Annotated in this window: 55 protein-coding genes, 1 riboswitch and 1 other annotated feature; of the genes, 44 read left to right on the top strand and 11 right to left on the bottom strand. The window is 35.5% G+C overall.

The annotated features are described in order from the left end of the window. The first annotated feature begins 228 nt into the window (after positions 1-228). The 10 genes from G5W_RS0110135 (at position 229) to G5W_RS0110095 (ending at position 6,485) form a co-directional block, all read left to right on the top strand. Positions 229-924 carry a response regulator transcription factor gene (locus tag G5W_RS0110135; RefSeq protein WP_029191087.1) on the top strand — a complete coding sequence of 232 codons (696 nt, stop codon included), beginning with the start codon at positions 229-231 and terminating at the stop codon, positions 922-924. 3 nt (positions 925-927) lie between these two features. After that, positions 928-1,329, top strand: a complete 402-nt coding sequence (locus G5W_RS24250) for a histidine kinase dimerization/phospho-acceptor domain-containing protein (RefSeq protein WP_010096364.1) — start codon at positions 928-930, stop codon at positions 1,327-1,329. Continuing rightward, on the top strand, positions 1,323-1,862 hold the full coding sequence (locus G5W_RS24665; protein WP_337445660.1) for an ATP-binding protein: 540 nt from the start codon (positions 1,323-1,325) through the stop codon (positions 1,860-1,862). The genes G5W_RS24250 and G5W_RS24665 overlap by 7 nt, the downstream gene beginning before the upstream one ends. Before the next feature lie 139 nt (positions 1,863-2,001). After that, positions 2,002-2,925 carry an ATP-binding cassette domain-containing protein gene (locus G5W_RS0110125; RefSeq protein ID WP_010096362.1) on the top strand — a complete coding sequence of 308 codons (924 nt, stop codon included), beginning with the start codon at positions 2,002-2,004 and terminating at the stop codon, positions 2,923-2,925. Beyond that, entirely contained in the window at positions 2,918-3,427 is a 510-nt protein-coding gene (locus G5W_RS22135) for an ABC transporter permease (protein ID WP_010096361.1), read from the top strand. Before G5W_RS0110125 ends, G5W_RS22135 begins: the two co-directional genes overlap by 8 nt. Positions 3,428-3,782: 355 nt before the next feature. Further along, the gene (locus tag G5W_RS0110115) at positions 3,783-4,631 is read left to right on the top strand and encodes a patatin-like phospholipase family protein (RefSeq protein WP_010096360.1); all 849 of its coding nucleotides are present in this window, start codon (positions 3,783-3,785) and stop codon (positions 4,629-4,631) included. A gap of 32 nt (positions 4,632-4,663) precedes the next feature. Further along, positions 4,664-4,837 (top strand): hypothetical protein, encoded by a 174-nt coding sequence (locus G5W_RS23955; protein WP_010096357.1) that lies wholly within the window; start codon positions 4,664-4,666, stop codon positions 4,835-4,837. A gap of 265 nt (positions 4,838-5,102) precedes the next feature. Beyond that, positions 5,103-5,432: a PadR family transcriptional regulator gene (locus G5W_RS0110105; protein ID WP_010096356.1), complete on the top strand. Its 330-nt coding sequence runs from the start codon at positions 5,103-5,105 to the stop codon at positions 5,430-5,432. Then, complete coding sequence (locus tag G5W_RS0110100) at positions 5,429-5,854, top strand: permease prefix domain 1-containing protein (protein ID WP_010096355.1); 426 nt, start codon at positions 5,429-5,431, stop codon at positions 5,852-5,854. Before G5W_RS0110105 ends, G5W_RS0110100 begins: the two co-directional genes overlap by 4 nt. Before the next feature lies 1 nt (position 5,855). After that, a complete protein-coding gene (locus G5W_RS0110095; protein ID WP_010096354.1) occupies positions 5,856-6,485 on the top strand; it encodes a hypothetical protein in 630 nt (209 codons plus the stop codon). A 298-nt stretch (positions 6,486-6,783) separates the two neighbouring features. Here G5W_RS0110095 and G5W_RS0110090 read toward each other — a convergent pair whose 3' ends face one another. The 4 genes from G5W_RS0110090 to G5W_RS0110075 all read right to left on the bottom strand — a co-directional run bounded on the left by G5W_RS0110090 (position 6,784) and on the right by G5W_RS0110075 (position 10,231). Beyond that, positions 6,784-7,368 (bottom strand): tetratricopeptide repeat protein, encoded by a 585-nt coding sequence (locus tag G5W_RS0110090; protein WP_138919016.1) that lies wholly within the window; start codon positions 7,366-7,368, stop codon positions 6,784-6,786. Positions 7,369-7,642: 274 nt separating this feature from the next. After that, complete coding sequence (locus G5W_RS0110085; protein ID WP_010096352.1) at positions 7,643-8,023, bottom strand: helix-turn-helix domain-containing protein; 381 nt, start codon at positions 8,021-8,023, stop codon at positions 7,643-7,645. A 499-nt stretch (positions 8,024-8,522) separates the two neighbouring features. Next, positions 8,523-9,137 (bottom strand): hypothetical protein, encoded by a 615-nt coding sequence (locus tag G5W_RS0110080; protein ID WP_010096351.1) that lies wholly within the window; start codon positions 9,135-9,137, stop codon positions 8,523-8,525. A gap of 23 nt (positions 9,138-9,160) precedes the next feature. Continuing rightward, positions 9,161-10,231, bottom strand: a complete 1,071-nt coding sequence (locus tag G5W_RS0110075; protein ID WP_010096350.1) for a hypothetical protein — start codon at positions 10,229-10,231, stop codon at positions 9,161-9,163. A gap of 1,060 nt (positions 10,232-11,291) precedes the next feature. Here G5W_RS0110075 and G5W_RS22805 point away from each other — a divergent pair. The 10 genes from G5W_RS22805 (at position 11,292) to G5W_RS0110020 (ending at position 20,574) form a co-directional block, all read left to right on the top strand. Further along, a complete protein-coding gene (locus G5W_RS22805; RefSeq protein ID WP_010096346.1) occupies positions 11,292-11,876 on the top strand; it encodes a lysozyme inhibitor LprI family protein in 585 nt (194 codons plus the stop codon). A gap of 300 nt (positions 11,877-12,176) precedes the next feature. Next, positions 12,177-12,530 carry a lmo0954 family membrane protein gene (locus G5W_RS0110060; protein WP_010096345.1) on the top strand — a complete coding sequence of 118 codons (354 nt, stop codon included), beginning with the start codon at positions 12,177-12,179 and terminating at the stop codon, positions 12,528-12,530. Between the two features lie 153 nt (positions 12,531-12,683). After that, positions 12,684-13,328 (top strand): PspA/IM30 family protein, encoded by a 645-nt coding sequence (locus tag G5W_RS0110055; RefSeq protein WP_010096344.1) that lies wholly within the window; start codon positions 12,684-12,686, stop codon positions 13,326-13,328. Between the two features lie 91 nt (positions 13,329-13,419). Next, positions 13,420-14,145: a cell wall-active antibiotics response protein LiaF gene (gene liaF / locus G5W_RS0110050; RefSeq protein ID WP_010096343.1), complete on the top strand. Its 726-nt coding sequence runs from the start codon at positions 13,420-13,422 to the stop codon at positions 14,143-14,145. Continuing rightward, positions 14,142-15,182 (top strand): sensor histidine kinase, encoded by a 1,041-nt coding sequence (locus G5W_RS0110045; protein ID WP_010096342.1) that lies wholly within the window; start codon positions 14,142-14,144, stop codon positions 15,180-15,182. The genes liaF and G5W_RS0110045 overlap by 4 nt, the downstream gene beginning before the upstream one ends. Continuing rightward, a complete protein-coding gene (locus tag G5W_RS0110040; protein WP_010096341.1) occupies positions 15,179-15,811 on the top strand; it encodes a response regulator in 633 nt (210 codons plus the stop codon). The genes G5W_RS0110045 and G5W_RS0110040 overlap by 4 nt, the downstream gene beginning before the upstream one ends. 276 nt (positions 15,812-16,087) lie before the next feature. Further along, entirely contained in the window at positions 16,088-16,651 is a 564-nt protein-coding gene (locus G5W_RS0110035) for a PepSY domain-containing protein (RefSeq protein ID WP_010096339.1), read from the top strand. A 307-nt stretch (positions 16,652-16,958) separates the two neighbouring features. Continuing rightward, complete coding sequence (locus tag G5W_RS0110030) at positions 16,959-18,716, top strand: ABC transporter ATP-binding protein (protein WP_272941571.1); 1,758 nt, start codon at positions 16,959-16,961, stop codon at positions 18,714-18,716. A gap of 280 nt (positions 18,717-18,996) precedes the next feature. Further along, complete coding sequence (locus tag G5W_RS0110025; RefSeq protein ID WP_010096336.1) at positions 18,997-20,019, top strand: STAS domain-containing protein; 1,023 nt, start codon at positions 18,997-18,999, stop codon at positions 20,017-20,019. Positions 20,020-20,052: 33 nt separating this feature from the next. Further along, complete coding sequence (locus G5W_RS0110020) at positions 20,053-20,574, top strand: DinB family protein (protein ID WP_010096334.1); 522 nt, start codon at positions 20,053-20,055, stop codon at positions 20,572-20,574. Between the two features lie 91 nt (positions 20,575-20,665). Here G5W_RS0110020 and hpaB read toward each other — a convergent pair whose 3' ends face one another. Beyond that, positions 20,666-22,105 (bottom strand): 4-hydroxyphenylacetate 3-monooxygenase, oxygenase component, encoded by a 1,440-nt coding sequence (gene hpaB / locus G5W_RS0110015; RefSeq protein WP_010096332.1) that lies wholly within the window; start codon positions 22,103-22,105, stop codon positions 20,666-20,668. 253 nt (positions 22,106-22,358) lie between these two features. On the opposite strand from hpaB, the gene G5W_RS23765 reads away from it, so the two are divergent. The 5 genes from G5W_RS23765 to G5W_RS0109985 all read left to right on the top strand — a co-directional run bounded on the left by G5W_RS23765 (position 22,359) and on the right by G5W_RS0109985 (position 26,311). Continuing rightward, complete coding sequence (locus G5W_RS23765) at positions 22,359-22,532, top strand: hypothetical protein (RefSeq protein WP_010096331.1); 174 nt, start codon at positions 22,359-22,361, stop codon at positions 22,530-22,532. 2 nt (positions 22,533-22,534) lie between these two features. Continuing rightward, positions 22,535-23,170: a DsbA family oxidoreductase gene (locus G5W_RS0110005; RefSeq protein WP_010096329.1), complete on the top strand. Its 636-nt coding sequence runs from the start codon at positions 22,535-22,537 to the stop codon at positions 23,168-23,170. 177 nt (positions 23,171-23,347) lie between these two features. After that, positions 23,348-23,499: riboswitch (cyclic di-AMP (ydaO/yuaA leader) on the top strand. A 165-nt stretch (positions 23,500-23,664) separates the two neighbouring features. Beyond that, positions 23,665-24,909, top strand: coding sequence for a cation:dicarboxylate symporter family transporter (locus G5W_RS0110000; RefSeq protein ID WP_010096325.1), 1,245 nt, complete (start codon positions 23,665-23,667; stop codon positions 24,907-24,909). Between the two features lie 112 nt (positions 24,910-25,021). Then, positions 25,022-25,230 (top strand) — a binding site (T-box leader). Between the two features lie 45 nt (positions 25,231-25,275). Continuing rightward, a complete protein-coding gene (locus tag G5W_RS0109995; RefSeq protein ID WP_010096324.1) occupies positions 25,276-25,752 on the top strand; it encodes a GNAT family N-acetyltransferase in 477 nt (158 codons plus the stop codon). A gap of 244 nt (positions 25,753-25,996) precedes the next feature. Beyond that, positions 25,997-26,311: a hypothetical protein gene (locus G5W_RS0109985; RefSeq protein WP_010096323.1), complete on the top strand. Its 315-nt coding sequence runs from the start codon at positions 25,997-25,999 to the stop codon at positions 26,309-26,311. Between the two features lie 67 nt (positions 26,312-26,378). Here the strand turns inward: G5W_RS0109985 and G5W_RS0109980 are convergent, their stop codons facing one another. Further along, positions 26,379-27,779: a purine-cytosine permease family protein gene (locus tag G5W_RS0109980; protein WP_010096322.1), complete on the bottom strand. Its 1,401-nt coding sequence runs from the start codon at positions 27,777-27,779 to the stop codon at positions 26,379-26,381. 400 nt (positions 27,780-28,179) lie between these two features. Here G5W_RS0109980 and G5W_RS0109975 point away from each other — a divergent pair, with 400 nt between their 5' ends. The 9 genes from G5W_RS0109975 (at position 28,180) to G5W_RS0109935 (ending at position 41,189) form a co-directional block, all read left to right on the top strand. Then, positions 28,180-31,377 carry a DEAD/DEAH box helicase gene (locus G5W_RS0109975; RefSeq protein ID WP_010096321.1) on the top strand — a complete coding sequence of 1,066 codons (3,198 nt, stop codon included), beginning with the start codon at positions 28,180-28,182 and terminating at the stop codon, positions 31,375-31,377. A 77-nt stretch (positions 31,378-31,454) separates the two neighbouring features. Next, positions 31,455-32,252: an EcsC family protein gene (locus tag G5W_RS0109970; protein WP_010096320.1), complete on the top strand. Its 798-nt coding sequence runs from the start codon at positions 31,455-31,457 to the stop codon at positions 32,250-32,252. 78 nt (positions 32,253-32,330) lie between these two features. After that, positions 32,331-33,113, top strand: a complete 783-nt coding sequence (locus G5W_RS0109965; protein WP_010096318.1) for a serine/threonine protein kinase — start codon at positions 32,331-32,333, stop codon at positions 33,111-33,113. 463 nt (positions 33,114-33,576) lie between these two features. Beyond that, positions 33,577-34,215, top strand: a complete 639-nt coding sequence (locus tag G5W_RS0109960; protein ID WP_010096316.1) for a TetR/AcrR family transcriptional regulator — start codon at positions 33,577-33,579, stop codon at positions 34,213-34,215. Positions 34,216-34,243: 28 nt separating this feature from the next. Continuing rightward, entirely contained in the window at positions 34,244-36,562 is a 2,319-nt protein-coding gene (locus G5W_RS0109955; RefSeq protein WP_010096315.1) for an ABC transporter permease, read from the top strand. Positions 36,563-36,566: 4 nt separating this feature from the next. Continuing rightward, positions 36,567-37,325, top strand: coding sequence for an ABC transporter ATP-binding protein (locus tag G5W_RS0109950; RefSeq protein WP_010096314.1), 759 nt, complete (start codon positions 36,567-36,569; stop codon positions 37,323-37,325). Between the two features lie 378 nt (positions 37,326-37,703). Further along, complete coding sequence (locus G5W_RS0109945; protein ID WP_010096313.1) at positions 37,704-38,897, top strand: DUF4317 domain-containing protein; 1,194 nt, start codon at positions 37,704-37,706, stop codon at positions 38,895-38,897. Between the two features lie 165 nt (positions 38,898-39,062). Beyond that, complete coding sequence (locus G5W_RS0109940; protein ID WP_010096312.1) at positions 39,063-39,938, top strand: pentapeptide repeat-containing protein; 876 nt, start codon at positions 39,063-39,065, stop codon at positions 39,936-39,938. 144 nt (positions 39,939-40,082) lie between these two features. Then, on the top strand, positions 40,083-41,189 hold the full coding sequence (locus tag G5W_RS0109935; protein WP_010096311.1) for a DUF4145 domain-containing protein: 1,107 nt from the start codon (positions 40,083-40,085) through the stop codon (positions 41,187-41,189). Between the two features lie 271 nt (positions 41,190-41,460). On the opposite strand, the gene G5W_RS0109930 is transcribed toward G5W_RS0109935, so the two are convergent. Both G5W_RS0109930 and G5W_RS0109925 read right to left on the bottom strand, forming a co-directional pair. Further along, positions 41,461-42,096, bottom strand: coding sequence for a DUF4956 domain-containing protein (locus tag G5W_RS0109930; protein ID WP_010096310.1), 636 nt, complete (start codon positions 42,094-42,096; stop codon positions 41,461-41,463). Positions 42,097-42,098: 2 nt separating this feature from the next. After that, entirely contained in the window at positions 42,099-42,860 is a 762-nt protein-coding gene (locus G5W_RS0109925; RefSeq protein ID WP_010096308.1) for a polyphosphate polymerase domain-containing protein, read from the bottom strand. A gap of 172 nt (positions 42,861-43,032) precedes the next feature. Here G5W_RS0109925 and G5W_RS0109920 point away from each other — a divergent pair, with 172 nt between their 5' ends. Both G5W_RS0109920 and G5W_RS0109915 read left to right on the top strand, forming a co-directional pair. Next, positions 43,033-43,782: an SDR family NAD(P)-dependent oxidoreductase gene (locus G5W_RS0109920; RefSeq protein ID WP_010096306.1), complete on the top strand. Its 750-nt coding sequence runs from the start codon at positions 43,033-43,035 to the stop codon at positions 43,780-43,782. 212 nt (positions 43,783-43,994) lie between these two features. Continuing rightward, the gene (locus G5W_RS0109915; protein WP_010096304.1) at positions 43,995-45,653 is read left to right on the top strand and encodes a ribonuclease J; all 1,659 of its coding nucleotides are present in this window, start codon (positions 43,995-43,997) and stop codon (positions 45,651-45,653) included. 133 nt (positions 45,654-45,786) lie between these two features. On the opposite strand, the gene G5W_RS22800 is transcribed toward G5W_RS0109915, so the two are convergent. Then, entirely contained in the window at positions 45,787-47,349 is a 1,563-nt protein-coding gene (locus G5W_RS22800) for a metal ABC transporter solute-binding protein, Zn/Mn family (protein WP_010096302.1), read from the bottom strand. A gap of 619 nt (positions 47,350-47,968) precedes the next feature. Here G5W_RS22800 and abc-f point away from each other — a divergent pair. Further along, positions 47,969-49,912 (top strand): ribosomal protection-like ABC-F family protein, encoded by a 1,944-nt coding sequence (gene abc-f / locus G5W_RS0109905; RefSeq protein WP_010096300.1) that lies wholly within the window; start codon positions 47,969-47,971, stop codon positions 49,910-49,912. Between the two features lie 94 nt (positions 49,913-50,006). Here the strand turns inward: abc-f and G5W_RS24045 are convergent, their stop codons facing one another. Together G5W_RS24045 and G5W_RS0109895 are read right to left on the bottom strand one after the other, a co-directional pair. Beyond that, positions 50,007-50,726, bottom strand: a complete 720-nt coding sequence (locus G5W_RS24045) for a type II secretion system protein (RefSeq protein WP_010096299.1) — start codon at positions 50,724-50,726, stop codon at positions 50,007-50,009. A 257-nt stretch (positions 50,727-50,983) separates the two neighbouring features. Next, the gene (locus tag G5W_RS0109895; protein WP_010096298.1) at positions 50,984-51,241 is read right to left on the bottom strand and encodes a hypothetical protein; all 258 of its coding nucleotides are present in this window, start codon (positions 51,239-51,241) and stop codon (positions 50,984-50,986) included. A gap of 126 nt (positions 51,242-51,367) precedes the next feature. Here G5W_RS0109895 and G5W_RS0109890 point away from each other — a divergent pair, with 126 nt between their 5' ends. The 7 genes from G5W_RS0109890 to G5W_RS0109860 all read left to right on the top strand — a co-directional run bounded on the left by G5W_RS0109890 (position 51,368) and on the right by G5W_RS0109860 (position 57,665). Further along, the gene (locus tag G5W_RS0109890; protein WP_010096297.1) at positions 51,368-52,063 is read left to right on the top strand and encodes a response regulator transcription factor; all 696 of its coding nucleotides are present in this window, start codon (positions 51,368-51,370) and stop codon (positions 52,061-52,063) included. Next, positions 52,060-53,061 carry a sensor histidine kinase gene (locus G5W_RS0109885; protein ID WP_010096296.1) on the top strand — a complete coding sequence of 334 codons (1,002 nt, stop codon included), beginning with the start codon at positions 52,060-52,062 and terminating at the stop codon, positions 53,059-53,061. Before G5W_RS0109890 ends, G5W_RS0109885 begins: the two co-directional genes overlap by 4 nt. Before the next feature lie 97 nt (positions 53,062-53,158). After that, complete coding sequence (locus G5W_RS0109880) at positions 53,159-53,920, top strand: ABC transporter ATP-binding protein (RefSeq protein WP_010096294.1); 762 nt, start codon at positions 53,159-53,161, stop codon at positions 53,918-53,920. Then, complete coding sequence (locus G5W_RS0109875; RefSeq protein ID WP_010096293.1) at positions 53,910-55,862, top strand: ABC transporter permease; 1,953 nt, start codon at positions 53,910-53,912, stop codon at positions 55,860-55,862. Before G5W_RS0109880 ends, G5W_RS0109875 begins: the two co-directional genes overlap by 11 nt. Before the next feature lie 105 nt (positions 55,863-55,967). Continuing rightward, complete coding sequence (locus tag G5W_RS0109870) at positions 55,968-56,210, top strand: hypothetical protein (protein ID WP_010096291.1); 243 nt, start codon at positions 55,968-55,970, stop codon at positions 56,208-56,210. 19 nt (positions 56,211-56,229) lie between these two features. After that, on the top strand, positions 56,230-56,964 hold the full coding sequence (locus G5W_RS0109865) for an AAA family ATPase (protein ID WP_010096288.1): 735 nt from the start codon (positions 56,230-56,232) through the stop codon (positions 56,962-56,964). 68 nt (positions 56,965-57,032) lie between these two features. Beyond that, positions 57,033-57,665: a copper homeostasis protein CutC gene (locus G5W_RS0109860; RefSeq protein WP_010096286.1), complete on the top strand. Its 633-nt coding sequence runs from the start codon at positions 57,033-57,035 to the stop codon at positions 57,663-57,665. The last annotated feature ends 6 nt before the right edge of the window (positions 57,666-57,671 follow it).

Below are 57,671 nucleotides of genomic sequence, written 5' to 3'. Positions count from 1 at the left end.
TTGGATAGGTTAAACAATATGCTTATATTTTGTAAGCATTCTTTTCTTATGCGAAAAATTCCTATAAATTCGTTATCCCATTTATTCGCCTATTGTACTATTGTTTAAAATTATGGGAGTATTTGATAAATTACAGTTCAGGAGATATTATTTAACTATAAGTTTTATCAGACATTTCTTCCGGATTTAATATTGATAGGTTAGTTCCATAGAATGGAAGTGAAAGATGTGGAAAAGAAAATATTGCTTGTAGAGGACGACAGAGAAATAAATAAACTAATTACCAATCAATTGGAAAATGAAAATTACCAAGTTCTAACTGCATTTGATGGAGAAGAGGCAATAATACTTTTTGAGAATCATAAAGTAGACCTAATCTTGCTTGATTTAATGCTTCCTAAGCTAAATGGGATGGATTTTCTAAAGCGGTTAAGAACCATGAGCTCTGCTCCAGTAATGGTTATCTCTGCAAAAGGAAGTGATGTCGATAAAGCGCTAGGTCTTGGTTTTGGTGCGGACGATTACATTAGTAAGCCCTTTTCCATGATTGAGCTTACAGCTAGAGTGCATGCAGCGATTCGAAGAGCAACTCAATATCTACCTACTGAGAATAAAATTCCTTCAACAACTCTTCATTATAAGGAGATTTCTCTAGATTTAACAACATTTACAGTAAATGTTCAAGGAAGGATTATACAGCTTACATCTAAGGAATTTAAAATTCTAAAACTATTTATGATGAATCAGAACAGAGTATTTACGAAGGAACAAATTTACCAATTCATTTGGGAAGATGATTATTTTGGCAATGAAAATGTGATTAATGTCCATATTAGGAGACTTCGTGAGAAAATAGAAATTGATCCGTCTAACCCCCAGTTTATTAAGACAGTTTGGGGAATCGGGTATAAATTAGGTGATTAACATATGACTTTCATAGTGAGTGGTATCTTTCTAATATTGCTAATGATAATCCTAATACAAACTTATGAGAAAAGAAAAATGATTAGAGATATGAACGAAATACAAGAGAAGCTGTCTGATATTATTGAACAAAAGACCACTGAAAAAGTATTAATCCAAACTGAACAAAAGGCAATCCAGCAATTCTTAATTCAAGTAAATTGTCTACTCGATTACAATCAACAGATCATAGCTGATTATGAAAAAACAAAAGAAAGCTTAAAAAGACTATTATCTAATATGTCACACGATTTGAAAACGCCATTAACCGTTATTTTAGGCTATGTAGAAATATTAGATTTAGACAATAGTATGAGTGATGGAGAGAAAAAGAAGGTTATTTCCAGTCTTCATAAAAAATATTAAATGTAATTGACCTTATAAATCAGTTCTTTGACCTTGTTAAACTCGATTCGGGTGATTATTCTATTCCTTTAACCAGAGTTTCTGTAAATGAAATTTGCAGAAAGAATATCCTCGAGTATTATGATTTACTCCAAACAAAAAACATTCAAGTCGAAGTAAATATTCCCGAACACAATTTTTATATCTTAGGAAATGAAGATGGATTAAATCGGGCATTAAGCAATCTTATTTCTAATGCAATACGTTATGGAATTGACGGAGGGATTATTGGTCTAACCATTCGAGAAGTTGGGGATGATATTGCAATTGATATTTGGGATAGAGGAAAAGGTATAGCTAAGATCCATCAAGCACAGGTCTTTGATCGGTTATATACTCTAGATGATGCAAGAAATCCTGAATTTCAAGGGAGTGGACTTGGTTTAAGTATTACGAAACATTTAATTGAAGCAATGAAAGGAAGTATTCAGTTAAGCAGTACACCATATGAAAGAACGGTTTTTACGTGTGAATTTCGTCGCATAACATATTAACATTTAATAATAGGCAGCCACAAAGAGTGGGTGCCTTAATCACTTTTGATTCTATTTTTAAAACTTAAGGATTTTGTAAGGATTTAGAAAGAAAAAAGATATTATTCGTGTTTATGATATAGAAAAAGGAGGCGGAAGGATGGAACTTATTGTGAAAACAAGTGGGTTGACTAAACATACCCGAAGAAAAGCGATAGTATCAAACATCAATCTTCAAATCCGAAAAGGAGAAATATATGGTTTACTTGGTCAAAATGGTGCAGGCAAAACAACACTTATGAAATTACTTACTGGAATAACAAAGCCTTCAAGCGGTGAAATCGAATTATTTGGTAAGCGTCTTACCGATCATTCTAAATCCCTTTTAAAAAGAGTAGGAAGTATTATTGAATACCCTATCTTTTTTGAGCATTTAACTGCAATGGAAAATCTGAAGCTTCATTGCGAATATTTAGGATACTACGATGAAAAAGGAATTAAACAAGCACTGGACTTGGTTCAGCTAAAAGGGATAGAGGATAAAGTTGTTAAAGAGTTTTCTCTTGGAATGAAGCAGAGACTTGGAATTGCTAGAGCTGTTATCACAAAGCCTGAATTAATTATTTTTGATGAACCGACTAATGGGCTCGATCCAATCGGGATAAAAGATACAAGGGATTTAATTTTAATGCTTAATAAGGAATACGGAATAACCTTTATACTTTCTAGTCATATATTAGCTGAAATGGAACAGGTTGTAGATAGGATTGGTGTCATTAATAATGGAAGGCTAATAAATGAAGTTACATTAGAAGATATTCGAAAAGAGCGGACAGAGTATATTGAAATCGTGACAACTGATGTACAAAAAACATTGTATATTCTTGAGAGTGAACTTCAATTAACGAACATGAAAATGATTCAAGGGAACAGAATTAGAATTTATGATTTGACATACTCTCAAACCGATATTTCTAAACTGCTAATTCTCCATGATATTGGTATCGAAGAAATCCAGAAACATACCAGTTCTTTGGAAGATTACTTCTATACGCAAATAAATGGAGGGAATCGAATTGGTTAAATTAATATGGTTAGAATGGAAAAAATTAAAGCGCCAAACAGTAATTAGTGAAATAATCATCTATATGCTTATTATCATGATAATGCCAGTTTTCTTTATCAATGCGGTAATGCCTGCATTTGGTGAGAGTTATGCTTCTGCTATAGAACTTAATTTTTATATACAGATGGGATTTGTTCTATTCGGTGGCTCTCTTATTAATCAAGTATTCATTGAAGAATATAAAAATAAAACAATGGCACTTTCCTTCGGTTATCCAATTAGTAGAAAAAAGCTTTATTTGGCAAAAATCTTATTTATCGCATTATGTATCTTTGTAGTTACGGTAATTTCCTATATATTTACAGGCATAGTAACCTATACAATCGATCAGTTTTTCCCTTTTATAAATGGTCAGCCAACCAGTTCAGATATACTGACATATTTTGGTTCGATATTCTTGAATTCACTTATTGTTACATTAATCAGTTTTGTACCTCTTTTCTTTTTGGAATTTGGTTAAGGGGTACTGTACTAACTATAATTTGTTCTATGGTCATGATGCAATTACCAAACTTCTCATCATTCCTACATCTGAAACCGGAGCCTATTGTTGTTAGTTTGTGTTTAATTGGCGCACTTAGTATCTTCCTTTCAATTAAGACGGTGGAACATATTGGAGAAATATAAGCAACTGATTAAAGTTCTAAGTAGCAATCCAGTAAGTTTGGTATGTTACTGTTTCAAACTGTCTCATCTTGGTACTGATCTTCCTCTGATGTGTAAGAGTTGTAGAAGCTCATCATTAGAAAGTTTTTCCCTTAATATTTATAATGGAGAAAGAAACATAAATTTGTACATTTAATGAGGGATTATATATGGAACAGACTGGTTTAGTACTAGAGGGTGGAGGAAGTAGAGGAGTATACACAGCGGGAGTTATTCGTTATCTAATGGAGCAGGAGATATACTTACCTTATATTATTGGAGTATCAGCAGGCGCTTGTAACGGTTCTTCCTATGTCTCCCGTCAAATGGATAGAAATAGAGCGGTGAACATAGATTATATCAATCATCCTGATTATTTATCATTTCGTAATTTAATAAAAAAACGTCAACTTTTTGGAATGGACTTCTTATTTGACAGTTTGCCAAACCAAATAGAGCCATATGATTTTGAAGCATTTTATCAGGCAAAAGAAGAATTTGTCATCGGAACAACGGATTGTATGACTGGTGAAGCTGTATTTTACAAAAAGAAGGATTATCAAAAAGATGTCTTAACAGTTATTCGTGCGTCTAGTTCTTTACCATTGGTTGCTCCAGTAGTGCCATACGAGGGTAGATTGTTGATGGACGGTGGAATATCCGATCCGATACCTCTTAAACAATCAGAGAAAGACGGAAATCGTAAGAATGTAGTTGTCTTAACTAGAAACAGAGGATATTCTAAGAAACCTCAATCATTTGGTTGGTACTTTAGGAAGAAATATAAAGACTATCCTGGTTTAGTAAGAGCATTGGAGAAACGACACAAGGTTTACAATGAAACTTTAGCGTACATTTACGAGGAAGAGAAGAAAGGGAATGTGTTTATCATTAGTCCATCTGAGCCACTTGAGGTTGGACGTATAGAAAGAAATAAGGAAAAACTGACTGCGTTATATGATCAGGGAATAAGAGATGCAGAGAACGCTGGCAAGGCATTGAAAGAGTTTTTATCCTAGGATAGTTGATGGTGATTGCGGGGTGGAACTAGATGAAATGTGGTGCTAAACGATATATCGTAGAAGCGGAACGGAACAATGAAAAGCAAATAAATTCAATTATTGCTCGAACACCTGCAGAAGCAAGGAAGAAGTTTCGGTCTACATATGGAGACCAAGCATCTATTATATCTGTCAGTGAGGTTAAACGTAGAGTAATAATATGAATGGTAAAAAAGCTGTACTACTGAATGTATGAAATGCATTTGAGAGTGCAGCTTTTTTTATACTTATATAATCTTTACAGAGTTAGGGATATCACATGCTACATAATAGACCGAGGATATGATTCAAATGAGGAAAGGCTGGGACAAGGGACCTGTCCCCATGTTCCCCAAAAATTACTTTGACACGCAGAGTACTTTGTATTACAATTACTCTATCAGATAGAACTCTACGTGACAAAGTACTTTATGAGAAAGGAGTAGCGGCTTGATTAGAAGTGATATTATACGAGGGCATTTAGATTCCATCATATTGAGGTTAATAGTTGAAAAGGATCGATACGGCTATGAAATATCAAAGGAGATTAGCCAACGTACAGATGAACGATTTCAAATAAAAGAAGCTACATTGTATGCGGTATTCCAACGATTGGAGAAAAAGGAATTGATTGAATCGTATTTCGGTAATAAATCCAAAGGTGGTAAAAGAAAGTACTACAGGATTACGACATTAGGTAAGGCTTATTTTAGAGAAACGGTTGAAGAATGGAAGGAAATGAAAGATATTATTGACATTTTTATGGAGGGATTCAATTGAAAAAGTTAACCCAGCATGTGAATGATTTATTTAAGGATGTTCCTGAAAGTGAGAAGAAAACGATTATTGTGCAAGAGGTTCTACAGAATCTTGAAGAAAAAGTCTGGGACTTAATGGAACAAGGAAAAGAGGAAGAAGACGCAATAAATAAGGCGATAGTTGACTTCGGGGATATTGAGGAACTTAAAAAGGAGCTTGGAGTTACAGCCCAATCAACGGATGAACACTCCAAAAAATTAAAGAATAGTAAGCTGAATTTAGAATATTCGATTTGGGGAAGTCTGCTTCTGATAGGGCTGTTTGTCTTTATTAATTTCTATTATTCTCCACAAGTAATCTGGTTTGTATATCCGACATTTGGAGTGCTTTGGTGGCCGTTATCGATGTATTATCGGTATTCCGGATTAAAGAGAGGTGCGTAACATGAGGTATGAATGGCGTTTTGTGATGGCGGGTAGTGCATTAACGATTGTGTTTTTAATGGTAGTTAATTTCCTAACTACTACGCATTATCCATGGTTTATTTATCCAAGCGTTTTACTATTGTTGTTGCCACTAGGTATTTATTCTTTAATAGCGAAAAAACAGACTCTGTTCTCGTTGGTTGGAAGTTTTGTATTATCTATCGTTTTATTATTGGAAAACTATATCAATACACCCAACTATCCGTGGTTCTTATACGCTGTTGCTCCGCTAATCTTATGGCCGGTTCTTGTTTTATTAGGAAAGCGAAATGGTAGTATGCTAGTTGCGGCTACTATAAGTATTTTATTTATCTTATACTATGTCTTATTAAACATTTATTTAGCACCATCTTATCCATGGTCGATATTCCCTGCATTTGTCATTCTGTGGTGGCCATTATCCGTATTCCATGCGAAACGAAAATCTTATTTTGCTTTCTCGATACAAGCTACTTTATTTATCAGTCTGTTTTTCATCAGTATTAATATATTTTTCTCGCCAACGGAAATCTGGGCTATTTATCCTATCTTTGCGGTGTTATGGTGGCCTTTGAGTATGTTTTATTTTAATAAAAGACGGAGTGCCTAACCATTCGAGGGGGTATGATGAATGAATAATGTTATAAATGGAGAAAAATAAAACTCCTATAAAAATACAGATGAACTTAAATGAAAAACGACATTGAAAACACGAAATGGTTGTTAATGTCGTTTCTCAGGTTTTTAATTAGAGACTATTTTTATATGAAAAGTCATTTAGCTATGAACGGGGTTTGTCAGTTAACGGTTCAGGAAGTTTATCATCTGCGCTATTGACGAAGCTAGATGGGAATATAATGCTAGATGAAAATAATAAAATAATAAGTAATTTACTCTTTCTACTCAATTTATATTTCTCCTTTGTACTGTTTTTTTAATAGGAGATATGCATCCTTATATTTCCTTTCCTTTTCAAGATAGTTAGCCAACAATAGGACAAGATCAGACACAGATTCACAATCATGTCTCTGTTCATAGAAAGGAATAGCAACCTGGTTAATATAGGTTGTAAGGTTATATCTCTTAGTTGTGTCCACAATACATTCCAACGATTTTAGTTTTATAAGATATTCCTTTATATCATACTTCTCTGCTAATCTTATCCCTTTCAATACCCATTCTTTCGCATCTTGGAGCTTTCCTAACATAATATATTCCTTAGAGATTAAGTAATAGGTACTTGGTAAAGCATGCTTATTTTCCTCTTCTTCTATACTTCTGAGAAAATAATCAATAGCAATTTCATATTGTTCTTTCTTGGAATATACTAAACCAATATTATGATAGACTTTGGCCAGTAAGGAAAAGTCTTTACTTATATATGCTTGTTCGATAACTTTCTTATAACAATCAATTGCATTATCGTATTCTCTCATCTTTCTATAATTTACACCTAAAAGTAAATTACAATTAATACAATAATCATATTCCATCTTGCTATGAAAGATATCTAGAGCTTTATTTAAATAATAAGAAGAGAAGTACAATTTATTTAATCTACTATATACTAATGCAAGTTGATAATATATCTCTTCAACCTTTTCATTACTAATGCACTTTTCTGCATTCTTATAATATAGTAGGGATGTTTCTAAATTTCCATAAAAATAGTGAAACAGACCGCATGTTCTATAGAAAAAAGAAGACGTTCGATCACCTAGATGATTTTTAAGAGATTGTACTTTTTGATAGTGCAACGAGGCATTCTTAGAATTTATTTTTTATTAACGACATTCGTAAATGAAACAATTCTAATACCAAATAAATTTCAGGATTATTACTATTCGCTGCAATAGTGGTGACTTCCTGGTAAATCTGCTCTATCATGCCTGGATTTCTATTTCGAATATATTTATTAAATTCATTAATCTTACTACATAAAGTAGTTATTAAGCTATCGTTATCCTTAATATCTAAAATACTTATGTTTAATCTATTACATAATAGTGTCAGTAATTCTTCGCTGGGTTCTACAACACCATTCTCAATCTTACTATAGTATGAAACGGAACATATACCATATGATATTTCAATTTGTTTTAATTCTAATCTCTTACGATAATATTTAAGTTTTTTTTGATTAATCATATATTAACACCCCTAAAATTATCAATTATTACTAACTATCATAATAAAAAAAGTCTAAATAATAAAGAGGTATTCTATATAATTCAGTAATAAAAAACATATTTATTCCTAAGAGCTAGTTTGTTAAACCAAACTTATCATAATTATCGCAAGTATTTTTCATTTTATACATATAAAAATACTACCAACTGGAATTATGAAAAATTGCCTTTTCATGCAAAGGATCTGGAAGTAGCACGACGCACTTGATTCCAGTTAGTAGCAAGGATACTTCTAATTATATAGTAAGATAGTTTATTTCATGGTACAGAAGCTTTTTTCAAAAGTATGTTTTTCTTTTTCTTCCTCAATAGGTACTAAATAAGCCAAAGTATGAAAAATAGTAGATGTGGCCTGATAATAATGTAGTAAATCAGAATTAGCCATGCATTAAAATTGACCAACTAGGAAGGAATTGAAAAAATGCTCCGTTCTTGACAAGAATATCTTCCTCGAAATACTATGGTTGGCTACTGCTTACTTTTGTGAGATAATTTACTTGTTTTTTCGGAGTAATTGCTGTTCCACTATGATGATCACGTCCCCAGAAAGAGTTCTTTGTTATATCCCAATAAGTGTTGCTACCATAAACTCTATAATTATGGAATTCATAAACAAACTCAACTACTCCGTCACATCTCATGGAACTAATTTCATTAGCTGATACATAACTACCTGCAGTACCTGTATCATAGTACATTTGATATGCCAAATTGTATGAAATGTTTTCCGGTCCAAGACTTCTTGCGGTTGCTACAAATAGATCACGGGCGGCTGAGGTAGGACTTTTATTTGGCCTGTATACTCCTTTGAAATTATTGCCATCCATGAATTTACTCCAGTCATCTGCCTTGACTTGACTACCTGTTCCAGGTGCATGGGCAACAGGCTTATAATTTGTTCTTGTACCTTGTACCATCATACCCGCGTGCCAATCCAAACCAAAGAATACACCATCTCTGTAAACTGCATATCCTTGTTTTCCAACTGCTGCGTCTATTGGTGTAAAAGTAAAAGATATACACAACATAATAGTTAATATACTGATTATTAACTTCACAAATTTCTTATACATGTAATCACCTCATCCTTTAAAAATTAATCCAGCCATTTTTCATTACCTGGTAAACCATTTGCGTCAATATACTCAATTACCTGTATAATTCTATCTCTTAATTGTACATCCTTAACCTTTTCTGAAATTTCTTTTAACGGATCTATAAAATCTAAAATTGGATGCATTTCCATAGCTGATAAAACAAATTCAATATCTTCCTTTTCTGGATTATCCTCCAGCATTTCTAATAGAATCATATAGTGTTGATCAATTGAATAAACCTTTAATTCCCTATCTATAAAATTGTTTGTCATAATTCTCTTTATTGCACTTTCACTTTGTAAGTCTGTTACGGAGAAGAATGCAGAGTCCTTAATATATAAATCAGGATTTGATTCTAATAGTTGGAAACTGATTTCTAAAAAATTCTTTTCTAGTTTTTCATATTCATATATTTCCTGATTCATCTCTTTCAAATGATCGGATGTAGCCTGTAGGGCAGCAGATAATTTATCATTTGAAATAGTATCCTTCTCATCAAGTAGTTTTTGAGCAACTTCGAATCCTGCAGTAGAATCGACTTTACTTAAAGACTTTAGACTATGAAAAGCTAATAAATCATCATTATTAGCTATCAATTGCCTCAGTAACTCGATATCGCCTTTGGCAAATTTACCTTGAGAGACAATTCTAGTTTTCACTCTCTTATCAATGTCTTTATCCTTAAGTATATCCTTTAGCTCATTACTAACAGTTTGGTTTTCATTCTTATGAAGGTATAAATCTACTATTGTTTCTCTTAGGATAATCGTATTTGATTCATCTTTAATATGGCCCAATAAATCTGTATCTTTAAATTGATCTTTTCTATCAAATAATTCCGAGACAAATGGTATTAGAATATTTATATCCCCTGAAGGTGTTATTTCTCGAGATAATTCATTGATTTTAACTATTAGCTCTTCATTGCTAGTAGTTTTTAATTCTGACATTAATACATCCTCATCCTTTGATAACAGTTGCTGCAAGGTCCCATTTTGGGCTCCTACTACAGTTGCAGATGCAACTATTAATATTCCGACCATTAGCAAAATAATTTTCTTTTTACTCATCCTAATCTTCGCTTCCTTTTATTTTTTGTATAAAATACAAAAGAAAATTTAATTATTGACCTCCTTTTATAAAAATGATGTAAATTCCTTTTTATATGGAAATTATTTCTATAATAAATTATATCAAGTCGGCATATGCTTGTGTTTGGGAAAATAGGTACTGGAATCTGCGAATATTGATAGTTTTGACAAGATGTGACGTAAAATATGGAAATTTTCGACATAATAATTGGGGGAGGTGGTACTAACTCTAATTAGATAATTATAATATGGAAAGACCGAATTATTTAGGGAAAATATGTTTAAAGTTCAATTGATGTATTGTGAAGGTTTCGAAAAAATAAAGCTAACTAGAAAGTTCTAGTTAGCTTTATTAAAGTAAAAACATAGTTAATAGTTGCCACCCAGATATACCGAGTGGAATTATTGATACTATTTTTACCCATTTTATTTTTGTAATAAAACCAATTATTAAAGTTATCAATCCAAGTAATAGTAAACCAATGATAAATAAAAGCGTCATGAAACTTTCACCCCTTACATTAATTTATTGAAAGTTTTTAACCTAAGAATCCTAACTCTTCAGACAATAGGATAATGTAAGGTTAACACAGGTTTCATACGTTGAAAATAAATAACTTTCGACAATTACTATAAAGAGAAAAATAATTACGATACCTAAGATATTTTTAAGAATGAAGAGAAGTAACTATTGGGAAGGATGTACTAGATAACAGTGATGCTGTAACAGTGTTGGATTATTGGACTTTTAGACTTAAGAAAATGATAAAATGGTGAAATCGCTCTTTAAGCACCGTGATATCTTCGGATTGGATGTATGAGGGGGGGTATCTCTGTTAACCCTACCAATGATCATCGAGACGATATACTACATGTAATTAATTATATAACAAACGGAATGGTTCTAGTCTAATGGTATAGTGATTACTCTATCTAAAACAGTAAGCCTAGGTAAACATTAACGAAGATTTATAATATTTTTTATGAATTTGACTCGTCTGTTATAATAGATGGAGTTTCTAACAGGGAGGATATATATTTGAAGAAGTTACTAGTAATCATACTACCATTTCTATTTGTAGTGGGATGTGGTGTTGACAATTCACCGACATCAGAAAATCCTACATCTAGTACTCACGCGTCTAATGAAGCAGTAAAAGTAGAACAGGACTCTGAAAAGGTTAGTCAATTTCTAAGCGAAGAACAGAACGAGAATACGAATGAAGAAGTATCGAATACAGGTTCCCTGAATGATAAAACAATCATGACTAAAGAAGAATCTCTTAAAAAGTTAGATGATACAGAAGAAAGCGTAACAGAATTAAAAGAAATAGCCGAAAATGGTAATCAATCAGAAATGAATAAGGCACAGGACGAAATCTACCAAATATGGGATAAAGCTATGAATGAAGTATATAGTGAACTAGAATCTCAACTGTCGAAAGAAGAAATGGATGTCTTACGTGTTGAGCAGCGAAAGTGGATAGAGGAGAGAGACATAGCGGCAGAGAATGCATCAGATGAATATATGGGTGGCTCTTTGGCTCCATTTGTTTATTCCAAATCACTCGCTGAGTGGACAAAAGAAAGAAGCTATACATTAGTAAACAATTATATGAATTAATCGGAATATGTTTTAAACATTAGAAGCGCTTGGGAAATCCAGGCGCTTTATTTTGTTTTCTCCCAAGTTATATGTACCGAAAATTCCAAGTAAACCAGAAGTAAGCGCATCTGTAATCTATGTGACCGCAATTTTACCTTTTCCAATACATTATTAATATCCCGTATCAATAGTCACTCTGCTAGAAAGCCTTATGTAGATATACGCCTTAAGTCCTACTGGAAAATATAGCTGAGGCTCATTATCCAAAAACGCTTTTCTCGATAAGATTAAGACATGATAAAGAAAGGAGGCAATTGCATGAGAAAATTTATGCTATTTGTAGGAGGGTTAATCGCCCTGTTTGTTTTATTAGCAAATCTTGGACCAATGGTTTTACTAGGTCTTAGCGCATGGTTGCTTTACCTCGTATTTAAGAAGTTTGTAAAGAGTAATTCGGTTGCAGGTAAGATTGGCTGGGTAATTCTAGGGTTACTAATCCTAGGAATTGGTTTTGCTAATATTTATGCAGTCTTAGGTATCGCAGCGGGATTTGCTCTGTACTGGATTTTCAAAAACTGGAAAAAGAAAGAACAAACACCAATAAAATCTTCTTCTGATGAAGATGATCCATTTACAAACTTTGAGCGTCAATGGGCAGAATTAAATAATTAATTTAACTTAAGCTGTGACAGATGCGGCTACGTTGAGCGAAAAAATGAGAAAGATGCTCCCACCGCGAGGGAACATGGTCCTGCCTGCGGCAACATAGTTCCACACCCCGCCCGGGCCATGCATAAAAATAAATTTAAAAGGAGAGACCCAATAATGACAAATATTTTTACACGTATTAAGGACTCAATAGAAGCGGATTTACACGATCTATTAGATAAAAAAGAACAAAAAAATCCTATCGGCGCATTAAACCAATATTTACGCCAGGCAGAGCAAGAAGTAGAAAAGGTGCGAAAGCTTATTGAGAGGCAATATAAGTTGAAAGATGAGTTTTCCAAAGAATATTTAAGGGCTACAGAAATGGCTGAAAAGCGACAAAAGCAAGCCGTTATAGCTGAAAAATCTGGAGAAGAGCAAATGCACGCTTTTGCACTAAAAGAGCAGGAAGAGTATCAAGCTCGCGCAGAGAGAATGAAAGCTTCCCGTCAGGAAGCAATCGAGCAATTAGAAGACCTAGAACAAAAATATGAAGAAATGAAACATCGAATTAAAGATATGCGTCTACGTCGAATGGAGTTAATGGGTCGGGAAAACGTGCTTCATGCCAATCATCAGATAAATAGAGTGATGGAAGAGGTATCGGATAAACCATTTTCAAAGTTTGCTGAGATGGAACGGTATATCGATAATCTTGAATATAAGGTCAATAGTGCATATTATAAAAGTACATTTGACAGTAAAATTGCCAAATTAGAAAAAGAGATGCAAGAAAAGGAAAAACAAGCTAATCAATCTTAACGAAAACTAGCCAAAAAATGGTATACTACTGACAGGCTCAAGGTTAACCCTGAGCCTGTGTAACGTTAAGAAGTTAGGGAGGATTCTTACGATGTTCAAAAAACTGAAAACTGATACTTTTAACTGGATAGTAATCGTAGGAGTAATCCTCCTTATTTTTGAGATAATATTCCATTTTGGCGGAGCGATAATTCCAGCGGTCTTTTCTGCCATATTTGCCTATATTGGATGGAAAAACTTCCAACATTTATGGGGCAAAGTGTTATTTGGAATATTCGTCATTTTCTTTGTTTTTTCCATATTAAATCTATGGGCTGTCCGCTTTCTAATTGTCGTGGCTATCATATTATGGCTGAAGGATTATTCTGAATCCAAAAAGCGTAAAGACTTTGAACCGAATCTTCCTAGCGATGTTATTCATCAAGATAAGCTTGTGAAAATAAAACCACTCTTTACGAACACATTTTTTGATGATGTCCGAACAGAGGATATAGCTTATCAATGGCGAGATGTTAATATACATGGTGTATTTGGCGATCGGGTAATTGATTTAAGTAACACGGTACTTCCGAATGACACGGCGATTATCTCGATTCGCCATTTAATTGGGAATATTGAGATTTATGTACCTTATGAAGTAGAGGTTAGTATTCATCATAGTTCTGTGTTTGGTAGAGCATTTATCTTCAATGAAGAAGATAGGAATCTTGTAAATAAATCACTACTTTACCAAACAGAAAATTATGATACGACCTATCCAAGGGTGAAAATCATAACCTCTTTATTTTCCGGTGATATTGAGGTGAAGCGGATATGATGACAGTTCTTCGCCATATGATGATCGGAATTATGTATAGTTTGGTATTGGTCGTTTTAACGGTTGGGTTAAGTTTAATCATACAAGAGGATTTTAGTTGGGCTAATCTCCAGGAGATGAAGATTGGTGATGTATCTTTTCTCGTAACAATTCTTGGTATTGCAGTTATTTCAGGTTCGATGATGGGCATATCTATTGGTTGGTATTGGAAACAGCGAATCCAATATATGGACCGAAAACTGGATAGCTTAGTTAAAGGTCAAAATATTGATACAGAAGCCGATACATTTAAAGAATTGAACAGCCTTACACAAAAAATGAGCCAGCTACAAGAAAAAATTACAAAACAAGCAGAGCTTTTTCAAAATCTTGCAACGAAGAGAGCAGAAGAAAGAGAGCAAAGTCTGCAAGAAATTGTCATACAAGAGCGTAATCGCTTAGCTAGAGAGTTACACGATTCGGTCAGTCAGGAATTATTTGCAGCATCCATGATGATGTCTGCAATTAATGAAACATCCAGTAATATGAGTGATATATTAAAAAAACAGTTACAACTAGTTGAAAATATGATTCAACAATCACAGTTAGAGATGCGAGCGTTACTCTTACATTTGCGACCTGTCGCATTAAAAGGGAAATCGCTTGTAGAAGCCACAGTTGAATTACTAGTGGAATTGAAGCAAAAGGTACCAATGGAAATCACTTGGAAGGTTGAGGATTTTAATCTAGATAAGGGTGTCGAGGACCAACTTTTCAGAGTGTTGCAAGAATCAGTATCGAATACATTACGTCACGCGAAAGCCACTACGCTACATATCATGTTGGTGAAACGAGATGATATAGCTATTTTACGAGTAAAGGATAATGGTGTTGGCTTTGACATGAGCAAAGTGAAAGCAGGATCATACGGGCTACAAAATATGCAAGAACGCGCATTAGAGGTTGGCGGAACCATCAAGATTATTTCGTTACCTAATGAGGGAACACAGTTAGATGTTAGAGTTCCAATTTTACGGAAGGAAGGTGAACAGAAGTGATTAGAGTCTTGTTCGCAGATGACCATGAGATGGTACGTATCGGTGTATCAGCATACCTTTCAGCACAACCAGATATTGAAATCGTAGCGGAGGCAAGTGATGGTGCCCCTGCAGTTGAGCTAGCATTAGAACTGAAACCAGATATAATTCTAATGGATCTTGTCATGAAAGAGATGGATGGAATTGAAGCAACAAAAAGAATTATAGAGAAATGGCCAGAAGCTAAGATTATTATCGTCACAAGCTTTCTAGACGATGAAAAAGTATATCCAGCACTTGAAGCTGGTGCGACAAGTTATATGTTAAAAACATCTAAAGCGGAAGAAATAGCAAAAGCCATTCGTTCCACACACGAAGGGCAATCTGTTCTAGAGCCGGAAGTAACCGGGAAAATTATGACCAAAATGCGTGAAAAGCCTGTCGTACATCTCCATGAACAATTAACCGACCGTGAAATGGAAATTCTTCTGTTAGTGGCACAAGGGAAATCCAATCAAGAAATCGCTGATGAGTTATTTATTGCATTGAAAACAGTTAAAGTGCATGTTAGTAATATTTTGGGGAAACTTGAGGTGCAGGACCGGACACAGGCTGTTATTTATGCATTTAAACATGATTTGGCGCAGTAGCGTATTAAAGTAATAGGGACATAGTGTATATTAAGGCACTGTGTCTCTGTTTTATATTGGTTTTTAATAGCCCTTTGCCCCTAGGGTTAAAAGAATTCGGAATAGAATGATTTAACCTGTAAATTTTTGTATAACCTAAGGCCTAAGTGCTTGTAACACCTTTTAACTAAATCTATTTGACTTAACTCTTATTTCTCATCAAATTCTAATCTTAATTTCCTTATTCTCTTATTTTTGCAGGATATAGTGTAGATAAGAAGATAAGGAGGAATTATGATGAATAAGAAATTAATTACTGGTGTCGTAACGGTGGGGCTACTATTAGGCGGTACAACAATGGTTGCAGCTAGCATGAATGAGAATGAAGTGAATGATGTACAGAAGGAGGGCGTTGTTAAGTCGGGAGTTGTTGTTGATAAGGAAGATTTACTTTCTGTAAAGGAAGTCCAAAAGATTGCTCTATCTGAACAAGATGGATATGTTGAAAGTATAGACTTAGAGAAGGAACATGGCCGTCTATACTATGAAGTAGATATCGAACAAGGTAATAAAGATTATGAAATTGATATTGATGCTTCGACAGGAGAAGTATTAACAGTAGATTTTGATGATGACAGTATGGAAGAGGAAAAAAGTGAGTATAATTTTGCAGACTTCATCACAGTGGAAAAGGCCAAGGAGATTGCAGTAGGAGAACTCGGTGGAAAGGTAATAGAAATCGAGCTGGATGAAGATGATGGTCGTTATGAATATGATCTAGAACTCAGAACAGATGTTGGCGAGGCGGATATTACACTTGATGCTGTGACAGGAGAAATATTAGAAGTAGAGATAGATTAATCAATTGACTGTTATAGAAAAGGTGCACTTTCCAAAGTTAAATTGATATTGAATAAATTACACAAATCCATACGTCTTCTTCATACGGTGCTTTTTCGTAGGGAGAAGACGTTTTATGTTGGTATGAAGTTTCCAAGTAACTTGAATTCTGAAAAAGTGATATGGCCTTCAATGGAACACGGGAAGAATTTGGCCGTTTACTTGTACCCTCTTGCAATAAAATAATGATTTCACGCTGGTGCATTTCTTGATATACAGTAAAATGAAGAGTGGATGAATAAAAATAAATTCAGCACTAGTTTGAGGAGTGATAGTCTGCAATGGAAAATCAGGCGCCAGTGGAAAAAAGGGGTTAAAACCCTTTATTTCTTTAATTTTATCGACAAAAGTACCAAGGGTAGCATTAATATTTGGTTTATTAGGAAGTATAATTACGATGATCGTTGGACTTTCTATCCCATTACTGACGAGAGAACTTGTAGACGGCTTCTCAGTAGAAGCATTAAGCGTCACACTTATCGTTATTATTTTCGTTGTGTTTATTCTACAAGCTATAGTTGATGGGGTATCCACCTATCTACTAGCTTATGTAGGTCAAAAGATTGTTGCCAGACTGCGTGAGAAAATGTGGTTTAAACTCATCCGTTTACCAGTGAGTTATTTTGATAAACAAGCTAGTGGAGAATCTGTGAGCCGGGTTGTAAACGATACTGGAATTGTAAAAAATTTGATAACACAACATTTTCCACAGTTTATTACGGGAATCATCACAATCATTGGTGCAATTGTCATCCTAATGATCATGGATTGGAAAATGACATTATTAATGTTAATCGCGGTCCCTGTAACGTTTGCCATTATGATGCCACTCGGAAGTAGAATGGCAAAAGTATCCAAAGGGATGCAAGATGAAACTGCGTCATTTACAGGTGGCATCCAACAAACGATTAGTGAAGCACGGCTAATGAAATCCTCAACAGCTGAAACCGTAGAAGAGAAAAAAGGATTAGCTGGAATCGAAAAATTATATCGTTATGGATTAAAAGAAGCGAAGATTTTTGCAGTTATTGGTCCATCAATTTATACGATTATGATGCTAGTTATTGTTGCTATTATCGGCTATGGTGGAATTCGAGTTGCTGAGGGTTCCATGTCGACTGGATCACTCGTCGCTTTTCTACTCTATCTCTTCCAAATCATTTATCCAATCACATCATTTGCGATGTTCTTTACAGAGCTGCAAAAGGCTAAAGGGGCAACAGAACGAATTATAGAGATATTAGAAATACCAGAAGAACCAGGTCAAGTGGGCATCCACCAGGATATTGCCAATCAAATAGTTCATGTTAACAATGTATCATTCGCGTATATGGAAGATGAGCCAGTACTAAAAAATGTCAGCTTTGAAGCCAAGCCTGGTGAAATGATTGCCTTTGCAGGACCAAGTGGTGGAGGGAAAACAACCCTATTCAGTTTACTTGAAAGGTATCATGAACCAACAGAAGGAAAAATACTAATTGGTGATACACCAATTAGTACGTTATCTATGCAATCATGGCGTAGTCAAATTGGCTATGTTTCTCAAGAAAGTGCGATGATGGCTGGGACAATTCGTGATAATTTAACGTACGGATTAAGTAATGCGGATAGTATAACAGATGAACAGCTATGGAAGGTTACGGAGATGGCTTATGCTGACACATTTATTAAAACGTTCGCCAATGGTTTAGATACGGAAGTCGGCGAACGTGGTGTAAAGTTATCCGGTGGTCAACGTCAACGGATTAATATTGCTCGTGCATTCCTCCGAGATCCAAAAATCTTAATGCTTGATGAAGCAACGGCTAGTTTAGATAGCCAATCTGAGCACGCTGTTCAGGAAGCTTTAACTCGATTGATGGAGGGGAGAACAACATTCGTTATTGCTCATAGATTATCAACCATTGTTGATGCTGATAAGATTATTTTTATTGAAAAAGGAGAAGTAACGGGAGCTGGAACCCACCAGGAATTAATCGAATCTCATGAACTCTATCGTAAGTTTTCAGAACAGCAATTAACATAAGAGAAGCTGTGGGGATAATCCCATAAGCCTTATTTAGGAAATTGTAGTCTATCTGTTTTAGATGCATTATTTAGCATTAGTTGGTGCAGGAATCCAACTAATAGACCTCTCTTTAGCTATTCTGCTGGAGAGGTTTTTTCTTTTTATCGTTTACACTGTTATAGGTACAAGACTAAATATAGCTATAAGTCTTCCCATTCATCACCTATTGCTTTAATATTTATTCTAGAGATATTGTAAAATTTAAAAATATAAATGAATATTGTAGGAGGAAGCTAGATTGTCAAAGCAAGAGTTAAGCATCAATATTGGTGGACTAGATTTCGATTGGGAACTCGAAAAGGGCTTACTTCAATTCGAGAATGATGATGCAGTTTTATTCTGGATTGACAGTGCTATGAGTGTATTCTTGGATGCTATCGAAGAGATTTCTGGGGAGGAAACATTCCACCTAGTGTTAGAAACTACTGGTTTTCGACAGGGCTTGGTAGTCGGAAAGTATTTCCAAAACAAAGATGTATCGGTATCAGAAGCTATCCATACAATCACAAATACATATGCTGCAGCAGGTTGGGGTAGATTTACAATTCAGGAGCTTGACTTAGAAACACGGAATGTAGTCATGGATCTAAAAGATAGTTGGGAATCTAAGGTACATAAAACAAATAAAAAGCGTGATAAGGACGTACTACTTCCTGCCCATTTTGCAGGAATATTCACGGCCTTACTTAATACTAATATGGGCTATGAAGTAGAACGTTATCAACTTCAAGGCAATCCCTCGAGTATTGTTCGTTATTTTCCATCTAATATAACTGTTTCTGATAATATACACCGCCTTGCCAGAAAGAAAGAACTGGAGGAAATTAAAAAATTAGAATCTCTTGTACAAGAGAAAACAAGGGAATTAGAAGAACTAGTTCAAAAATTATCTTCTCCGATTATCCCAGTTCTTGATGGAATAGTCGTTATCCCGCTTTTGGGAAAATATGAAGAGAAACGAGCAGAAGAATTGGTGAAGAAGGTATTAAATAACATACCTAACTATGATGCGGATTATTTGGTCTTAGATGTAACAGGGCTTGATGCAGACATCAATGAATCGACTATACGAATGATAGATGATTTACGGTCAGGAATGCCCTTGATTGGATTAGAAATAATTTTGGTAGGGATATCGCCTAAATTAAGCAGAGAAATGGTTAATTTGGGGATAGACATGTCTGATGTAAACTCCTTTCATTCGTTACAGCATGGAATTTATCATGCATTAGGAGAGATGGGAAGAAATATAGATAAATAGAAGATAGAAATGTAAGAAAAAGGGGGAAGTAATATGAATTTTAATTTTCAAGAATCGATACAGATCTTAGAAAAGACACCCCAGACACTACATTATTTCCTAACTAATTTATCTGATTCTTGGCTCCATTGTAATGAGGGGGATGGTACATGGAACCCAAAAGAAGTAATAGAGCACCTCATTGAAGCGGAGAAAACAAACTGGGTTTCAAGAACGGAAGCAATTCTTGATCCGGATAAAGATAGCCACTTCGAACCATTTAATCGATTTTCTCATCTTAATCAAAAACCAAGATCTATTGAAGAAAGTATAGCAGAATTCCAATCGATAAGATTTAACAATCTGAATAAACTTCGTACCATGGTAACTTCAAGTAGTGACTTCGATAAAGTAGGCATTCATCCGGAGTTAGGTCCAATAACTCTAGGACAATTAATTTCTACTTGGGTTGTGCACGATTTAACACATATTACCCAAATTGCTCGGGTAATGGCTAAAAGGTATAATGATGATGTTGGACCTTGGTCCTCTTACCTTAGTATTTTGCAGAAGTAACAAAAGGTGAAGGAATAATCTCCTTCACCTTTTGTTAAATAAAAAAATCCTAGGTTAGACCCAGGGATTCATTTTTAACTAGTCTAAAGGGTTAATCTATCTCTAAAAACTGCCTAACCCGTTTTACATATGGTTCTTTCTCATACGTTTGATACAATTGACTAGTCAACTTGACAGGATCACCATAGTAGTAACGCTCATATTGAACTTCCCTGGTTCCAAAAGCACTCATAGTAAGATCCCACGCTAAACGAAATAGTTTCACCCGTGTCATCGCATCATCCGATTTAGAGTGTAAGTAAAGATTAAGATCCTTCTCGATATCTGATTGGAATGCCTCTTCAGTAGGAATAGAGACTATTCCACTTGCACATATTTGTTGGATAATTTCGCTGAATCGAGTATATACTTTTGGAAAAATATTGCTGGCAACCTGTAGTGTTCTTTGATTTGGACGCATATATCCCCATTCATCCAATTTAGCTTCGATTTCAGATTTTAGGACCAGTGCTTTTAAAGTTTCCAAAGCGATGATAATTTCTGATACCTTTTCCTGTACATGCAAGTACTCACCGATATTTATGGAATCTATAATAGTTTGGACCAAACCTAAAACAAATTCCGTCTTGATTATTTGTCTGGAAATAGCTTGATGTAGTGAATATGGAAAGAACGAGCTCTCTGCCGCAAAGGAATTTGAAACTAGCAAATTATCATAATAAAAGACACGATCCCACGGAACAAGAACATTATCGAATACAACAATCGTGTCCATTTCCTCATAGCGTGAGCTCAATGGATAATTAAAGGTGGATTCACCTCCAACAAAAGATTCCCTACAGATAAATTTTAACCCATCATGATTACTAGGGATTGAAAATGCAAATCCATTAGCTTTATCTTGGATGCCTCCGGCTGAAAACACAGCGATTTCATCCGTGATGCCTCCTCGGGTTGCTAATAATCGTGCACCTTTTATAATGATTCCTTCGCTGTTTCTGTCTATCACCTTAGCAGCAATTGGTTCATTTGTATCTTCTAAGTAAAATTGTGCTCGATTCACTTGTGGATTGACGAATGTATGTGTAAGAGATAAGTCATTCTCTCTTGCATACTCATAGAAAGAAATTAACCGCTCTGGAAAGCAGTTTTCTTTGCCTCTTAAAAACTCTGCGGATGATGCAAGTGCCATTAATACGGTATTCATATAGTCTGGACTTCTACCCAACATACCATTACTTGAAATTGCCCATTGCTGAGTCATCATTCTTCTTTTCACAAGATCCTCTTTCGTTTCTGGCTGTAAATAGGAAATTCCAACTTGATCTCCTGTCAGAGGAGAGGAATATATCATTATATCCTTTAACGACTTATCATGTTGCAAATCATATAATGTAGCTTGGCTCTCAATTACTCCTTTGAATGCTGTATGCTCCGAGACTTTTCTTCTTACTGGTTTTCCATCCACCCAAAGGTTTGTTTTTAACTGGTCAATTCTTTCAATATATTCACTTCCTGTGATGGCAGGCATTTGATCACTCCTTATATAGGGAAGGTTTATCAAATTGCAAAAGATATGTGATAGTTTATTAGGAATATCTAAAGATGTTCCATAATAGGGTATTGAAAATTTAAGCAATATTATCGTGGGATGTATTTGTCTTATTGGCGAATGGAAGAAGGTTTATTATCATTTGGATAATAAATAACCCTTCAGTTCAATTATTAGAAACCAATCGATAATTCCCATATAATGAATAGTAAATAAGAAGGAGGAATATCTGATGTCGAAAGAGAAGTTAGCCAACAAGGAAGCGTCATCTGAAGAGAAAAATTCTACGGTGAAATGGATAGACATGAAGGAAATAAAAGAAATTAGTTTAGATAATTCCTCAGGATTTGTTTGTGATATAAATACTGGTATTTGTGGTCCAGTAAATAATAGAAAAGAGGATTAGTAATGAAAATAACCATTTGGTCAGATTTTGTATGTCCATTTTGTTTTATTGGACAATCCCATTTAGATAAAGCATTAGAGAACTTCGATCATCGAGATGATGTTGAAATAGAATATAAAAGCTTCTTACTGATGCCTGATGCAGAGTACATTCCAGGACAGGATTATGCGCAAACATTTGCGGGTATGAAAGGAATTCCGCTTGATCAGGCGAAAACCATGCTTCAACAGGTGACAGACATGGCAAATCAATCAGGCGTCCCGATTCATTATGATAAAGCTAAATTAGCTAGCACGTTCGATGCCCATCGTGTATTCCAATATGCAAAGGAAATAGGAAAAGGGAATGAATTCTTCTCCCGTCTATATGTTGCTCATTTTACAGATGGTGAAGTGATAAGTGATGAAGACACTATTGTTCGCTTGTCTGAAGAAATTGGACTTGATGGTGTCGAAGTTCGAAATATCATTCAACAAAAGCAGAATGAGGAAAAAATCAACCAGGAAATATCGGAAGCTCGTAGTGTTGGTGTACAAGGTGTACCATTCTTTGTAATTAACAATAAATATGCTGTTTCTGGTGCGCAACCTGCAGAAGTATTTAGTCAAGTCTTAGACAAGGTATGGGCTGAAGAGTAAGTGGTGCGTTCTTTCTTGTCATATGAGAATAACTAACACATTCATAGCGAATGTGTTAGTTTTTTAGGAAGGAACCTCTATCCAGTAGTGAGACAACTTTATAAAAAAATGGTAATTTTTTGCATGGAAATCATTATTAATATACAAAAAGGGTATAGTAATGATAAAATAGACAAGGTTGTTCTATTGCTTAATCTTAGTAAAGAGCGGGGGACCCAATGATTTATGCGGAAAATTTCCGCTTTAGGTGAATTCTTATCAGAAGGGGCTTATCGTTTCCCATAGTCCTAACCCGAAAGCTAACCTCGTAAGCATTGTAGTGGAAACAGAATGATAGAATTTTGTATTCGGCATTGGCCGTTTTTTTATTTTTTGTACGAAAAACTAAGCATGTTGCTAAAGAGTATTTCTTATAAATGGAAAGTTTACAATATCTTCTTGTTTCCTTACCTGAGTAAGTTCACAAATTTAGTCATCTGAAGGTGGGGTAATGAATGAAAAGGCTTAAATTAAGTTTAGCAAGTCAAATTTTTATTGGTCTAATTTTAGGTATTATTGTCGGTGGAATCTTCTATGGAAGTGAAACGGCACAAGATGTTTTACAACCATTCGGCGATTTATTTATCCGTCTCATTAAAATGATCGTTGTACCGATTGTCTTATCTAGTATCATTGTTGCGATAGCAGGTGTAGGAGATATTAAATCAGTCGGAAAACTTGGTGCCAAATCACTAACCTATTTTATTGGCATGACAATGGTTGCTGTAGCGGTTGGCCTTCTAGCTGGAAACATTTTTCAGCCAGGAGCTGGTTTAAATATGAACGAGTTGGAGCAAACCGACATATCAACTTATGTTGATACATCGGAAGAGCAAGAAGGGAAGTCCGTTGTGGATACACTTCTTCATATTGTTCCGACTAATCCAATTCAGGCAATGGTTGAAGGAGATATGCTTGCAATTATATTCTTTGCCGTTGTATTTGGTCTTGGAATTGCAGCAATTGGGGAAAAAGGAAAGACAATACTGCGATTCTTCGAGGGTATGGCGAATGCCATGTTCTATGTAACAAATTTATTTATGAAGTATGCACCAATTGGTGTTTTTGCGTTAATAGGTGTAACCATATCTAGATATGGTTTTGAATCGCTTATACCACTTGGGAAACTAGCAATAACAGTATACGGAACAATGATTTTCTTTGTTATTGTTATATTAGGGTTAATGGCGAAAATAATTGGAATTAATATCTTTAAATTATTAAAAATGATTAAGGAAGAGTTAATTCTTGCCTTTTCAACATCAAGTTCTGAGACCGTGCTTCCGAGAATAATGGACAAGATGGAAGTGGCGGGCAGCCCGAAACATATTGCATCATTTGTTATTCCAACTGGTTACTCGTTTAATCTAGATGGATCCATTTTATATCAAGCCATTGCTTCCATTTTTATTGCTCAAATGTATGGTATCGATTTAAGCATAGGACAACAAGTTACACTGATGCTCGTCTTGATGATTACATCTAAAGGGATGGCAGGAGTACCTGGTGTATCCTTTGTCGTGCTATTAGCTACGTTTAGCACCATTGGTTTACCAGCTGCAGGTCTAGCATTTATTGCTGGTATCGATCGTATACTCGATATGGGACGTACAGCGGTAAATGTAGTCGGTAACTCTGTTGCTGCACTTGTAGTGGCAAAATGGGAAGGACAGTTTAAACCAATCGATGAATTAAAATAATGAATGTATATAAAAAAGCTCTCTACTATTAACTAGTAGAGAGTTTTTTATATTAATTGAATTTTAGAGGATTTCAGGTTATCATTTATAGAAATATTTTCACGAAGAATAAATAAAAGTTAGGATAGGAATTAGTAGTTACTTATCTCCCTGTGATAGAGAGCTGATGGTGGTGAAAATCAGTACAAAGGTAGGAGCGAATTACCTCCTGGAACTTTCTTTATGAACATTGAAGTAGTAAAGAACGGACGGACCGTTATCCAGAATGAGTGGGAGTTTATTTTCATGCAAGGGTGGTACCACGTTAACCACGTCCCTTTTATATAGGGGCGTGTTTTTTATTTATAAGAGGAGGGAGAAATCAGTATGGATATATCTATTCGTAATGCCAAGCAATCAGATTACGAATCATTGTTGCCTTTATTTAGGCAGGTTCATGAATTCCATGTATCTGTGAGACCAGATTTGTACAAAGAGAATCCCACGCCTGTTGAACAAGGTTTTTTTGAAAGCCAATTGAGTGACGACAAACAGCATATTTTTGTTGCGACTATAGACAATGAAATAGTTGGGGTTGTTGTGACAAAGGAAGAAGAAATAACGGAAAATACTTTTGTTAAAGAGAGAAATGTCTTATTTATCAAGAGTTTATGCATTGCTGAAACACATCGAAAGAAAGGTATCGGAAAGAAACTCACAGCATACGTCTTTGACTTTGGAAGAAGCCTCGAAGTTGATAGTGTTGAATTGGAGGTTTCCGAGAGAAATGCATCTGCCATTGAATTTTATCGGTCAATAGGGATGACAACGAAGAGTAGAAAAATGGAGATTATATTGAAATAGTATAATTACCACTCTGATTTACCGTTCATACAAGCTTGTATTCCTTCCTCCTGTTATAATGTAAGGATGCTATAACTTCATAGGAGTGACAACTGATCATCTCCTATATCTTCTACTAAATTAATACTGGAGGAAGCTGTGCGTAACTTAACTTTTATATTCATAATTTATGCCACCTATATTAGTTTAGGCTTACCTGATTCTTTATTAGGGGTTGCATGGCCTGAGATGGTGACGGAACTTCATGTTAACTGTTGCTTTTGGAACAGGTAATGTTTTATATGGTGGATTCATACTTATTGGTCTAGGTTGTGCAGCAATATTCCCAACCATGATGCACGAAACACCAAGAAGGTTTGGGAAAAGGAATTCGAGCACCATTATTGGACTTCAAGTAGCAGCTGGTTATGTTGGAATAACTCTACTGCCTCCGTTGTTAGGGGTATTCTTTCAAAGTTTCACTATGAATATTCTACCAATATTTTTAGCTGTTTTTGTACTAATCCTGCTTGTTGCAACGATTGTTATTGAGAAGGGGAGAACCAAAAATATAGTATAAATTTATTGTCCTCCTGATAACATTACAAAAAATAGAACTTCCAATCTATTTGGAAGTTCTATTTTTATTAAGCGATATAATCTTCTTTATCTATATCAGTCACTTCTTTACGAACGTAATATTTTCCTTTGGTCATAACAGCTAAAATAACGGTTAGAATTGTGGCTAATATTGCTGCAAAGAAGGCAGCTGTACTTTGTAAAAATTCACCGATAAACCCTAGCGCAGCAATTGTTCCTAACACACTAGAAACAATTAGAGCTGTAACCCCAACCGGATTCCATTTATAGAGATTATGTTGTCTAAACTCATAATAACCAGGACCAATCTTAAGTAGTTTCTTAACGACTATAGCATCTGTTACTAAAATAGTTGCCCAAGTCATGAGGAACACCCCTTGGAATGTCATCGCTAATTCTAAATGATCGACAATACCGCCAAGCATTAGAACAATCGCGGCCACTCCAGTAACGACTACCCAAAATCTTCTACCGGGTGTGAATTTAAAGACGTTTTCAAAGAAATTGGCTAATGATAGTGAACCACTATAAATATTGGTTATGTTAATTCGGACTTGTGTTAGCATGGTGAACAGTGCTCCCCAGAGACCGAGTAATAATACGATGTATACTCCAGGATTCGGCTCTCCTAAACGAACTCCAAACCAAATTCCGAGCCCACCCATTACGCCAAAACAAAAGATTTGTGGAATAAAGCCAATAGCAAAGATACCAATTTTTGTATCCCTTGGTTTAAGATATCGTGCATAATCAGATGCAAGTAATGGGGTTAGTCCCATAATTCCATGCTGCATACCGATACATAATAAAAGTGCGGTTCCGCCAGCTTGTACCCCTTCTGGCATATAAGACCAAAATCTACCATCATATTCAGATGGTGTAAGTGCAGCCATAACAATGGCAGCGATTAGGAACACGAAAAATAGTGGAAGAGACCATTTTTGTAGTTTGTCTAACTGCTTAATTCCAAACCAATTAAGAGGAATTACGATTGTTCCGAAGAAGAGGATTAATACCCATTCTGGAATGACGGGGAAAAATTCATGTACTGCGACAACCAGGATCATACCTTCTAATGCACAATACATAATAAAATTTGTAGCGTAGATAAACGATGTTAATGATGCACCGATATAGCCAAATCCACCGCCTCTGGATAAAAGATTTACATTCATTCCCGATTTTGCAGAAAGGTAAGCGATGAATGTACCTAAAATTCCAGCAACAATAATGGCATATACTGCTGAGATAATTGCGTTAATTGCTCCAAATTGAAGTGCCATGACACTTCCCATTTGAAAATAAAATATTGCTGTTGCGATTCCAAATGTAATATTTGTGATACTGAGCCATCCCATGTTTCTCTTATCTCTTGGTATCCTGCCTAAAGAATAATCATCTCCAGTATCTTTGGAGGTATGATTTTCTGTGATGTCAGTAGAAACCAAAACATATCATCTCCTTTTGTGTAATACTTCACATAATCCGTCTATAAAAAATATCACAGCATGTAAACGAGTGATTACTTTAAACAGAAAAGTGACTATTTAACCTTATCATTTTTTTTTGCCTTAGGCAAACTTGATAAGTTACAGTCAATGATTATAAAGACCCATAAACTAGGATTACGAAAGGATAGCTCGTTCTATCGTAAGAATGTTCTCTTATCTGGCGTATTGCTTGTTTATATCATTCTTTATTTGCTCGTTAATACCGAAATTTGTCATAGAACTACTTAGAATCTTTGCGATATAATGTAGTGGCAAGTTTTTAGGCTACATGGTAAATTTGAGAGTAGTGAATAGTACGTGTATTTAATTATCTACCAGATTAGAAGGAGGCGCCCTAATGCAAATCAAACTAAATCAAAAAATGATCAGAGAACGGTGTGGGGCTGTCTCCTTTAAAAGAGGGGAAGCCTTTTATCGTAATAACAAAGTAGTCATTGATGCGGTAACCGATGATTCTTTAGATGCAACAGTTAAAGGGCCAGAGAACTTTTTTGTTCATCTCGAAAAAAATAATAGTGGATTTACAGCGAGTTGTAGCTGTCCGACACTTTCTTCTTTTCAAAAGGAATGTCAGCATATTGCGGCAGTGCTAATGGCATGGCAACAACAGCTCAAACATGAACAGGCAGATGAAGCAGTTGACTTCGGACAACCGAATGGAGACTTGTCGGATGGTATTTTAGAATTATTTGGGACTTCTGTTCCAACACCCAAAAGCGGACAACAACGCCATTTTGAAAATAGAGTGGTGCTCAAGTCATCATTTCGTTGTATAGTGGTTACTAACGAGCTAGGGAATGCTATGTTTGGGATTGAAATGAGGATTGCTGCACAGAAAATAGAGAATATACGTGATTTCCTTACCCATGTAAGCGAGGGTACTAGTTTCCACATTACCGATAAAATTACGTATAATCCAAACGAATATTGCTTTGATCATGATTCAGATGCAGTTATCCAGCAATTGATTCGAGTCATAGAGGACGAAAAAATGTACAACGGATCAATAATGGAGAACGATCAAATCGATAAAGCCATCCTCCCTATACCAGCATCCTTTTGGAAAAAAATAGAGCCTTTATTAGTACGTGCACCACAAGCATCGCTACAATATGGTGGAGTTAATTACCCTGTTTTTCAAGTAACAGATGAATTACTCCCTTTACAATTCGTTTTTACTAGTTCAGAGGATAATGGATATCAGTTGGTTATTAACGGATTAAAGGATACCTTGATATTAAAGGAATATGATACAGTTTTGGCTGACGGAAAAGTAGTTGTAGTTAATAGAGGCGATGCGGAACGCCTATTTGAACTAAAGCGAATGATACATGCATCTGGTACGAACATCCTCCCAATACCCGCCCATCAATTGAAATATTATATGGAAAATCTAATGCCTGCTTTGAGAAAATTAGGAGAGGTTCATATATCCAGCGAATTAACGGCGGAGATTCAAAAAACTCCCCTACAAGCAAAGCTGTACTTAGATCGTGTGAAAAATCGTTTGCTTGCTGGCTTAGAGTTTCATTATCGAAATGTTATTATCAATCCATTAGATCTTGATCGACCTATGGAAGGAACAGTGATTATCCGTGATATGGAGAAGGAAGAAGAAATTCTCCAGTTAATGAAAGAGAGTATGTTTAATGAGACAGACAGTGGCTATTATATTCAAAATGAGGAATTAGAATATAACTTCTTACATCATGAATTACCTAAGTTACAGAAATTAGTACAGGTCTATGCAACAACCGCAGTTCGGTTGCGGATATTACCGAAAACTACTATACCTAAAATAAAGGTTAGACACTATCGGGAGAAAAATCACTTCTTAGAATTCACTTTTAAGATTGATGGAATTCCAGAAGAGGAAATAAAAGATGTTTTAGCAGCACTAGAAGAAAAACGTAAGTATTATCGACTACGGGATGGCGCTCTTTTTTCATTGGAAACGAAAGAGATGGAAGAAATCAAGCGATTCTTACATTCCGTCCCAATAGAGCCTGATGAATGGGAAAGATTCGAGGTTCCGATTGTAGAGGGATTACGATTACTAAATTCTATCGAATCTAGTGAAGCCGTATCACTTGAAGAATCCTTCCGAAAGTTTCTAGCAGATATACAGCATCCTGAACGATTATCTTTTGATGTTCCAACACAACTGGAAGAAGTGTTACACAACTATCAAAAACATGGATTTAAGTGGATGAAGGGACTTGCTAGCTATGGATTTGGCGGAATTCTAGCAGACGATATGGGACTTGGAAAAACAGTCCAAAGTATTGCTTTTATTCTATCTGAACTACCAACGATTCGCCAATCGAGAAAAACTGCATTGATTGTCTGTCCTTCGTCTGTGACGTATAACTGGCAGAGTGAGATGATGAAATTTGCCCCAGATATACAAATGTTGATTATGGATGGTGTGAAAGCAGAACGGGAAAAGCTACAATCCAATATCGAGGACATCGATGTTCTGATTACAAGCTATCCTTTACTACGAAGTGATGCAAGGTGGTATGAAAAGCAGGATTTCCATGTTATTTTCTTTGATGAAGCACAAGTATTTAAAAACCCACTCACCCAAACAGCTAGAGTAGTGAAAAAACTACAGGCGAACCACCGTTTTGCTTTAACCGGGACACCAATGGAAAATGCCTTAGAAGAGCTTTGGTCCATCTTTCATGTCGTATTTCCAGAGCTATTCCTTGGCTTAAGAGAGTATAGTGAATTAACGAATAAACAGATTGCACGGAGAATTCGCCCCTTTATGCTACGCAGGGTAAAGGAGGATGTTCTTGGAGAGCTTCCAGAGAAAAGAGAAGTTATTGATTCTACTGAATTACTAACAGAACAGAAAAAGCTCTATGCAAGTTACCTCGCTAAATTAAGACATAAAACATTAAGACATTTAGATAAAGATACAATTAGAAAAAATCGGATAAGAGTCTTAGCTGGTCTTACTAGATTACGTCAAATTTGCTGTCATCCAGCCTTATTTGTCGATAACTATGAGGGTTCATCTGCTAAATTCGAACAGCTATTACGAATAGTGGAAGACGCTAGACTTTCGGGGCGTAGGTTATTGATCTTTTCTCAGTTTACGAAGATGCTCCATCTCATTGGACAAGAACTTACCAGTCAAGGTATAACTCATTTTTATCTGGATGGACAAACTCCATCCGAAGAAAGAGTCGAGCTTTGCGATCGGTTTAACACTGGCGAGCGTGATATTTTCCTTATTTCGCTTAAAGCAGGAGGGACAGGACTTAATTTAACAGGCGCAGACACCGTTATTTTCTATGATAGCTGGTGGAATCCAGTGGTTGAAGAGCAAGCTGCAGATCGTGCCCACCGTATGGGACAAAAGAAGAATGTACAAGTCATCAAGCTAGTAGCTAAAGGAACTATTGAAGAAAAAATGAACCAACTACAAGATAGAAAACGTCATTTAATAGAAGAAGTAATAGACCCAAAAGATGTCAAAACCATCACCCTGACAGAAGAAGACATACAAGATTTGTTGAGCTAGGGATACGGGGACAGGTCCCTTGTCCCAAGGATAAATTCCACGCAAAGAATTACTTATCAATATAGAGGAGACGAAACATGCCAGAATCTAAAGAATGGTTACAACAAGAATTAGATAGTGTTGAAAAATGGGAGCAGGACCAAAGTGGTTTATGGTTCTGGGAAAAGCTTGGAAGACTTCCATTCAAATTACTCGACAAGTTTACACCTACTTTTATTCAAGAAAAAATTGGCGAGATGCTAGATGAAACCGGAAAGTATATACAGACAGGAGGAAGTTACTTAAGCTCTGTCTCTAAAGTTACGGATTATTATCCCAATCATCCTGTCGAAACATTAGAAGATGTGAACAAGTTACCTATAGCTCTAATGGATGAGACATCAGAAAATTTATCCAATAATCGAAAGAAGATTGCTACAGCACAGGGGGCTAGTACGGGCATTGGTGGTATATTTACATTAGCCATCGACATACCGTTATTACTTGGATTGCAACTCAAAACGCTACAGGACATTGCTATTTGCTACGGGTATGATCCCAACAATCAAAAAGAGCGTTTATATATAGTTAAAGTTCTTCAATTTGTTTCTTCAGATTATGTTGGGAAACAAGCTATTCTAAACACGTTATCAAAGTTCGATGACCCAGAAGAGGACACGGAAAGGTTAGTTATGTCAGAACTACAAGGATGGAGAGAGGTATTCTTTACTTACCGTGATCAATTTGGTTGGAAAAAGCTTTTCCAAATGATTCCCATCGCAGGACTTGTATTTGGTGCTTTAATTAACCGCTCGGCTATAAAGGATATTAGTGAAGCGGGTAGAATGCTTTATCGAAAAAGAAGGTTAAGGGAACGAATAATTTTAGAAAAATAAAAAAGAACATTATGCTGTTTGGAGTAATTTAAATCTATTAGCGGTAGTAATCCGTCTCAAACGAAAAAGGGAGATATCATGTTACGACCAATTCGAAAATTTCAACAGTTCTTAGTAGATCATCCACTAAAAGCAGGCGAGATTATCCATCATCGATACCAAGTGGTGGATGTCATTGGAAAAGGCAGCTACGGTATTTTATACAAATGTATGGACAGAGAAACTAGAGATAACATTGTCATCAAGCAGCTCAGACCTAGCAAACGAAAGAAAATAAAAGAGATTAACCTATTTAAGAAGGAAGCAGAAATTATTGGTCAGTTAAACCATCCTAACATACCAACGTTTTTTGAGGCATTTTCTGAAAAGGAACATTATTTTTATGCAATGAGTCTTTTAGAAGCTGAGAATCTAGAAGAGACCATTTTTGCACGCAAGAAAACGTTTAATGAGAAAGAGTCTTTGCTTTTCATGAGGGAATTAATCGAAATTATAAATCATATTCATGAAAAGAAAATATATCATCTTGACCTAAGGATACCAAATATAATGATTCAAAATGATGAACCTTATTTAATTGACTTTGGTTTAGCAAGTCAAGGGAAAATGTTATTACCGATTAAAGAAGAAGATGCAAAATTACAGGATTTTTATGATATTGGAGATATCCTCTTATATTTGCTTTATACAACGTATTCTCCGAAAAAGAAAAAAGCTCTTCCGTGGACAGAAGAACTTGTATTGAAAAAAGAAACTGTTCATTTACTAAAAAGATTATTAAGAATCAGTGAACCGTATGGAACTATTGAGGAGATAAAACAAGATATTGCTGTGGCGATTCATTCAAAGGAGATAGTTTAGCTACTGCTTCCCCAACCACGACGCTTATATCGCTTACTGCCACTTAGTGGGTGATGGTGATGACGGTAACTACTTCCGCTATGGCGATGGTAGTGATATTTTCGTCTACTACTACTTCCACCGTAATATCGACCATGCCTTCTCGAGCTGCTTCCATATGATAGCTGCTTTAATGCTCTTTTGATTTTCCTAAACATTTTTAACCTCTTTTCAGGATTGTTATGATGTTCATACTATTATTTTAACATATCAGATTATGCATAACTAATGAAAACGCATTGTTGGAGTATACGCTTTATTCCGGTATTATTTTCTTAAAATAGGGCCGGAATAAGGAATTATTAAAAACTAGATGCTTCAAAAGAAACATTAATAATTCTTTACAAATAATTTTCAAAAAATTCATGATTATATGTTACTATATTATTGACTGACAGTCGGTCGATAGATACGGAGGTAAAGAATGAGAGTAGTGAAACGTGCGGAAGAAAGAAAAAATGAAATCCTTGATGCTGCTGATGAGCTTTTTGGTACGAAAGGATTCGATGGTACGACAACAAAGGATATTCTTGAGAAAGTTGGCATTGCTCGAGGAACGTTATATTACTATTTCCAATCTAAAGAAGAAATTATGGATGCCTTAATTGAACGGTACGCTACAAATCTATTAAATACAGCAAACTTCATTGCAAAGGATAAAAGTATTCCGATTCTAGAACGCATTGTTCATGTTGTGTTGTCACTTAACATAAGTGGTAGTAGCAGCTTAGAAATAATGGAACATATTCATAAGCCTCAGAATGCCCTTATGCATCAGAAAATTGAAAAGGTCATGATTACGGGTGTACCGCCAATTCTTGCTAGGATCATTGAAGAAGGGATTGAGCAAGGAGTTTTTAATACACCATTCCCTTACGAGTGTATGGAGATGGTTGTAACATATATGAATACTGTTTTTGATCATGATATGGTGCCGATGACGCAGGAGGAGCGTACTAAGCGGTTACAAGCATTTATATTTAACACGGAAAGGATGCTAGGTGCAGGTAGTGGAACGCTTATGAGCGTGATGCAGGCGTTTGTTAGCGAAGAAGATGCATAGATTTTGAAATCGAAGAAAGAGGTGACTTATGTATAAGAGAATCATATTAAACGACTTTCTAAGGAGTAAAATAATCAGTTTAACAACTATTATTTTTGTGGCTGCTGCGGCGATGCTTGTTTCCCTTGCTGCCATGCTAGTGGTAAATCTTTCAGGTGCATTAGATACACTTATGAAAGAAGCTAAAACACCTCATTTTATGCAGATGCATTCTGGGGATATTGATTTGGAACGGTTGGAAGCTTTTGCTGAACAAAATAGTAATGTAGATGAATATCAAGTTCTTGAATTTCTTAATATAGATGGAACTCAGATTGTTTTAGGAGAGAATTCTCTTGCTAATAATGTTCAGGACAATGGCTTAAGCGTTCAGAGTGAGAAATTTGATTTTTTGCTTGATTTAAATGGAAAGGTAATCAATGTATCAGATGGAGAGCTATATGTTCCAGTAAGTTATATGAGAGATAACACAACAAAGATTGGTGATAAGGCTGTGATTGAAGGAAAGGAATTTACGGTTGTAGGATTTCTCCGGGATTCTCAAATGAATTCATCACTCTCTGGGTCAAAACGGTTTCTCGTTAGTAAGAACGATTATGATGAGCTTAAAAACCATGGTAATATGGAATATTTGATTGAATTTAGATTAAAGGATGTATCCCAAATCGGAGAGTTTGAGAATGCTTATGCTTCTGAAGGTTTAGAAGCGAATGGTCCTGCGGTTACATATCAGCTTTTTAAACTAATGAATGCCCTTTCCGATGGACTGTTGATTGCAATAATCTTACTTGTGAGTGCACTAGTTGTAGCTATCGCATTTATGTGTATCCGTTTTGCGCTCCTTACCAAGATTGAAGGGGATTACCGTGAAATTGGTGTGATGAAAGCTATTGGGTTACGCATTTCCGATATAAAGAAAATGTATCTTGCAAAGTACGCAATGATTTCCGCTTTAGGTTGTGTTGTTGGTTTTGGTCTATCGTTAATATTGAAAGATATGTTACTCGAAAATATTAAACTCTATATGGGAGAGAGCAATAACACATTATTGGCATTGTTATTAGCTATCATTGGCATCCTGTGCTTATTCTTGACCATTATAGTATTTGTAAATATTCTACTTAGACGTTTTCGGGAAATTTCTGCTGCTGAAGCAATACGATTTGGATCAACACAGCAAAAAAGCTTAGGGGCAAGGCGTGTCACATTGGGTAGAAACAGGTTTATGAATACGAATATATTTCTCGGTATGAAGGATGTTCTCGGAAGGAAAAGGCTGTATGTAACTAGCTTAGCTGTATTGGTCTTCTCGGTGTTTATTATCATTGTTCCGCAAAACTTGTACAACACCATTTCATCGGATAAATTCACTCAAAATATGGGAGTTGGCAATTATGATATGCGTATCGATATTCAACAAACAGATAATATCCATGAGAAAACCTCTGAAATTGTTGAAGCTATTACGAATGATAATAGTATTACCCGATTTACGGTTCTAACAACAAAGACTTTCCAAGTAAGCGTGAAAGATGGAATAGAAGAAAATATGAAAGTGGAGTTAGGGGATCACTCGATTTTTCCTATCGAATATTCGAAAGGGAGGGCACCCATTACAGAGGAGGAAATAGCCCTATCAACTATATATGCTGATGAATGGAGTAAAAATGTTGGCGATAAGATTATTTTAACGGTTGAAGACGTGGAGACGGAACTTATGGTAAGTGGGATATACTCTGACATTACTAACGGTGGTAAAACAGCAAAGGCTGTATTTCAGGATAGTTCGAGTGATGTGATGTGGAACATCATAAGTGCAGAATTTACGAATAAGACGTCAGTCGATAAAAAAATATCTGAATATGTAAATGAGTTTGATTTTGCTAAGGTTTCAGGAATTGATGAATTTGTTAACCAAACTTTCGGTTCTACTATTCTATCTGTCAAGAAAGCTTCCTATGTAGCTATTGCTATTGCACTGATTATTACAATACTAGTTACATTGCTATTTTTGAAATTGTTAATAGTTAAAGATAGATACAATATTTCGGTTATGAAAGCATTCGGTTATACAAATAAGGATATTACGTTACAGTACACTTCAAGATCCGTTTTTGTTCTCATCATTGGAATAATTCTTGGAACTGTTTTAGCAAACACCTTAGGTGAACAGCTTGCAGGTATGGTGATTTCTTCATTTGGAGCATCAACATTTAAATTTTCAGTTGATGTACTACCATCCTATGTATTCAGTCCGATCATGATGATATGTGCCGTGCTTATTGCAACCATTATTGGAACGATGGGTATAAGGCGAATAAACATAACTGAGAATATGAAGGAGTAGGGTTATGGAAAAGTTGATAATTGGTGAGCATATTATGAAATCATTTGGAGAAGGTGAAGAGCAGCAGATTGTTCTTAATAGGATATCAATCGAAATAGGTGAAGGTGAGTTTATTTCGGTGATGGGGCCATCTGGTTCAGGGAAATCAACTCTAATGCATATTATAAGTGGATTGGATCGAATGGATGGTGGGAGAGTCACTTTTAATAATAGGAGTTTAGTAGATATGGGAGAGAATGAACTTTCTGACATGCGCCGTAGGGAAATGGGTTTTGTCTTCCAACAACCAACGATGCTTCATAACTTAAATATACTTGATAACATCATTCTTCCATCTATGCGTGACAATAGGAAAGAGGTTGCTAATCTAGTGGAGAAGGCAAGATATTTGATGAAGAAAGTAGGAATACTAGAGCTAGAAAAGCGCTCTATAACAGAGGTTTCAGGAGGGCAACTTCAACGTGCAGGTATCTGTCGATCGTTAATGAATCGTCCCAAGATCGTATTTGGGGATGAACCCACGGGTGCTTTAAATTCAAAATCAGCGGAGGAGATTATGGACATATTTTCCGAGATTAATAAAGAGGGAACTGCGGTAATGATGGTAACCCATGATGCGAAAGTTGCTGCTCGGACTGAGCGTGTTTTGTTTATGAGAGACGGAAAAGTGCTCGATGAAATAAAACTTCCAAAGTTTGATGGTAAGGATATCGAAAGAAGAGTTGAATATGTAACAGAAAAAATGTTAGAAATAGGCATTTAACGTTGGTACGAAAGGGTTCTCTACCTTTGAAATATAGTAAGTGAAAATAACTCGCTACGATATAGATCAGGAAGTAGCGAGTTATTAATGATTTTATTCAACTTATGCAAACTTAAGTGTTACCTTGTTCGTTTTAGTGGCGCTATTTCTCTGAGGTCATTGCTGTTATATAGGAAGCATCTCCACAATTGAACAGTCAAATGCTACTGTAATCTCTAACGCTTCTCCCTCACATTTAAGCGGTGTTTGACAATAGGACCAACAGGCTATTAAACAATATAGGAGAAATGATCAAGATGGGGCAAGGGACCTGTCCCCATGTCCCAAATTTGTGATAAAATGATAAGATGTTTGATTACCAATGTAGGAGTGGCGATTTTGAATAAAAAGGATATAGCAAATTTTCGTAAGCAATTTAAAGTAAATAATGATTTATTAAAGATACATGAAATCTATTATGTGTATATTATGAAGGAATCGAGTGATATTTACCACGACCAAAGCTTTCCTTTTGAAATGCTAGAAAAAGAGCAAAAAGAGTTATTTATGGATAATTTTAAAAAAGTGTTATCCGGGCAATTAGATGAAAAGTTATTTGAATTAAAGTTCCAGCAGGATGTGGAAGACAGCAGCCAGCTTATACTTCACCAGGGATTGTTAACCAATGATAAGGAAGAATGGAAAGAGAATATGCTCAAGCTTGTCGAGAAGATGCTGAAGGACAAGCAATATGAAATGGATATCGTGGTTACCTTTATTCGTGGGGAGTACCGAAAGCCGATGAAGGCTCGAAATGAAGAAGCGGAGGAAAGTGAATTTGATTCGGTATTCTCGAATGCCTTTATATTAGGAAGTATGAATAAGACATTAGATCCAAAGAAGGAATTACTTTTTGACTATGTGGAAAAAGAATTTAAATACAATATCGTGGTCGATCCAATCATCAATCTGAAGGCACCGATGTCAGGTTTCCTATTCCCATGTTTTACTAATAATTCTTCCGATGTGAATCATGTCCTTTATTCAGCTGGCAAAAAGTATGAGCTTGACTATCATTTTATTGAAGAAGTGTTAAACGCTGAAGAGACGATGACCGCTGAGGACGATAAGGTAGTATTTGAAGAGATTGTTAAAAAGGTAGCAGGTAATCAAATTAATACCTCTACACTTTCGAATGTTTATGATGAAATCCATCATATGATTGAAGAAAATGAAGATGAAGAAGAAATTCCGAAACTTGACTACAAAGATGTCGAAAAGGTCCTACGAAGCAGTGGTGTAAAAGACGTGGACACAGAAAAGGTAGAAACGGCATTTAAAACGGTTATTGATGATGAAACATATGAATTAAAAGCAAGTAATGTTCTTCCAAAATTCTCTTCAAAATCTATAAAAATCAAAACAAAGGTCGCGGACATTGCTGTTAGTCCACAGGATTTACGTTATGTCCGTCAAGTTCACTTTGATGGTAAACTTTGCTTAATGATAGAGGTAGAAGAAAACACCATGATTGAAGGATTTGAAATGATTCCAGAATCGTTGTTTAAGAAAGTAAATGAAGATAATGAATAATTAGAAACCTAGGTTGTCTGCCTAGGTTTTTTTCGTTGGTAGATGGAAAGTAAAAAAGTCATTCTCGCAGACATAAGAAAAACTAGCAATGAGTGAGTGAGAGTTTTTCTAAGAAGAAGGAAATTATTCATGTAATAGAGAATTATTGGTAAGGGAAATGAATTCATGATTAAATTTGATTCGAGAAGAGGTCGAGAAATGGAAGCAACAGTAGCGAATAGAGTTAGAAAAAGTTTAACAGCAGATTGTTCCGCATGTTTTGGATTGTGTTGTACAGCCTTAAACATCATTGCTTCCAGTGACTTTGCTATGGATAAACCTGCTGGGACACCTTGCACCTATTTGCAAGAGGATTTTAAGTGTCACATCCACAAGGACTTGCGAAAAAGTGGCTTTAAGGGTTGTACAGTTTATGATTGTTTAGGAGCAGGTCAAAAGGTTTCCCAGGATACATTTAAAGGTTATAGCTGGAGAGAAAATCCTACTGATGCTAAGCAAATGTTTGAGGTTTTTCCTGTCATGGAACAACTCTATGAGATGATTGCTTTTATTTCGGAAGCACTGACATATGAAATATCAAAAGATCTGCGTATGGAACTAACAGGTCAATTGGAACATTTACAGAGCTTAATAGAGTTAGATGCGAGAAATCTAGTCTCGTTAAATATGGCTGCGTGCCGATTACCGGTAAATGAGGTACTCCTGAAAACAAGTGAAGTTGTCCGAAGTAACCTAAGTAGAAATGTTTTTTCTATTAGGATGGGAAGACAGTATAGAGGAATGGATTTGATCGGACGGAGTTTGAAAGGTAAGGACTTGAGAACAGCAGATTTTCGCGGTGCATTATTAATTAAGGCAGATTTGAGAGGTACAGATTTAAGAGGAGCTGATTTTATTGGGGCGGATTTGCGTGATGCTAATTTATGTGGTGCAAATCTAACTACCAGTATGTTTTTAACGCAAATGCAAATTAATTCTGCTAGCGGTAATAATAAAACTTTATTACCGTCATACATTCAACGTCCATCTCATTGGTTTTAATGATATTAATAATTAGCTAATTAAAACAGACAAAAAGACTGTTAGCATTCTTTACCATAGAACTAAACCCTTTTCTTACTAATCTCCTCCATTAAAATATGGTAGGATAGAAGGATGGTGTCACAGATTTATGGAGGGAATAGCATGCAAGAAGAAGCATATTTTTATCGTTTTTTAGAGCCTGTATCTCGGGATTTAGCAAATATAGCAAGACAATTAGAGAATAGTATTTTTACAAGTCCTAGAGTTGTATTGACACACTCTAGAATCTTTATTGAACATATTTTACAGAAAGTAATTCACATAGAAGAGCTCTCGAAAATCGGAAAGCTCACACTGATTGACCAGATTAACTTACTGGATGAGAATGGATACTTAACACAGGAAATTAGAGATGCATTGCATTATGTGAGAAAGCTAGGTAACCAGGCAGCACACAATCCAAGAAAGTTTCGTTATTCAGAAGCTCTTTTATGTTGGGAATCCATTTATACGATTGTGAAATGGTATGTAGAAGTTTATGGCTCACTCCATTTGGAAGTGCCTGAATATCAAGATCCGTCACCGAGGAAACAACAAATCTATGATATTCAAGAACTCGTATTTAAATTAGATGTTTTAGAGAAAAAGCTTTCTGAGGCAATGACTACTCCAGAGCAAGAAGAAGCGCTAGAGGAAATAGCTAGTTCTGTTGATATGGATAAGGTCGAAGCTCTTCCAGGGGATACTACTATCAGATCCATTCGATATAAGGGTGAATCAATCGATATACCTTATTTCCTTCGGGATGCATTTCTTCTACCACAACGGTTTGAGAAATCTGAAACATTCCTAATTCGACTTGGAGCAGAGCAACAGGGGAGAATCATGAGTGAGCTTCCCAATAATTTAGAAGGACTCTCCAATCATGTGAAACGATTCTATGAAAAACATGAGGAAATGTTTTTTGAGGAATTAAAAATATTTATACAAGAAGAGAAGATACGGAGAAGGATTGTTTCGGAACGACCAGGAGAGCTGTTTTTCTTCTTCAAAACCGATTATATTGTGGTGACAGAAGAATTATCAGCTGTTCCGTTAACAGAAGATAAGTTTTCCAGTATTCCGAATTTGTTAAGACAATTACAGGAAGATCAAATTGAGAAGGTTGGGCAATTACCAATGGAGTTACTAATCTTAGCGAAGTATGACCGAGTTGGTATTGGAACAGTGGAGAAATTATTTGACCAATTGAAGGATATGCAAAGGTAATAGACGTTCTGAAAAATTTCTTGAAACACTAGCATCGAAAGTGATAAAATGTAAAAATCAGTGGAAGTGCTAATTGCACAGCCAATAGCTAGATTTGCGATGAAAAAACTGCATGAAGCTCAAGAACGTAAAGCAGTAAGTGCATAAATGAATAAAACCGCAAAACCCGATTGATTTTTAACTAAAAATCAATCGGGTTTTTATACGGTCTAACAGGATGAAAAGTGGACTGCAGCTTTCACTACCTTAACCTAAATATTTTTAACAATCCTCACTTAACTCCCTCCAGATAGGACAAGGAAACCTTTAAATTAGCATTTCGTTCCCGAATAGTATTTAATAGATCTTGATCCCTTGTATCTACCTTACTACGAATCGCAAATGTATAAAGAATCATCGTGCCGAGGTTAGTTGTTTCTACTTTCCTCAATGCATAGCTTTCTGTATATCGATTTAGTATATCTTCAAATAAATCTTCATGGTTCAGATTTTCCGGTACAGTAATTTTTAAAATCTGCGAATCTTTTCCTTTGGCATAATTAAATTTATATAGTAAATAGATAATCCCTGAAGCAAATAGTGTTAGCATAACGGCCATGCCAATATGGTTTAGACCAGTAGTCATGCCAACAATTAAGCCGAAAAACATAAAAGCAATATCCTTTGCATCGGTCACAGCACTTCTGAAACGAATTAATGAGAATATCGCAAATAACCCAAAGGCAACCCCAGCGTTATCACTGACTACATTCATAACGACTGATACGATTACACTCATAATGATAATCGTATGAACAAAAGACTGGGAGTAGCGTTCTCCCCTAAAGGTTAATTGATAAACCACCGTTATAATTAGACTCAAGATAGCTGCTGCCACCATACCTAATATTGTTATCGTTAATTCCATTTTCAACCTACTCCCACCATAGTAAATTCTTTTTGTAAATCCACAGGTAAAATGTTTCTTTTTAATAGCTCTAAACTTGTGCAAAATTTTGATGCGCTTCTTTGCTCACATTCTAAGTCTTGCAAAAAGCGCGTTAGCCATAATGGAACACTATTGCTTACTTTAACTTCTAGTACAATAAGATTCGGATCAATAAAATTATCTCCATATGATCCATACTCTATATTTAGATGATGTTTCCTACAGCGTAAATTTGCATCAAATGTAACTCGAAGATCAGGGTCTGCTTTACTTTGAAAAGCGTGCCTGTCATAGCTAACCACCATTTCGGGATTGAGTTTGTATAGTTTGCGAAAGTGATGTATTTCTTTAAAAATTTGATAGTTGGAAACCTCATATTTTTCCTCTAAATCCTCTGAAGGCTTATTGATATAATGGTAGGCGCTTTTTAGTGGAATAGCAGTTCTTCTTTTATTGACAACGTTATTATATTTTTGTTTCACCTCAAAAAATGCTCTGCCATCTATATCTGTATCATCATATATCCGTAGACGAAGTTTTTGTCTGAAGCGCAGTTTGTTTTTGGTTTCAAAATATATATCATGGTTAGCATTATCGAAATACAAGCTAGTTACTGTATATTTCCCGTTATTACCAAATTTGTCATGTTGCATATGGGGTGTCATTAGGTCGACAAGTATTTCGTATTGCAGTTTGGTAATGAGATATTTTTGTTCTCTTCTGGTGAATATTTCTAATACCATTTTCTCTCACTCCTTTTCACATATTGTCTTAAGAATAAATTTACATATAGATTCTTATAGCTTCCTAATAATGGAATGAGAAGATAATGAGAAATTCATGAGTAATTCGTGTTTAAAAAACAAACCATATTACAGTAAAAGTATGATTGGAAAAGATAAGGAGGAAAAAATCATGTCAGAACGCTTTAAAGGGAAAGTGGCAGTAGTAACAGGTGGAGCAAGTGGAATTGGAGAGGCTACTGTAAAGCAGTTTGTGCAGGAAGGAGCAAAGGTTGTTATCTCAGATATGTCTGAAAAAGGGAAAGAGCTATCAGATCAACTTAATCACGAAGGTTATGAAACAATTTTTATAAAGACAGATGTAACTAGTGAAGAAGATGTTAAAAACATGATAGAATCAACCATTGAGAAATTCGGTAGTCTTGATGTGCTCTTTGCTAATGCAGGTATTGGCGGTATGACTCTTGTTCATGAGACAAGCTTTGCAGATTGGAAGAAAATTATTGACGTAAACTTACACGGTGTTTTTCTTTGCAATAAATATGCTATTATTCAAATGTTGAAGCAAGGAAATGGTGGTGCAATCGTTAATAATGATTCTATCCATGGTGTTGTCGGAAAAATAGGTGTTGGATCTTATAGTGCCGCAAAAGGTGGGGTTAAATTACTAACACAAACGGAGGCGGCGGAGTATTCTGCTAAAGGAATTCGTATAAATAATGTGAACCCAGGTTATATCGACACTCCACTTTTAGCAAGTATTCCACCAGAAGTAAAACAGGAATTAATTGATTTACATCCAATTGGGCGGTTAGGAAAGCCGGAGGAAGTGGCAAAAGCAGTTGTATTTCTAGCAAGTGATGATGCATCCTTTATAACTGGCGCTAGTCTACTTGTTGATGGTGGATATACAGCAGTTTAACATGGTAAATAAGTGAACATTCGAAGATTATTAGGAAAGTTTATATAAAAATTGTTATAAAAAACCTTCCTTATAATTATTGTTTCATTTGAAAAATATTCCCAGTAATACAGATAATACTGAAAATAGTAGGACATACTAAAGTATATTTATCACGCAAATCAATTGGTATTTATTAATCAGTATTTACTATTATCAGGAGGGTATTTATCTTGGAAAATGTTCTATCTGTTTTTGCCCTTGGCGGTCTAAATGAAGTTGGGAAAAATATGTATGCTATTGAGTGTGGAGAGGAGATTGTTGTTTTAGATTGCGGCAATAAGTTTCCAGATGAAAGTTTATTAGGGATAGACTTAATTATCCCCGATATATCTTATTTAGAGGAAAATAAAGATCGGGTTAGTGCTTTAATTGTTACTCATGGTCATGAGGATCATATTGGTGGGATTCCTTATTTTCTTAAGAAGGTAAATGTACCTGTGTATGCAACTCGATTTACACTTGGGTTAATAGAAATTAAGTTAAAAGAACATCGTCTTTTAAGGGAAAGCCAACTTTACGAAATTAATGCGGATTCTACATTGCAGATTGGAAAATTAACTATAAGCTTTTTCAAAGTCAATCATAGTATTCCAGATTGTTTAGGAATAGTGTTTGATACTCCACAGGGAACAATCGTACATACGGGAGATTTTAAATTTGATATGACGCCAGCAAATGATGAGCGATCCGATTTTCACAGAATGGCGGAGATTGGAAAGAAAGGGGTCCTTCTTCTATTATCGGAAAGTACCAATGCAGAACGAAAAGGCTTCACCCCTTCAGAGCATATGGTTGGAGAGAATCTGGAAAATATCTTTATGAAAGCAAAGCGGAAGATTTTTGTTTCTACTTTTGCATCTAATGTCAGCCGATTACAACAGGTTATCCATGCTTCCTATAAGACGAAACGTAAGGTAGCTTTACTAGGTCGATCTATGGTTAATGTTGTAGAGGTTGCCATGTCACGAGGGTATTTAACGGTGCCAAAAGGGATGCTGATTGAACCGCGAGATATCGATAATTATCCACCAGATATGGTGACAATTTTATGTACCGGTAGCCAAGGAGAGGAAATGGCAGCATTAAGCAGATTATCTACTGGGAATTTCCGTGATGTTAATGTTCTAGCTGAGGATACTGTTATCATTGCAGCTGGGCCAATCCCAGGCAATGAGAAAAGTGTCTCCCTTATTGTTGATAATCTTTATAAACTCGGTGCTCATGTGATTTATGGTTCAGGCAGTAGCTCTGGGATGCATGTGTCAGGGCATGGTTATCAAGAGGATTTAAGACTCATGTTGACCTTAATGAAGCCAAAATATTTCATTCCAATACACGGTGAATACCGAATGCTACACCACCATTGTTTGCTTGCTGAGTCTGTAGGAGTAGAGCGTGACAATATGTTTATTCTAAATAATGGTGATGTTGTGGATATAAAGGATTCAGTCGCCCGAAGCACGAGAGTAATTCCAGCTGGTAGCACGTATGTAGATGGTATAGATGTGGGTAATATGGAATTTGTTTTGCGTGATCGTAAGCAGATTGCTGAGGATGGTATGTTAATGATTATTTTACCGATGAGTAAGACTGACAATAAGGTATTAGCCGATCCAGAGATTATATCTCGGGGATTTGTAGATAATAATTTTTCTGAGCTTCGTAGAGGGATGATTCGGATAATCATGAATACCATTGAGGAGTTGCATGATGCGGAACGGTATTCTTGGAATGTGAAGAAGAAACAAATTAAAAGATTTATACAGGGTTATATTAAGGAGCGCACGAGGAAAGAGCCGATGATTGTTCCGATATTGATTGAGATTTAATTTGAGTTGTATAGAAGAGGTATAAAGACTATTACACAATCATATACCATTTTTAGAGTTAGGTAATATAAATAACAAGGTGATACTTCCCTAATTATAGACTCAGGGAAGTATCTTAATCTTAATAATTAATTTACTTCGTTGCTTGGTCTAACACTTTTAGATTTTGCTCCATCAGTGAGAAATAATTCTTACCATTATCCAAATCATTTTGAGTTAAGACTTCAAGATTATGAAGAGTTAAGGGAGTCGCTCCTATTTCTTTTTGAATTATTTCTGCCAAACGATTAGAACTATTTTGTTCAAGTAGAACATACTTTAAATCATGTTCCTTAGATTGATTAATAATTTCCGTCAACTGCTTCTGAGATGGCTCATCACTTGTAGATAGACCATTAATCGCAATCTGAGTGATCCCATAACGCTCTTCCCAGTAACCGAAAGCAGCATGTGATACTATAATTGCTTTATTCTCCTTTGTCGACAGAACTTCAGTAAACTTAGAATCTAGGTCGGTAAGTTTTTCTTTTAATGCGATGAAATTCTTATTATAGAATTCTTCTTCAGCTGGATTTATTTCAGTTAGTTGATCCTTAACTATTTCTGCTACTTGAATCATACGTGCTGGATCTGTCCAAATATGTGGATTATGATCACCATCATGATTATCAATTTCTATCGTTACAGGATTGGATTCTGCCACTACATCATGATTATTACCATATAATACTGCCTTTATTTGTTGTCCATCAACTTCTGCTTCACTCTCATATTGGTTGGAATTCTGTCCATCAACTACTATCCACTCTTTTTCATCTGGATTTAACGTAAACCAATGTAAATGGTCATAACTTAGAGTTTCATCTATACTTGCTGTTAGTTTAATAGAATCACCGGTGTGATAATGATTGGATAGACCTTCTATTTCAACAATCACACCCGTTTTGCTTTGACCTTCAAGGGCATGACTATCTTCACCATGATGATGATCTCCTTCATGATCATCAATTCTTATAGTGACAGGTTTTGTTTCTGCCACAACGCTATGTTCTTCTCCATAAAGAACTGCCTTTATTTGTTGACCATTCACTTTCGCTTCACTCTCAAGACTATTAGATGTCTGTCCATCAATCTCTACCCAATCTTCTGCATCTGGATTCATTGTGAACCAATGTAAGTGGTCATAGTGTATGCCCTCTGCTATTTTTATTGTTAGTTTAATAGAATCACCTGTGTGATAATGTTCCGATAAACCGGTAATTTCAATATTTGCTGTATCTCGCTTTTCCTCACCGTGAACATGTTGTTCCTCATGTATATGACTACTATGGAATAATTCTTCATACTGACCCATCTCAATTAATGCTACATCATGTGGTTCTAATGCCTCTGCAATGGACGATGAAAAACCTTCCATACCTGAACCTAAATAAAAGAAAGCATCACTCTCTGCTATAGCAATAATATCTTTTGATGTTGGTTCGTATGTATGTGCGTCAGTTCCAGGTGGAAAAACAGTATTAACAGTAGCAGTTTTTCCAGCAATTTGTTCAACTGCAAACTTAATCGGATAAACAGACGTATAAATTGTAAGCTCTGAATCATCATTACTTTTAGTAGTATTTTCCGCTGTTGAACACCCTACAATAAATACACTAAATAATAGTAATGCAGTAATTACTTGTATATACTTCATTCCGCACTCTCCTCTTTAAAAATTTTATGAACAAACAATACTATATCGTAATGATTACGATTTGTAAACAGTAACCATTACGATTTATGTTATGTATCGAATAATTCATATTTTCCACAAAAGAGTTTATTAAACTCTTAACGAGTAAAGTTTTCACATGTGACCCCATGTCCCAACTGCCTATTTACAAAGTGATAAAAAAGTGTAATAATTAAGTGAATTTCAAATAGGGGGGTAAGTAAGACAATGATGCCGACTAATTGCTAATTATTAATTGTTTTTAATTAATAAGGATTTTTAATGAGTTTATTTGCAAATTTGCCTAATCATTAGGTTTATTTGTTATGCCATTAGGAATCAGGCAATTTAGAAGGTTACTTACTTACTAAAACGGAATTGATAATATAATGTGCAAGGACTTAATTAGTTCTTAAAAGTATGGCATGTGTATGGTTCATTGATCGTGTTATTGGCATATATTATAGTTCAGGACCATTTTAGACTGTAAGAAGTAATATCTTCTTATGGTCTTTTTATTTGTTCAAAATTATATAGTAAAGGTCTTCTTTGTCTATCCAGAATGGTGTAACGTACACAATGGATGAAAGTAGGAACGAATATGTTAGAACTTAGAGTAAGTGGTATTAAAAAATTTATGGATGCAACGTTAGTATTGGAGGATGTGTCCTTTGAAGCCTTTGATGGAGAAAAGGTTGGGATTGTAGGGGTTAATGGTAGTGGGAAAAGTACGCTACTTAAGATATTAGCTGGAATAGAAGAAATGAACTATTATCCAGGCTATCCACAAACGACTAGCTACGGCTATGATGAGGGATTGATTAACACAATCCCTAGTAAAGCAACTACTGCGTATTTAGAACAAGCTCCAGCATACCCAGAGGGAATGAAAGTAATTGATATTCTCAATCTAGCCTTTGAAGAAATCGATCAAATGGAAACACAACTGCGAGAACTAGAAGAGAAAATGAATACTTCTGAAGGTACTGTACTGGAGAAGGCTCTAAATAAATACAGTGATCTTGTTCAACTATACGAGGTAAAGGGTGGCTATGAACGTACAGAAAAATTAAGTAAGGTTTGCACGGGATTAAAGTTTAGTGAGAGCTTCCTGCAACGTGACTTTGACTTACTAAGTGGTGGGGAAAAGACAACAGTTATTTTAGGAAAACTTCTCATTCATAGTCCTGACATCCTGTTACTGGATGAGCCGAGCAACCATTTAGATATGGAATCAATTGAGTGGTTAGAGGGCTACTTGAAAAATTATAAAGGAATTGTCCTCATTGTATCGCATGATCGCTATTTTCTGAATCATGTGGCAACTAAAATTGTAGAAATTGAAGATAAAAGGTCTATCAGTTATAAGGGAAATTACTCAGCATATATAAGCCAAAAGGAAGAGAACTTACGGATTCAATTTGAACAATATCGTGAGCAACAGAAAAAGATTTCTACTATGGAAAACCAAGTCAAAGATTTACGTGATTGGGCCATGAGGGCAGATAATAATAAATTCTTTAGAAGAGCGGCAAGCATTCAGAAGAAATTGGATAAGATGGAGCGTATAGATCGACCGACTCTAGAGAGAAAGAATATGAGACTGGAATTTAAAGATGTTGACCGCTCAGGCAAAGAGGCCATAAAGGCAAAAGGTCTTACAAAGGGCTATGGGGATAAACCCATTTTCAAGGAAGCAGAGGTCATGATTCATTATGGGGAAAGAGTCGGACTGATTGGTCCAAATGGTAGTGGTAAAACCACTTTCCTAAAAATGCTGCTAGGAGAGGAACAGCCTGATTCAGGTACGATTGAAATGGGGGCAAGTGTTAAAGTAGCCTATTTACCACAAAATATTACTTTTCCGAATAAAGAACTGAGATTGATTGACGCTTTCCGTGACGATATAGCTATTTTGGAAGGGAAGGCTCGAGAATATTTAGCCAAATTCATGTTCTTTCAATCGAGTGTCTTTAAGAAAGTAAAGCATCTTTCCGGGGGAGAGAGGATTAGGCTTAAACTAGCTATACTTCTCTACCAAGAAATAAACCTATTAATCTTAGATGAGCCAACGAATCATTTGGATATAGATTCTATAGAAGCCATAGAAGAAGCCCTTGAAGACTTTCAAGGTACCATTTTCTTCATCTCCCATGACCGCTATTTTATAAATAAAATGAGTGACAGACTCATAGCAGTGGAAGAAAATAGCTTGAAAAGCTATATGGGGAATTACGATGATTACAAAATGGAAAAAGAAAAGCTACTGCTTGAAAATAATGAAAACTTAGTTACTGAAAGACCTAAGCAAAAAAACAAAGAGAAAAGAAATACCCAAGGAAAAAGGAATAAAAAGGAAGAAGCAAACTTACTGGCTAAAATTGAAATGCTCGAAAAAGAAATAAAAGAATTAGAGGTGGCAATGGCAGAGCAACCTTTGGATTATGTTGAACTCAATGAGTTGTATAAAAGAAAAGTAGAATTAAGCGAGGAACTAGAAGCCGCCACTGAAATATGGCTAAATTCCTCAGAATTATCATCGTAAGATTAGGAAACAATTATCAATACAGAAGCAAGGACCTCATAAAGTAGAATTTTCTACTACCAAGGTCCTTTTTCTGTTTTCCTATACGCTTAGGTTAATCCCAAAAATCTTCCCACCGTTCCCAGAACTCTCGCCAATCTAACCATTTCCACAATCTCAACCAGAAGTCCCACCAATTATCACCTGGTTCAGGGTTTGGAACATGAGGTGGTATAGTACCACTATCAGGATCGGAACCATCATTAGGGTCAGAACCTGTATCAGGATTGGAACCATCATCAGGGTCAGAACCTGTATCAGAATTAGAACCATCATCAGGATCGGAACCTGTATCAGGATTAGTGCCATCATCAGGGTTTGAACCGTTGTCTAGATCTTTACCGGGAGGTGTTACGGTCCCCTCGCAACTACCAATAACTCTGCTACCTTTCTTATTATCTTTTGAAATATCTTCTTTCGTTGCACATGCGAAAGTAATAGAAAATTTACCAACCGGAATAGTAGAAGTGACTAATGCATACTTTTTAGAATCTACCATAACGTTAAAATCACCCAGGTTGACGCTTTCAATATAAGGGCTTAATTCGTCAGATGATATAGAGGTAGAATCACTTTCATTGGAAGTCGTATATAGACTTGCTGCTATTAAGGTTAGTAATGCATCAGCTTTTACCGCATCTTCTTTGGATGACTGGATGATTCCACCGATACTAGGAACGGCAATTCCAATAATAATACCTAAGATAATGATTACTGCTAGAAGTTCAATTAGGGTGAAACCTTTTTGATTGGAGTGTTTTTTTCCTGTTTTCATTGACACTTCATCCTTTGGAAAATATAATCTATCAAACTTATGGACTATTATTATGTGAATTACTAGGTAAATAATACCATGATATATAACTTAAATGTTAACATAATTCACAATATTTTCCGGGAAATTTTAGTGGTTTAGTATTGTAATTTGATTCAATAATAAAAAACAAGTGTAGTCATAAATTCTACACTTGTCCTGGAATCGATAGAATTCATTTATTACAAGAATATAGTTAAAAAGGGTACAAATTTTTCCTATCTCATATACATATAAAGCCCAAACACAATAAAGGATAACCCGATAACGACAACATAAATCCAGGTTAAACTTTTAACATTGGATGATAAAGATTTTGTTTCATATTCATGAGACCTTTGGAGTTCACTTTTCGCTGTATCACCTGTTTCCTCATACTGCTTCATTTTTCTCTCTTCTTGTTTGATAACCATAAATGTAGCAACTAAAGCTATGATACAAATAACTAGTATAAAAGCGATTAGCCAGATATTCATCATAACCCTCCTAAGTTGATTGAATCTATTCTTCTATCATCATAGCATAAACAAATTTTTCTTTAAGGCTATTGTTCAAAATAGATGGTAAAATAATGGTACTAACTACTAGAAATGGTGATAACCTTGTTTAAAATCTTATTAGTTGAAGACGACACTACACTACGTCGAGAAATCCAGGAACGCTTATCCCAATGGTCCTATGAAGTATATGGAATTCAAGATTTTGGGAATGTGATGAAAGAATTTTCTAGTGTAAAACCAGATTTAGTCATCATTGATATACAATTACCAAAGTTTGATGGGTTCCATTGGTGCCGCATGATACGATCGCATTCAAAAGTACCGATAATCTTTTTATCATCTAGAGACCATCCAACAGATATGGTGATGTCCATGCAACTTGGAGCGGATGACTTTGTTCAAAAACCGTTTCATTTTGATGTGCTTATTGCTAAGATTCAGGCTGTCCTAAGACGAGTATACAATTATAGTATGGAACAGCAAATTCACCTGAAAGTCTGGAATTCTGCCACGGTGGATTATGTGAAAGGTACCGTAAAAAATGATATTGGAGAAATTGAATTAACAAAAAATGAAATGTTCATTTTGAAAATCCTAATCGAACATAACAATCAAATTGTAAGTCGTGAAGAACTAATTAGTGAATTATGGAATGACGAAAGATTTGTAAGCGACAATACATTGACAGTGAATGTAAATCGACTAAGGAAAAGCTTAGAAGTTATCAATCTTGGACATTTTATCGAAACAAAGATTGGACAGGGATATATGGCAAAGGAAGAGGATCATAACGAATGATGAAAGAGTATATCAGCGAAAAAAGAAATTGGATTATTTTCTTCTGTGTACTACAAGGATTATTCCTTTTAGTTGGCTATGTAGATCCTTCGATAAGGTTTCAATCTATCTTATATATGATTTTTCTTTCATCTGTACTCTTTATTTTATTTCTGGTTTTTCAATATAATCGAGAGATTTCTTTCTATAAAAAGGTAGAGGAATGGGCACCAAATATAGATGTCGAGATGTTAGAAGGAAAGACTCCTTTTGAAGCGATTGTAGAGAAGGCAATTAAACAGCAGGATGTATATTATAAGCGGGTATCGAATAACTTAGCTATTAGTATAGAAAAGGAAAAGGATGAATTATTAGCTTGGATACATGAAGTAAAAACGCCACTAACAACCATGCAGCTCATGCTGGAGAGAATGGATGATAAAGTGTTAAGGGAACAGTTGCTATATGAATGGCTCCGGATACATTTACTTCTGGATCAACAGTTACATAGCCGTCGTTTGCCTTTTATGGAAAATGACTTGTATATTGAAGCAATAGATATGGAAAAAATAATAATTACCGAGATTCGGTCATTGAAAACGTGGTGTTTTCAAAAGGAAATAGGTTTCGATATAAAATTAGAAGTCACAGATGTCCTATCGGATTCTAAGTGGCTACCATTTATTTTAAGGCAAATCTTAACGAATGCGGTAAAATATAGTGAGAAATCTGATATTCAAATACGTAGTTTTCTACGACATGGTAATATAACTCTGGAAGTAGAAGACCATGGTCGTGGGATTCAGACGAAGGATATTTCACGTATATTTGAAAAGGGATTTACCTCTACTGTGGATCATCAAAATCAGAATGCTACCGGTATGGGACTATACTTATCCAAGAAAGCGGCTGAATCTTTGAAAATCAAGATTGACGTACAATCTGTTTATGGAAAAGGTACAATTTTTACATTAACGTTCCCGAAGAAGAATGATTTTATTGAACTTACAGGCATGTGACAATCTTGTCACATGCTTTCGTATTTTGTTCGGAGAAACGAAGGAAAAGCGTGTGATAATCATCTATGATAAGGCTAGATAAAGGAGTTGAATGAAAGTGAGTATTTTAGAAGCAACGAATATTGTCAAAACCTATGGAAATAAGTGGAACCGTCAAGAGGTGTTGAAAGGAATTGACATCTCTGTGGAAAAAGGGGAGTTTGTTGGAATTATGGGACCATCTGGCTCTGGAAAAACTACTTTGTTAAACGTCCTTTCTTCCATTGATCATGTCTCACAAGGTACAATCCGTGTAGATGGTAAGGAATTTACCAGAATGCGTGATAAAGCACTGGCGGAATTTCGAAAGCGTCACCTAGGTTTTATTTTTCAAGAGTATCATTTATTAGATACATTGACGGTTAAGGAAAATATTATGTTACCACTAACGGTAAATAAAACACCAAAGAAAGAAGCGCAGCTTATGTTTGAACGGGTAACAAAAGAATTAGGAATCTTTGACTTAAAGGATAAATACCCAAATGAAATCTCAGGTGGACAAAAACAGAGAACCTCTGCTGCGCGAGCTTTTGTGCATCAACCAAGTATTATTTTTGCGGATGAACCTACCGGTGCACTTGATTCTAAATCAGCCTCTGACTTACTGAATAAATTGACGGATCTGAATGGAAAATTGAACTCTACCATCGTGATGGTTACACATGATCCATTAGCAGCAAGTTACTGTAGCCGTGTTATTTTTATTAAAGACGGACAAATCTTTACCAAATTAAATCGCGGTGATGAGAGTAGGCAGGAGTTTTTCCAGGACATCATCAAAACACAGGGTGTGTTAGGTGGGGTTCATCATGAGCTTTAAATCTCTCATTTTCAGAAATTTAATAAAGAATATGAAAAACTACTATTTATATGTTTTCGCGCTTATATTTAGTGTTTCATTGTATTTTGCTTTTGTTACCCTTCAGTATGATCCTTCAATGGATGCGGTGGAAGGTAGTATCAAGGGGGAAGCTGCAATGAAAACCGCGTCTGTACTATTAATAGCGATTGTGACTGTCTTTCTAGTGTATGCGAATAATCTCTTTATCAAGCGGAGAGGAAAGGAAATTGGACTATTTCAGCTTGTTGGGATTACGAAAAAGAACATATTTCGGATACTAGGCGTTGAAAATTTCACCTTATACTTTGGCTCGATGGTGGTAGGAATCTTTCTCGGCTTTGCTTCATCAAAGCTCATTATGATGATTCTATTAAAAATAATTGGGATTAATGAAGTGGCAGAACTACGTTTCTCAATGGAAGCTCTTATCCAGACATTGGTTGTTTTTGTCGTAATCTATATCATTATCTCGATTATTAATGCCTTGTTTATTAAAAGGCAACGGATATTGACATTATTCCATACGACTTCAACATCGGAAGAAAAAAAGCATAATGTGTCTATTTTGGAAATCATAATCGGAATACTTGGACTAGCTCTTATTATTTTCGGTTATTATTTATCTTCTAAGCTATTTGATGGTAAGTTTGTGATGATGGAGCAAATGTTTCTTGTCATGTTAATCATTCTAGCATCTGTAATTATCGGTACGTATTTCTTTTATAAAGGATCTGTCCGATTCATCTTTAATGTAATCAGGAAAAAGAATAACGGTTATTTATCGGTTAACAAAGTGCTATCCCTATCGTCGATTATGTTTCGGATGAAATCCAATTCATTCTTATTAACCGTTGTTACTACGGTATCTGCTCTAGCGATAGGGTTATTATCCTTGTCCTATATATCCTATTACTCTGCAGAGAAATCGTCCAAGGAATCCGTAGTCTATGACTTTTCGATTCCGAATGAGGAGCATGCTAATACGTTTACGTCCTTACTAGAAGAAACCGGAATAGCGTATGAGCGAACCGAAGTTGACATTTTAATGGCCAGAACCGATTTAACAAATATTGTAGAATTCGATATGGAAGCAGTAGAAACTTCTACTAATATTGATTTAAAAGGACCTATGGAATTGGTTTCTGATAAAGATATAACAGGGGTGGATGTCGCAGAGAATGAGGCAATCTTTATTAATGTTCATACAACAATAGAAGCTTTTATGTCCTTGAAGACAGGAGAAATTACGGTAAATGGAAATTCTAAGTCTTTCGATTTAGCATTAACCAAAATTGAAAATCGACATGAAATTCCTAGAAGGCTAACAAGTGGTGGATTTCCTGTTGCAGTAGTGGATGATTCGGTCTTTCAAGAATTACGTTTAGATCTTGATCCGGAAATAACCAATGATTTTCCAATTTCAATTGGTATTGATATAAAGGATGAAAAGGATATCGAAAAGGCAAATGAAATCTATCAAGCATCCGAAATGAGTAAATGGGCAGCACATGAGTCACAATTAGAAGACTTTAATAACCAGAAGAAGAATATGGGCTTGATTATGTTTGTTGTTGCTTTTCTCGGCTTAACATTTTTGATTACTTCAGGATGTATACTTTACTTTAAACAAATGGATGAAGGTGAACAAGAAAAGGGAAGCTATACGATTCTTAGAAAGCTAGGATTCACTAAGTCTGACCTGTTAAATGGAATCAAGATAAAGCAGTTGTTCAATTTTGGGATTCCTTTATTAGTGGGACTAAGCCATAGCTATTTCGCAGTTAAGTCTGGATGGTTTTGGTTTGGTACAGAAATGTGGACGCCAATGATTATTGTTATGGTGCTATACACATTCCTGTATTCAATCTTTGGAATTCTATCCGTTGTTTATTACCGGAAATTAATTAAAGAGGCGTTATAGATTTATACAAAGTCACTATGTCTAAATAGTGGCTTTGTTTGGTTTTTAATTTTTTTAATGGTAGCTTATACTAGTTTCAGAAGACATTTCGAGGGGAGTACTTATATGTCCAATTATTTTCTTGCTGTTACATATGATATCTGTGTACATAATGACTTATTTGAAGATATGAATGAATATCCGTTGGAAAGCGCTGCTAATCTTGTAGATCAGGTAAGAAAGTTCGCAAAACAGGATGTTGCTCCATTAGTTAAGGTATTTGAATCTACTTCCAGTGATTTTACTGGTGAATTAAAGCTATACAAGGAATTTAGATTTAAGGATTATGAATGTAAATGCGCAAAATAGGCTGAAGGAGGAGAAATATATGCTACTGAATCATGATACCCAGTACATTAAAAGAGTCGGTTTGAAACGTGATCATATTGAATCTTATGATAGATTTCCACTTAACCTACCTGTTATGAAGCAATTTGAAGAAATTATACTTCATCCAAATGTTACTTATATTATAGGTGAGAATGGAATGGGGAAATCTACTTTACTAGAAGCAATTGCGATAGGGTTAGGGTTTAACCCAGAAGGTGGAACATTAAACTTTAATTTTTCAAATTACGATTCTCATTCCGATCTCCATGAATATGTTCGAATCGCAAAAGGGGCAATTCGACCAAAGGACAGTTTCTTTTTTAGAGCAGAGTCTTATTATAATTTAGCTACGAATATTGAAGAATTAAATGTTGTTGATTCATATGGTGGTGTTTCATTACATGAGCTTTCACACGGTGAATCTTATTTTGCAACATTTATGCACCGATTCAGTGGTAATGGATTGTATATATTAGATGAACCTGAAGCGGCATTATCACCATTGAGGCAAATGTCGATGCTAGCAAGGATTCATGAGCTTGTGAAAGATGGTTCCCAATTTATTATTTCCACTCACTCACCAATTCTAATGGCTTATCCAGAAGCTAAAATTATTCAACTCACAGAGGATGGTATGGAAGAATCGAGTTTAGAAGAAACCAATCATTATAAAATCATGAAGCAATTCATGGAGGGAAGAGAAAGATTATTGCATCATTTATTTGATTCCTGATCATCCTAAAATATAGGATACTAGATTGGAAATAACCAACGTGATTAAACAATGATAGGTGGAATAGTATGATAAAAGAAGTAGTAGTAGAGAACTTTACCAAGGTACCGGATGTTATGGAAAGGGGTGCTAATCGCATCGAGCTTTGTGACAACCTTGCTGTAGGAGGAACGACGGTGAGTCACGCAGTAGCCGTTCAAACAATTGACTATTGTAAATCAAAAAATGTCCCCGTAATGGCAATGGTTAGACCAAGAGGTGGGAACTTCATTTATGGTGTAGATGAAATTGAGATGATGAAGCAAGACTTAATTCATCTGAAAGAGTTAGGCACGGACGGAGTAGTGTTTGGCTGCTTAACCGTGTCAGGATGGATTGACGAGGAAGCAATGCGTGCTTTATTAGGGTTAGCTGAAGGAATTGAAGTAGCTTTTCATATGGCATTTGATCAGATTAAGCCTGAATATCAATTTAAAGCAATTGATTGGTTAATAGAACATGGTGTTGATCGGATTTTAACACATGGGGGGGCAAGTGGTACTCGAATTGAGGACAATTTGGATAGGTTGAAGGAATATGTAGACTATGCTGCTGGTAGAATCACGATATTACCTGGCGGCGGAATAACTGACAGTAATTATCTTCACGTTACATCCGTGTTAGAGGTAAATGAAGTTCATGGGACGAAACTTGTTGGGTAATAAGCA

This window comes from Ornithinibacillus scapharcae TW25, assembly GCF_000190475.1.
In the GTDB taxonomy this organism is placed as follows: domain Bacteria; phylum Bacillota; class Bacilli; order Bacillales; family Amphibacillaceae; genus Ornithinibacillus; species Ornithinibacillus scapharcae.
Note: the sequence above shows the minus strand (reverse complement) of the source record. Positions and strands in the feature narration are given on the sequence as shown.

What these genes read in the sequence shown, in the direction of transcription:
- G5W_RS24250 (WP_010096364.1), top strand. Translation starts at nt 928, where the DNA reads ATGACTTTCATAGTGAGTGGTATCTTTCTAATATTGCTAATGATAATC.
- G5W_RS0110125 (WP_010096362.1), top strand. Translation starts at nt 2,002, where the DNA reads ATGGAACTTATTGTGAAAACAAGTGGGTTGACTAAACATACCCGAAGA.
- G5W_RS0110115 (WP_010096360.1), top strand. Translation starts at nt 3,783, where the DNA reads ATGGAACAGACTGGTTTAGTACTAGAGGGTGGAGGAAGTAGAGGAGTA.
- G5W_RS23955 (WP_010096357.1), top strand. Translation starts at nt 4,664, where the DNA reads ATGAAATGTGGTGCTAAACGATATATCGTAGAAGCGGAACGGAACAAT.
- G5W_RS0110095 (WP_010096354.1), top strand. Translation starts at nt 5,856, where the DNA reads ATGAGGTATGAATGGCGTTTTGTGATGGCGGGTAGTGCATTAACGATT.
- G5W_RS0110090 (WP_138919016.1), bottom strand. Translation starts at nt 7,368, where the DNA reads ATGGAATATGATTATTGTATTAATTGTAATTTACTTTTAGGTGTAAAT.
- G5W_RS0110085 (WP_010096352.1), bottom strand. Translation starts at nt 8,023, where the DNA reads ATGATTAATCAAAAAAAACTTAAATATTATCGTAAGAGATTAGAATTA.
- G5W_RS0110080 (WP_010096351.1), bottom strand. Translation starts at nt 9,137, where the DNA reads ATGTATAAGAAATTTGTGAAGTTAATAATCAGTATATTAACTATTATG.
- G5W_RS0110075 (WP_010096350.1), bottom strand. Translation starts at nt 10,231, where the DNA reads ATGAGTAAAAAGAAAATTATTTTGCTAATGGTCGGAATATTAATAGTT.
- G5W_RS0110060 (WP_010096345.1), top strand. Translation starts at nt 12,177, where the DNA reads ATGAGAAAATTTATGCTATTTGTAGGAGGGTTAATCGCCCTGTTTGTT.
- G5W_RS0110055 (WP_010096344.1), top strand. Translation starts at nt 12,684, where the DNA reads ATGACAAATATTTTTACACGTATTAAGGACTCAATAGAAGCGGATTTA.
- liaF (WP_010096343.1), top strand. Translation starts at nt 13,420, where the DNA reads ATGTTCAAAAAACTGAAAACTGATACTTTTAACTGGATAGTAATCGTA.
- G5W_RS0110045 (WP_010096342.1), top strand. Translation starts at nt 14,142, where the DNA reads ATGATGACAGTTCTTCGCCATATGATGATCGGAATTATGTATAGTTTG.
- G5W_RS0110035 (WP_010096339.1), top strand. Translation starts at nt 16,088, where the DNA reads ATGAATAAGAAATTAATTACTGGTGTCGTAACGGTGGGGCTACTATTA.
- G5W_RS0110020 (WP_010096334.1), top strand. Translation starts at nt 20,053, where the DNA reads ATGAATTTTAATTTTCAAGAATCGATACAGATCTTAGAAAAGACACCC.
- hpaB (WP_010096332.1), bottom strand. Translation starts at nt 22,105, where the DNA reads ATGCCTGCCATCACAGGAAGTGAATATATTGAAAGAATTGACCAGTTA.
- G5W_RS23765 (WP_010096331.1), top strand. Translation starts at nt 22,359, where the DNA reads ATGTCGAAAGAGAAGTTAGCCAACAAGGAAGCGTCATCTGAAGAGAAA.
- G5W_RS0110005 (WP_010096329.1), top strand. Translation starts at nt 22,535, where the DNA reads ATGAAAATAACCATTTGGTCAGATTTTGTATGTCCATTTTGTTTTATT.
- G5W_RS0110000 (WP_010096325.1), top strand. Translation starts at nt 23,665, where the DNA reads ATGAAAAGGCTTAAATTAAGTTTAGCAAGTCAAATTTTTATTGGTCTA.
- G5W_RS0109995 (WP_010096324.1), top strand. Translation starts at nt 25,276, where the DNA reads ATGGATATATCTATTCGTAATGCCAAGCAATCAGATTACGAATCATTG.
- G5W_RS0109985 (WP_010096323.1), top strand. Translation starts at nt 25,997, where the DNA reads ATGTTAACTGTTGCTTTTGGAACAGGTAATGTTTTATATGGTGGATTC.
- G5W_RS0109975 (WP_010096321.1), top strand. Translation starts at nt 28,180, where the DNA reads ATGCAAATCAAACTAAATCAAAAAATGATCAGAGAACGGTGTGGGGCT.
- G5W_RS0109970 (WP_010096320.1), top strand. Translation starts at nt 31,455, where the DNA reads ATGCCAGAATCTAAAGAATGGTTACAACAAGAATTAGATAGTGTTGAA.
- G5W_RS0109965 (WP_010096318.1), top strand. Translation starts at nt 32,331, where the DNA reads ATGTTACGACCAATTCGAAAATTTCAACAGTTCTTAGTAGATCATCCA.
- G5W_RS0109960 (WP_010096316.1), top strand. Translation starts at nt 33,577, where the DNA reads ATGAGAGTAGTGAAACGTGCGGAAGAAAGAAAAAATGAAATCCTTGAT.
- G5W_RS0109955 (WP_010096315.1), top strand. Translation starts at nt 34,244, where the DNA reads ATGTATAAGAGAATCATATTAAACGACTTTCTAAGGAGTAAAATAATC.
- G5W_RS0109950 (WP_010096314.1), top strand. Translation starts at nt 36,567, where the DNA reads ATGGAAAAGTTGATAATTGGTGAGCATATTATGAAATCATTTGGAGAA.
- G5W_RS0109940 (WP_010096312.1), top strand. Translation starts at nt 39,063, where the DNA reads ATGATTAAATTTGATTCGAGAAGAGGTCGAGAAATGGAAGCAACAGTA.
- G5W_RS0109935 (WP_010096311.1), top strand. Translation starts at nt 40,083, where the DNA reads ATGCAAGAAGAAGCATATTTTTATCGTTTTTTAGAGCCTGTATCTCGG.
- G5W_RS0109930 (WP_010096310.1), bottom strand. Translation starts at nt 42,096, where the DNA reads ATGGAATTAACGATAACAATATTAGGTATGGTGGCAGCAGCTATCTTG.
- G5W_RS0109925 (WP_010096308.1), bottom strand. Translation starts at nt 42,860, where the DNA reads ATGGTATTAGAAATATTCACCAGAAGAGAACAAAAATATCTCATTACC.
- G5W_RS0109920 (WP_010096306.1), top strand. Translation starts at nt 43,033, where the DNA reads ATGTCAGAACGCTTTAAAGGGAAAGTGGCAGTAGTAACAGGTGGAGCA.
- G5W_RS22800 (WP_010096302.1), bottom strand. Translation starts at nt 47,349, where the DNA reads ATGAAGTATATACAAGTAATTACTGCATTACTATTATTTAGTGTATTT.
- abc-f (WP_010096300.1), top strand. Translation starts at nt 47,969, where the DNA reads ATGTTAGAACTTAGAGTAAGTGGTATTAAAAAATTTATGGATGCAACG.
- G5W_RS24045 (WP_010096299.1), bottom strand. Translation starts at nt 50,726, where the DNA reads ATGAAAACAGGAAAAAAACACTCCAATCAAAAAGGTTTCACCCTAATT.
- G5W_RS0109895 (WP_010096298.1), bottom strand. Translation starts at nt 51,241, where the DNA reads ATGAATATCTGGCTAATCGCTTTTATACTAGTTATTTGTATCATAGCT.
- G5W_RS0109885 (WP_010096296.1), top strand. Translation starts at nt 52,060, where the DNA reads ATGATGAAAGAGTATATCAGCGAAAAAAGAAATTGGATTATTTTCTTC.
- G5W_RS0109875 (WP_010096293.1), top strand. Translation starts at nt 53,910, where the DNA reads ATGAGCTTTAAATCTCTCATTTTCAGAAATTTAATAAAGAATATGAAA.
- G5W_RS0109870 (WP_010096291.1), top strand. Translation starts at nt 55,968, where the DNA reads ATGTCCAATTATTTTCTTGCTGTTACATATGATATCTGTGTACATAAT.
- G5W_RS0109865 (WP_010096288.1), top strand. Translation starts at nt 56,230, where the DNA reads ATGCTACTGAATCATGATACCCAGTACATTAAAAGAGTCGGTTTGAAA.
- G5W_RS0109860 (WP_010096286.1), top strand. Translation starts at nt 57,033, where the DNA reads ATGATAAAAGAAGTAGTAGTAGAGAACTTTACCAAGGTACCGGATGTT.